The organism is Streptomyces sp. NRRL S-1022 (assembly GCF_000720135.1).
GTDB lineage: Bacteria > Actinomycetota > Actinomycetes > Streptomycetales > Streptomycetaceae > Streptomyces.
On sequence record NZ_JOIU01000010.1, the window covers coordinates 57,672 to 115,342 of the forward strand.

Consider the following 57,671-nt stretch of genomic DNA (forward strand, 5'->3'; position numbering starts at 1 on the left):
CCTCCCCGCACCCCCGCGACTTCACCGACGACGTGATCACCGCGATGGCCGAGACGCCCAACGTGATGCCCCAGCTGCACATGCCGCTGCAGTCCGGCTCCGACACCGTCCTGAAGGCGATGCGCCGGTCGTACCGGCAGGACCGTTACCTCGGGATCATCGAGAAGGTGCGGGCCGCCATCCCGCACGCCGCGATCACCACGGACATCATCGTGGGCTTCCCGGGCGAGACCGAGGAGGACTTCGAGCAGACCCTGCACGTCGTCCGCGAGGCCCGCTTCACGCAGGCCTTCACCTTCCAGTACTCCAAGCGCCCCGGCACCCCGGCCGCGACCATGGAGAACCAGATCCCCAAGGAGGTCGTCCAGGCGCGCTACGAGCGGCTGGTCGCCCTCCAGGAGGAGATCTCCTGGGAGGAGAACAAGAAGCAGGTCGGCCGCACGCTGGAGCTGATGGTCGCCGAGGGCGAGGGCCGCAAGGACGGCGCCACCCACCGCCTCTCCGGCCGCGCCCCCGACAACCGCCTGGTCCACTTCACCAAGCCGGACCAGGAGGTGCGCCCCGGTGACGTGGTCACGGTCGAGGTGACGTACGCCGCCCCGCACCACCTCCTCGCCGAGGGCCCCGTCCTCGACGTGCGCCGCACGCGCGCGGGCGACGCCTGGGAGAAGCGCACCGCCGAGGCGGCTGCCAAGCCGGCCGGCGTCATGCTCGGCCTGCCGAAGATCGGCGTCCCGGCCCCGATGCCGGCGGTGGCGAGCGCCTGCGGCTGCGACTGAGGTCCTCGCGCCCCGCGGACGGGAAGGGCGCCGCGAGTCGCGGTGCGGTGCCGCGGTGCGGTGCGGTGTCGCCGTGCGGTGCGGTGTGGTGTCGCGTCACCGGAGCGGGTACCGGGACGGCCCGGCCGCGGGATGTGCCGGGGCGCGATCAGACCGTACGGACGTCGATGGCCAGGCCGTGCGGACGATCGACTGACGGACGTACCGACCGAGGCATGGGCCGAGGGCCGCCCGTGGCGGGTTACCCTGCCGATCATGCTTGTCGCCTCCGCCGTATGCCCCTGCCCGCCTCTGCTCGTACCCGAGGTCGCCGCCGGTGCCGCACCGGAACTGGACGCCGCGCGCGCGGCGTGCACGGACGCGCTCGGTGTGCTCGCCGCCGCCCGCCCCGACCTGCTGGTGGTCGTCGGCACCGCCGAGCAGGGCCGGCTCGGCGTGTTCCCGCAGGGCAGCCCGGGCACTTTCCGCGGCTTCGGCGTCGACCTGGACGTCCGTCTGGGGCCCGCCGCCCACCCGGTTCCTGAGCGCGAGCTGCCGGCCTCGCTGGCCGTCGGGGCCTGGCTGCTGGAGCGGACCGGCTGGGCCGGCGCCCCGATCGAGGGACTCGGCGTCGCGGACACGCTGGAGCCGGAGCAGTGCGCCGGGACCGGGCGGGAACTGGCCGGCCGGGCCGGACGCGTGGCTCTGCTGGTGATGGGGGACGGCAGCGCCTGCCGCACCCTGAAGGCACCGGGTTACCTGGACGAGCGGGCGGCGCCCTTCGACGCCGAGGCCGCGCGGGCGCTCGGAGCGGCGGACACGGCGGCCCTGCGGGCCCTGGACCCCGTACTGGCCCGCGAACTGAAGGCGTCCGGTCGCGCGCCCTGGCAGATCCTGGCCGGCGCGGCCGGGGACGAGCCCCTCACGGGCAGCCTGCTGTACGAGGACGCGCCGTACGGCGTGGGCTACCTGGTCGCGACCTGGTCCTGAGCCCTGCGCCCGGCTTCCGGTACGGCCGCCGCAGCCCCCCTGGAGGTCACGGCAGCCCCTGGAGGTTACGGGACACCCCGCGCGCGCGTCACGAGGACAGCCCGCGCCCGGGTCACTGAGGACGGCGAGCGCGCGTGAACACCAGGACGGCCGCCGGCCTCTCGGAAGCCGGCGGCGAACCCTTGACTTGACGGAGCCGGGCCGGGCCCGACTCACGAAGCCGGCGGCGGGCCCTCCGGAGGGGCCGGGCGGGTCGAGGTCGTGGGGTCGTGGGGCGCCGCTCCGGGGCCGCTCTTGTGCGCGAGGCGGTCCATCGCCTCCTTGGCCTTGCCCGTGCCCGCCTGGATCTTGTCGCTGTACTTGTGCTTGGTCCGGTCGTCGACGGCCTTCGCGGCCTTGTCGAGCCCGTGCTGGACCTTGTCCCCGTGCTGCCGCGCGAGGTCCGACACCTTGTCCTTGGCCGGTCCGAGCTTGGCCTTCACGTTGTCCATCAGACCCATGGTCCACCTTCCCTCACGGGGCAGTCATCTGCGGGCGCCCTCGCCGGTCTCGCTGTCGGCGGCCTCGTCGGCGGACTGCTGCCGGGGGATCCCGGCACCCTCGGACGCGTCGTCCGTACCGGACTCCGGCGGCACGGCCCCGTTCCCGGGCTCGGCCCCGGACGCGTCCTCCGCCTCCGCCGACCCGGCCCGTGCCGTCGCCGCCTCCGCCGCCTCGTCCTGCTCCGCCTCGGCTCCGGCCTGCTCCGCTTCGGAGCCGGCCGCCGCGGCCGACGCCTCCGGAGCCGCCTTCGACCTGCCGAGAAGCCGTGCAATTACACCCATATCCACTCCATACGGTACTCGTGCGGGCGAATTCCCGCGTCGCCCGGTGCGTACGGTTGCGCCGCCCGGGTCACCGCCTCCGGCACCCCGGCGGGCGGCACCTCGCCACGGGCAACGACCCGGGAAGCGCACCGTCACGTAGCTCGTTCGAGACCTCGCCAGGAGGTTTGCGAGACTGGTGCGGTGAGCAGTGCACCCCCCGCCCCCCGCGTCATCGCCGTCGTCGGACCCACCGCGGCCGGAAAGTCCGATCTCGGCGTCTTCCTGGCCCAGCAGCTAGGCGGTGAGGTCGTCAACGCCGACTCCATGCAGCTGTACCGAGGGATGGACATCGGTACCGCCAAGCTGACGCCCGAGGAGCGCGACGGCGTCCCGCACCACCTGCTGGACATCTGGGACGTGACGGTCACCGCCTCGGTCGCCGAGTACCAGAAGCTCGCCCGCGCGCGGATCGACGCCCTGCTCGCCGAGGGCCGCTGGCCGATCCTGGTCGGCGGCTCCGGGCTGTACGTCCGCGGTGCCGTCGACAACCTGGAGTTCCCCGGCACCGACCCGGAGGTCCGGGCCCGGCTGGAGGAGGAGCTGGCGCTGCGCGGCTCCGGCGCGCTGCACGCCCGGCTGGCCGCCGCCGACCCCGAGGCCGCCCGCGCCATCCTGCCGAGCAACGGCCGCCGCATCGTCCGCGCCCTCGAAGTGATCGAGATCACCGGCCAGCCCTTCACGGCCAACCTGCCCGGCCACGACTCCGTCTACGACACCGTCCAGATCGGCGTCGACGTGGCCCGGCCGGAACTTGACGAGCGGATCGCGCGGCGCGTCGACCGCATGTGGGACGCGGGCCTCGTGGAGGAGGTGCGTGCGCTGGAGGCGCAGGGGCTGCGCGAGGGGCGCACGGCGTCGCGCGCGCTCGGCTACCAGCAGGTCCTCGCGGCGCTCGCCGGGGCGTGCAGCGAAGCGGAAGCGCGGGCCGAGACCGTCCGTGCCACCAAGCGCTTCGCGCGCCGCCAGGATTCATGGTTCAGGCGCGATCCCCGGGTGCACTGGTTGAGTGGGGCCGCCGCGGACCGGGGGGAACTTCCGCAGCAGGCCCTGACGTTGGTCGAACGACCGGTCACAGCCTGATCACGTCATGGCATCGGGATGCGCCGCCGGTCATCGCGGCCTTCGGCGCCGTGCCATCATCGAGCTTCGATCGACCAAGTGGAGCCTAGTTGGGAGGGCGCGTGGCGATGGAGGCCAGCCCTCGCGACACCGCACAAAGTGCCGAGCACCTCACCACTGAGGGTGACGAACCGGACCGCGGCGAGCCCCGCTCCGGCGAGGACCGCCCGCGGGTGAACGGTCTGCCCGACGGCGCTCCGCACGGCTACGGCCCGAACGGCGACCACAGCCTGATCGGCCGTCCCCCGACCGGCGAGGGTCCACCCGAGGACCGCTTGTCGGATGATCGCCTGATCGGCGACTCGCTGTCCGTCGACTCCCTGCCCGAAGCGTCCGGCCTGCCCGGCCTGCCCGGCCCATCCATCCCGTCCGGCCCGGCCCCCCTCTCCATCGCGTCCGGCCTGCCGGAGGACCGCCTCGCCGACGACGGCCCCGACGACACCGTGGGCGGTGTGACCGACGACGGGCCGGAGCCGGAGGAGATGTACCCGGGCGGCCCCGAGGTCGAGGTGGAGCTGCGCCCGCAGCGCCGGCTGCGCATCTGGCAGCTCGCCCCCATCGTCGGCCTCGCCGCCGTCGGCTCCCTGATGTTCGCCTTCCCGCTCGCCTTCGACTTCGGCGACAGCGGCGCGGTCATCGCCATGCTCGGCCTGCTGATCTGCTCCTGCGCGGCGGGCTGGGGCATGATGGCCGCCCGCCGGGTGGGCTACACCTGGCCCGGCCTGCCCCCGCGCGGCTCCGGCCGCCGCCCCGACTGGCGGGTCGTCCTCGCCTACGTCCTGCTGGTCGCCCTGGTGGCCGTGCTGGCGGTGTGGCGCGTGGCCCGGCTCCGCTAGACCCCGCCGGGCGGGTCCCGTCGTACCCACCCCGCAGCCGGGAGGGGTCCTGTCGTACCCAACCCGTACGATCGAGGAATGAGCACAAGGATCGCCTTCCTCAAGGGGCACGGCACCGAGAACGACTTCGTGATCGTCCCGGACCCCGAGAACGCCATCGACCTCTCCCCGGCCGCCGTCGCCGCCCTGTGCGACCGCCGGGCGGGCATCGGAGGCGACGGCGTGCTGCACGTCGTGCGGTCCGCGGCACACCCGGAGGCCCGCGACATGGCCGCCGAAGCCGAATGGTTCATGGACTACCGCAACGGGGACGGCTCGATCGCCGAGATGTGCGGCAACGGCGTCCGTGTGTTCGCGCGCTACCTCCAGCACGCCGGACATGTGGCCGAAGGTGACCTCACGATCGCTACGCGCGCGGGCGTACGGACCGTCCACCTCGCCAAGGACGGCGATGTCACCGTCGGCATGGGCCGCGCCCGCCTGCCCGAGGGCGAGGTCACCGTGACCGTCGGCGAGCGCAGCTGGCCCGCGCGCAACGTGAACATGGGCAACCCGCACGCGGTTGCCTTCGTCGCCGACCTCGCGCACGCGGGCGGCCTGCACACCGCCCCGCCGGTCGGCCCGGCGGCCGCCTACCCGGACGGGGTGAACGTCGAGTTCGTCGTGGACCGCGGCCCCCGCCACGTCGCCATGCGCGTGCACGAGCGCGGCTCCGGCGAGACGCGGTCCTGCGGCACGGGCGCGTGCGCCGTCGCCGTGGCCGCCGCCCGGCGCGACGGCGCCGACCCGGCCGTCACCGGCACCCCGGCGACGTACACCGTCGACCTGCCCGGCGGGCGCCTCGTCATCACCGAGCGGCCCGACGGCGAGATCGAGATGACCGGGCCCGCCGTGATCGTCGCCGAGGGTGAGATCGACGCCGACTGGCTCGCCCGCGCGCTCGGCTGAATCGAAAATCTAAACCTCGATTCCATCGCTCGAATGGGTGATCCGTTTCACGCTCGGCGAGAGGCGGTCGGTCGTGCGTGGTGGGCTCGGTAGCATCAAGCACCGGCACGGACGGGGGAACGTCGCCATTCCCTGAGCCGCGTATGCCCTGGGGCTCCGTCCGCCGGTCCACGAGCCGGAGGTGCCCATGAGTGCGGAGGCCACGAACCCTGCGACCGCTGGCCCGGTAGCGCCCGCAGCGCCACAAGCGCTCACAGCGTCCGTGGCGCCCGCGGCGGCGCGCAGGAAGTCCCGGCCCCGGATCGACCTGCGCCGGCTGGGCCGGGCCGCGCTGCTCGGCCCCGCCGGCCGCGACAGGCTGCCCGACGCCATCGGCCACGTCGTGGAGGCGCACCGGGCCCACCATCCCGACGCCGACCTCGACCCCCTGCGCCGCGCCTACGTCCTGGCGGAGTCCTCGCACCGCGGACAGATGCGCAAGAGCGGCGAGCCGTACATCACGCACCCGCTCGCCGTCACCCTGATCCTCGCCGAACTGGGCGCCGAGACCACGACGCTGACGGCCTCCCTGCTGCACGACACCGTCGAGGACACCGAGGTGACGCTGGATCAGGTGCGGGAACAGTTCGGCGAGGAGGTTCGTTATCTGGTCGACGGCGTCACGAAACTGGAGAAGGTCGACTACGGAGCCGCCGCCGAGCCGGAGACCTTCCGCAAAATGCTCGTCGCCACGGGCAACGACGTGCGCGTGATGTCGATCAAACTCGCCGACCGCCTGCACAACATGCGCACCCTCGGCGTGATGCGCCCCGAGAAACAGGCGCGGATCGCCAAGGTGACCCGTGACGTCCTCATCCCGCTCGCCGAACGCCTCGGCGTACAGGCCCTGAAGACCGAGCTGGAGGACCTGGTCTTCGCCATCCTCCACCCCGAGGAGTACGAGCACACGAGAGAACTCATCGCGGAGAACGCCGCCCGCCCCGGCGACCCCCTCGCCGAGGTCGCCGAGGAGATGCGCGGGGTGCTGCGCGAGTCCGGCATCCCCGCCGAAGTCCTCATCCGTCCCCGGCACTTCGTCTCCGTGCACCGCGTGGCCCGCAAACGCGGACAGCTGCGCGGCTCCGACTTCGGCCGCCTGCTGGTGCTGGTGAACGAGGACGCGGACTGTTACGGCGTGCTGGGCGAACTGCACACCTGTATGACGCCGGTGGTCTCGGAGTTCAAGGACTTCATCGCCGTACCCAAGTTCAACCTCTACCAGTCCCTGCACACCGCCGTCGCCCGCTCCGACGGCCAGGTCGTCGAAGTCCTCATCCGCACCCACCAGATGCACAAGGTCGCCGAGGCCGGTGTCGTCGCCCTCGGGAACCCCTACGCCCCCGCTTCCGACGCTCCCGCCCCCGACCCGGCCACGGCAGCCCCCGCCACGGCAGCCCCCGCCATGGCCGGCCCGGCCACCTCCGACGCCGCGGCCGACGGCGAGCGCGCCGACCCCACCCGTCCGGGCTGGCTCTCCCGTCTCCTCGACTGGCAGCAGGCCGCCCCCGACCCCGACACCTTCTGGTCCACCCTGCGCGAGGACCTCGCCCAGGACCGCGAGATCACCGTCTTCCGTCCCGACGGCGGCACCCTCGGCCTGCCCGAGGGCGCCACCTGCGTGGACGCGGCCTACGCCCAGTACGGCGAGGACGCCCACGCCTGCATCGGCGCCCGTGTCAACGGACGGCTGGCCACCCTCAGCACGGTCCTGCGCGACGGTGACACCGTGCAGCTCCTCATGGGCCAGGACCCGGCCTCCGAGCCCTCACGAGAGTGGCTGGAGCACGCCCACACCCCGGCCGCCCGCATCGCCATCCAGCGCTGGCTGGCGGCCCACCCCGGCGGCGGCACCGGCACCACCGAGCCGGGCACCCCCGCCGACGCCGTCCCCCCGGCTCCCGCCCGGGACGGTGAAGCCGCCCCGGACGAGCCCGTGGCCGCCCCCGCCGCCTCGTCCGCGCGCCCGCCGGACGGCGCCCCCGCCCCGTACCCCCGGCGCGCCGACGTCCTCGCGGACCGGCCCGGCGTCGCCGCACGCCTCGCCGGGTGCTGTACGCCCGTACCGCCCGACGAGATCACCGGCTTCGCGGTGCGCGGGGGAGTGGTGACCGTGCACCGCGCGGAGTGCGCCGCGGTGGCGCACATGAAGAGCAAGGGGCGCGCGGAGATCGGAGTGCGCTGGGGGGACACCACCGCCTGCCGGGTCACCCTGGTCGCTGAATCGTTCGGCCGCCCCCACCTCCTCGCCGACCTCACCGAGGCGATCGCCCTCCAGGGCGCCGAGATCGTCTCCGCCACCGTCGAACCGCCCAGCCAGCAGCGGGTCCGCCACACCTACACCCTCCAGCTCCCCGACGCGGCCCACCTCCCGGTCCTGATGCGCGCCATGCGGGACGTACCCGGGGTGTACGACGTGAGCCGCGCCCAGCACCAGGCACCACCGGCCTCCTGACGACGGCGTCCGGCTACCCGTTCGGGTGGGCCGGGCGCGCGTCGCCGCCGCCGGGCGGGCACGCACTGGTAGCGGTGGTCCATGCTGCTCACCCCCCGCCCCCGGACCCAGCCCCCGCTCTCCCGGCGCCGGAGCCTGCGCATCCTCTCCCGGCGCCGGAGCCTGCGCACCCTCTCCCGGCACCGGAAGGCGGCCCTGCTCGCCTCCGCGGTCTCCGTCTGCCTCGTCGCCGCCGCGGCCCCGGCCGAACCGCTAGGCGTCGGCGACCGGCTCTACCCGTACCTGGGCAACCCCGGTTACGACGTCGCCTCGTACGACATCTCCCTCACCTACCCCGGCATCAACGACCAGCCGCTCCAGGCCGTCACCACCATCGACGCCTGGACCACCGGCGACCTGGAGCGGCTCAACCTCGACTTCGCGCACGGCACCGTCCGGTCGGTCGAGGTCGACGGACGTCCCGCACGCTTCACCAGCACCGGCGAGGACCTGGTCGTCACCCCCGAGCACCCCCTGAGCGAGCGCAGCTGGACCCGGATCACCGTGCGGCACACCAGCGACCCCGTCTACGGCGAGGACCAGCAGGGCGGCTGGGTGCGCACCTCCGACGGCCTCGCCATGGCGAACCAGGCCGACGCCGCCCATCTGGTGTTCCCGTGCAACGACCACCCGTCCGACAAGGCGATGTTCACCTTCCGGATCACCGCGCCGAACGGCTACACGGCCGTGGCCAACGGCCTGCCCGCCGGCGCCGACCGGGTCGGCCGCACCACCACCTGGACCTACCGCACCCAGCACCCCATGGCCACCGAACTCGCCCAGGTGTCCATCGGCCGTTCCGCCGTGGTGCACCGCGAGGGCCCGCACGGGCTGCCCCTGCGCGACGTCGTGCCCGCCGGCGACCGCCGGACCCTCGAACCGTGGCTCGCGAAGACACCCGGCCAGATCGCCTGGATGGAGAGCAAGCTCGGCCACTACCCGTTCGAGACCTACGGTGTGCTCATGGCAGAGGCCGACACCGGCTTCGAGCTGGAGACCCAGACCCTCTCGCTCTTCGAGAAGAACCTGTTCACCGAGCCCGCCTACCCGAAGTGGTACATCGAGTCGGTCATGGTGCACGAGCTGTCCCACCAGTGGTTCGGGGACAGCGTCAGCCCCCGCAGCTGGTCCGACGTCTGGCTGAACGAGGGCCACGCCACCTGGTACGAGGAGCTGTACGCCGAGGAGACGGCGCACCGGCCCATGGAGGAGCGGATGAAGACCGCCTACGGCGCCTCCGACCGCTGGCGCGAGGCCGGCGGCCCGCCCGCCCGGCCCAAGCCGCCCGTGCCCGGCCAGAAGATCAGCATCTTCCGGCCCAACATCTACGACGGCGCCGCCCTCGTGCTCTACGCCCTGCGGCAGGAGATCGGCGGCCCCGCCTTCGAGCGGCTGGAGCGGATCTGGGTCCAGGAACACCGCGACACCACCGCCACCACCGGCGACTTCGTCCGCCTGGCCTCGGCCGTCGCCGGCCGCGACCTCAGGGGCTTCCTCACGCCCTGGCTGTACGGCGAGAAGACCCCGCCGATGCCCGGCCACCCGGACTGGAAGCCGGCGCCCGCGCCCAAGGCAGCCCCGTTCCGCACGCGGCGATAACCCGGTGACGAGACGGGCCGTACCGTGCGACCATCTACGGGTCGGGACGCGCAGGGGAGACGGGAATCTCCCGGGGTACTCGTACGTTGAACACCACGAGCGGCCCGGACGACCGACCGTCGTGCCGGCGCCGCAACGGCAGTCCCATCGACGTATCTCATCGACGTAAGGATCCAATGACCTCCTCTTCTTCCCCTTCCCAGGACACCAAGCGCCTCGCGCACGCCTATCCCGAGGGTCTTCGGGCCGATGCCCTGATGGAAGAGGACGTCGCCTGGAGCCACGAGATCGACGGCGAGCGGGACGGCGACCAGTTCGACCGCTCCGAGCGGGCGGCCCTGCGCCGCGTGGTGGGCCTCTCCACCGAGCTGGAGGACGTCACCGAGGTCGAGTACCGCCAGCTCCGCCTGGAGCGGGTCGTGCTCGTCGGTGTGTGGACCACCGGCACCGCGCAGGACGCCGACAACTCCCTCGCGGAGCTGGCCGCCCTCGCGGAGACCGCGGGCGCGGTCGTGCTCGACGGCGTGATCCAGCGCCGCGACAAGCCCGACGCGGCCACCTACATCGGCTCCGGCAAGGCCGCGGAGCTGCGTGACGTCGTCCTCGAAACGGGCGCGGACACCGTCATCTGCGACGGTGAGCTCAGCCCCGGCCAGCTGATCCAGCTGGAGGACGTGGTCAAGGTCAAGGTCATCGACCGTACGGCCCTGATCCTGGACATCTTCGCCCAGCACGCCAAGTCCCGCGAGGGCAAGGCGCAGGTCGCGCTCGCGCAGATGCAGTACATGCTGCCGCGGCTGCGCGGCTGGGGTCAGTCGCTGTCCCGGCAGATGGGTGGCGGTCGCGGCGGCCTCGCCACGCGTGGCCCCGGTGAGACCAAGATCGAGACGGACCGGCGCCGGATCCGCGAGAAGATGGCGAAGATGCGCCGGGAGATCGCGGACATGAAGACCGGCCGCGAGATCAAGCGCCAGGAGCGCCGACGCAACAAGGTGCCGTCCGTCGCCATCGCGGGCTACACCAACGCCGGCAAGTCCTCCCTGCTCAACCGCCTCACGGGCGCCGGCGTCCTGGTCGAGAACGCCCTGTTCGCGACCCTGGACCCGACCGTCCGCCGGGCGGAGACCCCGAGCGGCCGGCTGTACACGCTGGCGGACACCGTCGGCTTCGTCCGGCACCTGCCGCACCACCTGGTCGAGGCGTTCCGCTCCACCATGGAGGAGGTCGGTGACTCCGACCTGATCCTGCACGTGGTGGACGGCTCGCACCCCAACCCGGAGGAGCAGCTCGCCGCCGTACGCGAGGTGATCCGGGACGTCGGCGCCACCGACGTGCCCGAGATCGTCGTGATCAACAAGGCGGACGCGGCCGACCCGCTGGTCCTCCAGCGGCTGCTGCGGGTCGAGAAGCGCTCGATCGCCGTCTCGGCACGCACCGGCCGGGGTCTGGGGGAACTGCTCGCCCTGATCGACAACGAGCTGCCCCGTCCCGCGGTCGAGATCGAGGCACTCGTGCCCTACACCCACGGCAAGCTCGTCGCCCGCTGTCACACCGAGGGCGAGGTGATCTCCGAGGAGCACACCGCGGAGGGCACCCTGCTCAAGGTCCGGGTGCACGAGGAGCTGGCGGCGGACCTGGCGCCCTACGCACCGGTCTCCGCGGCCTGAACCGCCCGCGCACGGAGGCCCGTCACCCCGGTGGGGTGGCGGGCCTCCGTCATGCTCACCGCGTCAGGCGGACCGCCTCACCGCCGGTCACCGCCCGGCGAACTGCTTGCTCACCGACTCGTACACACCCTTGGCCACCGCACCCAGCCGGGGACCGGCCAGCCAGCCCGCGCTCACCGGGCCGATGGACGTGTTGGACACCAGCGCGGGCTTGCCGTCCGCACCCGTCTCCACCCAGCCGCCACCGGAGGAACCACCGGTCATCGTGCAGCCGATCCGGTACATCGTCGGGTCGGAGTGCTCGATGGAGAGCCGGCCCGGCTTGTCCTGGCACTGGTACATCAGCTGGCCGTCGTACGGCGCCGCCGCCGGGTAACCGGACGCCGTGATGCTCTGGACCTGCGACACGGCCGGCGCGTCGAAGTTCACCGGCAGCGCCCCGCCGACGGTCTCCTCCAGCGACCTGCCGCCGCCGCCCTGCTCCGGTGTCACATGGATGACGGCGAAGTCGTACGAGGCACCGTTGCCGCCCGTCTGACCGCCCTGGCTGATCCACTGCTGCGAGGTCTTCGCCGCGTCGGCCCACCACACGCCGTACGGGGCGACCTCGGACCGGCTGGCGTTCTGCAGCGCCGCCGCCGACTTGCCCTGGTTGTTGTACGACGGCACGAACGCGAGGTTCCGGTACCAGCCGCCCTTCTTGCCGGCGTGCACACAGTGACCCGCCGTCCACACGAGGTTGGACTTGCCCGGGTGCGCCGGGTCCGTCACGACCGTCGCCGAACAGACCATGGTGCCCTCGGGGGCGTCGAAGAGCAGCTTGCCCGAGGTGGCCGCACTGCCGTGGTACGGCGGCGCGACCGCCTGCGCCTTCACCGGCTGCGGCGTCGGGTCCGTCACGCCCTGGTCACCGGAGATGTCGTTGTCGTCGACGCCCTGGTCCGGGTCGTCGGCGTGACGCATCCGGTCCGGGTCCCACAGACCCTTGATGATCGGGTTGATGAAGTCGTTGGCCTCGCGCAGCCAGTCCTGCCTGTTCCAGTTCTTCCAGGCGCCGTTCTTCCACTTGTCGACGTCGAACCCGTGGTCCTTGAGCCTCTTCTTGAGGTCGTCCGGGATCGTGATCTTTCCGTCTCCGGTGCCGGACGCGGTCGCGGTGGAGGCCGGCTTGCCGTCGGCGTTGTCGTCACCGTCACCGTTGCACGCGGTGGCGGTCAGCGCCAGCGCCGACACGAGGGCGACCGCCGTCAGCGAGGTGGAGGTGCGGCGACCGCCCCTCCCTCGCCGAGCGGTGAACGACGGCCGTATGGATCGCATGTTCTTGACTCCCCTTGCTGTGAAAGGAACTCGGCGCTTCGGCCCCGACACCGGCGGCGAACTCATGGAAGGTTCATGCCGGTCTCACGACCTTCTGGGAACGGCAACACACACTATGCCGTCGCCGTGGGGGAGTTCCGACGGGAGGGCAACGGTTCCGTCACAGGGCGCCTGAACCGGGCCGCCCTCGCGGACGGGCGCGGTGGTCCTGCCGGTGTCCGAGGCGGGGTGCCGGCGTCCTGGGCGGGGGTGCCGGGCCCACCGGACAACTGCGGTGCCGGCGCAGACCGGTTGTGCATCCCGTGCGCCCGCCGGTGCCGCCGGCTCCCCGGTGGTTCTGGCCGTCGGCGGCGCGCTTCTGGCCGACGGCCGCCCGCTCCTGGGCGTCGGCCGTGCGGTGGAGCTCTCCGGTGGAACGGTGGGGCGCGTCCCCCGCCCCAGCCCGCCAAGGAACTCCGGGCGACCCCGTAACCGCCCGAACGGTCCGCGGTTGTAGCCGGTGGGGCCAGGCGTCCGGGTCCGGTCCCCGAGATCAACTCGCCCTTGAACAGCGGGGAGGACGACGCGCAGTGGCCGTTACGGAGTCGATCGCCGGAGGCACACCCGGGGAGGCGAGGGCCGTGCACGAGGGCATCCTGAGACGCCAGTCGGCGCGGGAGTCCTCGGCGCGCACCTACGCTCGCGCCCTGCCCATCGTCCCCGTCCGGGCGCGCGGGCTCACCATCGAGGGCGCCGACGGCCGCCGTTACCTGGACTGCCTCTCCGGCGCCGGCACCCTCGCCCTCGGCCACAACCACCCGGTCGTGCTGGAAGCCATCCGCAGCGTCCTCGACTCCGGCGCCCCGCTCTCCGTCCTCGACCTCGCGACCCCTGTCAAGGACGCCTTCGTCACCGAGCTGTTCCGCACCCTCCCGCCCGGCCTCGCCGACCGTGCCCGCGTCCAGTTCTGCGGACCGGCCGGCACCGACGCCGTCGAGGCCGCCCTCAAACTGGTCCGGGCCGCGACCGGCCGTTCCGGCATCCTCGCCTTCACCGGCGCCTACCACGGCATGACCGCCGGTGCCCTGGCCGCATCCGGTGGCGCCCGCGACATCCAGGTTGCCCGCCTGCCCTACCCGCAGGACTACCGCTGCCCCTTCGGCGTCGGCGGCCGGCCCGGCGCCGAATTCGCCGCCCGGTGGACGGAGTCCCTCCTCGACGATCCCAAGTCCGGCGTACCCCTGCCGGCCGGCATGATCCTCGAACCCGTCCAGGGCGAGGGCGGAGTGATCCCCGCACCGGACGACTGGCTGCGCCGCATGCGCCGGCTCACGGCGGACCGGTCCATCCCGCTGATCGCCGACGAGGTCCAGACCGGAGTCGGCCGCACAGGCGCCTTCTGGGCCGTCGACCACAGCGGCATCACCCCCGACGTCATGGTCCTGTCCAAGGCCATTGGCGGCAGCCTCCCGCTGGCCGTGATCGTCTACCGCGACGACCTCGACGTCTGGCAACCCGGCGCCCATGCCGGCACCTTCCGCGGCAACCAGCTCGCCATGGCCGCGGGCACCGCCACCCTCGCCTACGTCCGCGAGAACGCCCTCGCCGAACGCGCCGCCCTCCTCGGGACCCGCATGCTGACCCAACTCGCGGAACTCACCCACCAGTTCCCCTGCGTGGGCGACGTGCGAGGGCGCGGGCTGATGATCGGACTCGAACTGGTGGACCCGGACGCCGATCCCGCCACCGCACGCCCGGCACCCCCGGCCGACCACCCCGATGCCGCACCGGCCGCGCTGGCACCCGCCCGCACCCCGCCCCCAGCCGCGCCCGAACTGGCCGCCGCCGTACAGCGGGAGTGTCTCCAGCGCGGACTGATCGTCGAACTGGGCGGCCGGCACGCGTCCGTGGTCCGGCTGCTCCCACCTCTGACGCTCAGCGACGAACAGGCGACCGCCGTACTCGACCGCCTGGCCGACGCGGTGGCGGCGGCGGCCCGCCGCCACCAGAGCCACGGCCCGCAGCACGGCCCGCACCAGCAACGACACCCCGGCCCTGCCCAGCACACGGGCTGAACCCCGCACACGCCCCACACCGGCATCGGTCACCGGACCACCATCCCGGCCCATCCCCACTCCATCCCCTCTCGTCCACACCCGCTCTCCACCCCACCCCCCTCGGCCACGGAGCAACGGCAACCGAGCGGGAGCGGACGACGCAACGCCCGCACCAGCCCCAGAGGAGCCGTCATGAACGCCACCCCCAGCCCCGACGGCCGCTCCGGCGCCCCCGACAACCAGGAAGCCGCCGGCACCCCCTCCTCCGCCGTACCGCTCACCGAGTCGGTCCCCCAGCAGAAGAAGCGACAGGCGGACCCCACCCGGCCAACAGCGCCAGGCGCCGACCCGCTGGAGGACCCCGATCCGCGCGCCGCGGCCCAGGCCGCCGCCGTCGAGAACCTCCTGCGCTGCTGGGCCCGCGAGACGGGCCTCACCGCTCCCACGACCGGCAGCCTCCGCATCCCACTGCCCGCCAGCGGAACCGTCCTCGTCGCACCGGTCCGCTACTGGTCCCAGACCGGCTGGCACCGCTTCGACCCACCTCGCCTCGCCTGCGCCCCCGACACCGCGCCCCCCATCGACGCCGTCACCCTCGCCGCGCTGCTCGCCAGGGAGACCACCGGCAGCGGCGACGGCGATGACACCGCCTCCGGTTCGGGTGACGGCACTGGGGAGTGCCTCCACCGGACTGGGCCCAGCGATGCGAATGCTGTGGGCTCGGACGAAGGTGCCACCACCGCCGTCGCCGACTACGGACTCAGCAACGGCAACGGCAACGGCAACGGCACTGGCACTGGCACTGGCACTGGCACCGAGAACGGCACCACCCCCACCCCCGGCGACAGCGCCGACCTCCTGGCCAGGGTGGCCGACTCCGTTCGCCGTACCGCGGACTTCGTCCGGCAGCGACGCGAACACCCCGCCGACACCACCGACCTTTTCCTCAGTGCCGAACAGGCCCTCCTCCTCGGACACCCCCTGCACCCGACCCCCAAGAGCCGGGAAGGCCTGACCGAGGCCGAAGCCGACAGGTACTCACCGGAGCTGCGCGGCTCCTTCCCCCTGCACTGGCTGGCCGTCGCCCCCTCTCTCCTCGCGACAGACTCCGCCTGGACCGAGCGCGGCCGTCCGGTTCCCGCAGGCCATCTCGTCCGACAGCTCGCCGGGACCGAACTGCCCCTGCCCGACGGCCACACCGCCCTGCCGCTGCACCCCTGGCAGGCGCGCGAAGTACGGCTCCGCGCATCCGTCGCCGCACTGCTCGACTCCGGACTCCTCCGCGACCTCGGCCCCGTCGGCCCTCCTTGGCACCCCACCTCCTCCGTCAGGACCGTTCACCGATCCGGTGTCCCCGCGATGCTCAAGCTCTCGCTGGCCCTGCGCATCACCAACTCCCGCCGTGAGAACCTCCGTAAGGAACTGCACCGCGGAGTCGAGGTGCACCGACTGCTCCGCACCGGCCTGGCCCGTCACTGGCAGGCGGTACACCCCGGCTTCGACATCGTCCGGGACCCGGCCTGGCTCGCCGTCGACGACCCGGACGGCCTGCCCGTACCGGGACTCGACGTGATGATCCGGCACAACCCCTTCGCCCCGGCCGACGACGTCGGCTGCGTAGCCGGACTCGTCTCACCCCGCCCGCTCGCCGAGCCGCCCGCCGGCACACCGTCACGCCACGCCCGGCCGATGCGGTCCCGCCTGGCCCAGCTCGTCGTACGCCTCGCCGCACGCACCGGCCGGCCCGTCGGCGTCGTCGCCGCCGAGTGGTTCCTGCGCTACCTGGAGCAGGTCGTCCGTCCCGTCCTCTGGCTGGACGGCGAGGCCGGTATCGCCCTCGAAGCCCATCAGCAGAACACGCTGCTCCTGCTGGACAGCGACGGCTGGCCCGCCGGCGGCCGTTACCGGGACAACCAGGGCTACTACTTCCGGGAGTCCCGCCGTGCCGAACTGGACGCCCGGCTGCCGGGCATCGGCGAACACAGCGACACCTTCGTCCCGGACGAGGTCACCGACGAACGCTTCGCCTACTACCTCGCCGTCAACAACGTGCTGGGCCTGATCGGTGCCTTCGGCTCCCAGCGCCTCGCCGACGAGCGACTGCTCCTCGCAGCCTTCCGCCGTTTCCTCACCGACCTCGCCTCAGGGGTCGCCCCGCTGCGCACTTCCCTGCCCGGCCGCCTGCTCGACTCACCCGTCCTGCGCTGTAAGGCCAACCTGCTGACCCGGCTGCACGGCCTCGACGAACTCGTCGGTCCGGTCGACACCCAGTCCGTCTACGTCACCATCGCCAACCCCCTCCATTCCTGAACGGAGTACTCCCACGTATCACCGCGCGGACCGCACCTTCAGCGAGCCGCACCGTCTCCCGCACATCCGAGGAACATGACCCACCTCGTCTCCTGAGAGGAGCGCACCGTGCCTCCCACCGACGCGAGCGCCGGAACCGGTCCCGTCTCTGCGCGCACGGACGGCGCCGGACACCGAGCGGACACCGCAGGCCCGCGGAACTCCCGGTTCGGCCGGCTCACCGTCCAGGACGACGACCCGGACAGCGAGGACACACTGGAACTGAGCCTCCCCGCCCAGTTCTTCGCCCTCTACGCCGGGGCGCCGGGCGCCCTCCTCAGCAGACTCGCCACATGGGGTCCGGTCACGACCCGTGCCGGCTCCTTCCGGCTCGCGCCCGTACGCCTCGATCAAGACCTGCCGATCGTCCACCGCTGGATGAACGACCCCGCCGTCGCGCGATTCTGGGAGCTGGCCGGGCCCCGGAACCGGACGGAGGAGCACCTACGGGCGCAACTCCACGACGACGGGCGCAGCGTGCCGTGTCTCGGCGTCCTCGACGGCACCCCGATGAGCTACTGGGAGGTCTACCGGGCCGACCTGGATCCGCTGGCCCACCACTACCCGGCCCGTCCGTACGACATCGGGATCCACCTCCTCATCGGTGACGCCGCTGACCGGAGTCGCGGGCTCGGTTCCGCCCTGCTTCGCGCCGTGGCCGACCTGATCCTCGACCGGTGTCCCACCTGTGCACGTGTCGTGTCAGAACCCGATCTACGCAACACCCCCTCCGTCGCCGCGTTCCTGAGCGCCGGCTTCCGGTACGCGGCCGAGGTCGACCTGCCGGGCAAGCGGGCCGCCCTCATGATCCGGGACCGAATCCTGCGCGATGCCCTGTAGCGCCGCGTGATCGGCCGCTCACCATGAGATACGAGCGGCGCGCTCCCAGTGTTCCCGGTTCGGGAAAAAATTCGACCGACATCCGGCGAGCGCATCCTGCGAGCCGAAGACGGGGCCGGGGCCAGGGCCAGGATCGATCCGGGTGCGAGCGGTGGTGCGGGCACGGCACCGGTGCCGCCCGTCACTGTCCTCCCACCCCGCCCAAGCGCTGACGGTCTCCCACGGGCGAGGCACCAGCGCCTCGCCCGTACCACCGGAGCTCGGTCGGCGGAGCCGGTCGCCTGGCCCGCACGACCGGCGCCTTGCCGGTCACCGGTGCCGCGAACCGGCGCACCCGTACGTCGTCCGCACCGCTCCCCGGCGTCAACCCAGCCCCAGCCCACCCCCAAGCCCGCCCGAACACAAGCCCCAGCCCCAGCCCAGCCCCAGCCCACCCCGCCCAGGAGCCCCGGCCGTGATTCCACCCCCTGCCCCCGCCGTGACCACCCGCTTGTCAGTGCAGGGCCGTAGGGTGGTCTGGCTATGACGAAGCCCCCACTCTCCGAACTCCTGCATGCCGCCGTCGCAGCCGTCGGCGGCACGGAGCGCCCCGGCCAGGTGACCATGGCCGAAGCGGTCGCCGAGGCGATCGACGACGGATCCCACCTGCTGGTCCAGGCCGGCACCGGCACCGGAAAGTCGCTCGGCTATCTCGTGCCCGCGCTCGCGCACGGAGAACGGGTGGTCGTCGCGACAGCCACGCTCGCCCTGCAGCGCCAGCTCGTGGAGCGGGACCTGCCGCGCACGGTCGACGCCCTGCATCCGCTGCTGCGCCGCCGCCCGGAGTTCGCGATGCTCAAGGGCAGGTCGAACTATCTCTGCCTGCACCGTCTGCACGAGGGCATGCCGCAGGACGAGGAGGAGGGGCTGTTCGACCAGTTCGAGGCCGCCGCGCCGACCAGCAAGCTGGGCCAGGACCTGCTGAGGCTGCGGGACTGGGCGGACGAGACGGAGAACGGCGACCGCGACGATCTCACCCCGGGCGTCTCGGACCGCGCTTGGGCGCAGGTGTCGGTGTCGTCCCGGGAGTGCCTGGGCGCGTCGAAGTGCGCGTACGGCGCCGAGTGCTTCGCAGAGATGGCCCGTGAGCAGGCCAAGCTCGCCGAGGTCGTGGTCACCAACCACGCCCTGCTGGCCATCGACGCCATCGAGGGCGCCCCGGTGCTGCCGCAGCACGAGGTGCTGATCGTGGACGAGGCGCACGAACTCGTCTCCCGGGTCACCGGGGTCGCCACCGGCGAACTCACACCCGGGCAGGTCAACCGTGCCGTGCGCCGTGCCGCCAAGCTGGTCAACGAGAAGGCCGCCGATCAGCTCCAGACCGCCGCCGAGGGCTTCGAGCGGCTCATGGAGCTCGCGCTGCCGGGCCGCCTGGAGGAGATCCCGGAGGACCTCGGTTACGCCTTGATGGCGTTGCGGGACGCCGCCCGCACGGTGATCAGCGGGATCGGTGCGACCCGTGACAAGTCGGTCCAGGACGAGGACGCGGTCCGCAAGCAGGCGCTGGCCTCGGTGGAGAGCGTGCACGACGTGGCCGAGCGGGTCCTGAACGGCTCCGAGTGGGACGTCGTCTGGTACGAGCGGCACGACCGCTTCGGCGCGTCTCTCCGGGTCGCCCCCATGTCGGTCTCCGGCCTGCTCAGGGAGAAGCTCTTCGCCGACCGGGCCGTCGTCCTCACCTCGGCGACGCTGAAACTGGGCGGAGACTTCAACGGCGTCGGTGCCTCCCTGGGGCTCGGCCCCGAGGGCACGGAGGGCGAGGACCTGCCGAAGTGGAAGGGTGTCGACGTCGGCTCGCCCTTCGACTACCGCAAGCAAGGGATCCTCTACGTCGCGAAGCACCTGGCGCGCCCAGCGCGTGACGGCGAGCGCGCCGACATGCTGGACGAGCTGACCGAGCTGATCCAGGCGGCCGGCGGACGCACCCTCGGTCTGTTCTCGTCGATGCGGGCCGCCCAGCTCGCCGCGGAGGAGCTGCGCTCCCGGATCCCCGAGTTCCCGATCCTGCTCCAGGGGGAGGAGACGCTCGGCGAACTGATCAAGAACTTCGCGGCCGACCCGAAGACCTGTCTGTTCGGCACGCTGTCGCTGTGGCAGGGCGTCGATGTCCCCGGCCCCAGCTGTCAGCTCGTAGTCATGGACAAGATTCCCTTCCCGAGGCCCGACGATCCGCTGATGAGCGCACGCCAGAAGGCGGTGGAGGACGCCGGCGGAAACGGCTTCATGGCGGTGGCCGCCACCCATGCGGCCCTCCTCATGGCCCAGGGCGCCGGCCGTCTCGTCCGGGCGTCCGGCGACCGCGGCGTGGTGGCCGTCCTGGACCAGCGGCTGGCCACCGCCCGGTATGGCGGCTACCTCAAGGCGTCACTGCCGGACTTCTGGTACACGACGGACCGCAATCAGGTCCGCAAGTCCCTCGCGGCGATCGACGCGGTGGCGAAGCAGACGGAGACGCCGTCAGCGATGGCCAAGTGATCGCGGGGTAGCCCGACCGGCGCAGGCCGGGCTACCTTCGCGAGGTCTCCGGCCCCGGCTGCCCCGAGGATCCGGCGACACACGCAAGACCGCCGGACACGCGCAGGGCGCCGAACTCGCGCAGGTGCGCCGAATGGACGCAAGACCACCAAAAAACACGAAGGTCCGCCGCAAAGCACGAAGGTGGGCCCGGGCACCTTCAGGATCCCGGGCACCTTCAGGATCCCGAGCACCTTCAGGACCCCGAGCACCTTCAGGACCCCGGACACATGCAGGGCCCCGGGCACATGCAGGACCCCGGAACCGGCGCAGGGGTTCCGGGGCCCGGTCAGGGAGCGAGCGGCCGCCCGCCCGCCGCGGCCGTCACACGCGGCGCAGCACTGCGACGACCTTGCCGAGGATGGTCGCGTCGTCGCCGGGGATCGGCTCGTAGGCCGCGTTGTGGGGGAGGAGCCACACGTGGCCGTCCTCGCGCTTGAAGCGCTTGACGGTGGCTTCGCCGTCGAGCATGGCGGCCACGATGTCGCCGTTCTCGGCGACCGGCTGGCGGCGCACGGTGACCCAGTCGCCGTCACAGATGGCGGCCTCGATCATGGAGTCGCCGACCACCTTGAGGACGAACAGTTCGCCGTCACCGACGAGCTGTCGGGGGAGGGGGAAGACGTCCTCGACGGACTCCTCCGCGAGGATCGGGCCGCCGGCCGCGATACGGCCCACCAGCGGGACGTACGACGCGGCGGGCTTGCCGGCGGTGTCCGTCGGCTGCACGGTGACGGCCTGGTCGGAGCCACGCACCTCGTACGCGCGCGGGCGGTGCGGGTCGCGGCGCAGGAAGCCCTTGCGCTCCAGCGCCATCAGCTGGTGGGCGACCGACGACGTGCTGGACAGGCCCACGGCCTGGCCGATCTCCCGCATGGACGGCGGGTAGCCGCGCCGCTGTACCGAGTCCCTGATGACCTCGATCACCCGGCGCTGCCGGTCGGTGAGTCCGGAACTGTCCGCCCGGATGCCTGGAGGTCGCCCCGGCAGGGAGCGCTTGTGTGCCTCGGGATTCGTGGCTTCGTTCATCGCGTGTACCGGCTCGACTCGGCCCTGGGAGCGGTCCTGGGCGGTGATGGTGGCACTGTCTGCGGTGGTGGTCACGTCGGCCCCTCTCGATGGTCTCCCTGCTGCACAACGGTAGTTGCTTTCGAAAGGTTGCGCCAAACACACGTTCGAGTGAAAAAGTGCGTTTCGCCTGACGTAATCACGTGTCTGGGTGTATGGCTGGCGCGACACTCGGCGGGCAAAAGCACCCATTGCTGTACTCTTCACCGCCGGGGTCGCTCGCCTCGTGGGCTGCGTCCCAGTCTGCCATCCGGAATCCCGCGGTCCGGGATCCGGGGTCCGTTCTGCGCGGGAGAGCCACGCGTCCTCCCTGCGGCGCCCACGGTATCCCCGCAAGCGCCACGGCGGCACCGCTCGGCCCCCGCGTGTCCTCGCCGGTCTCTTCGGACCCCTGGACCTGCTGTTTCCGCGCGACACGCGCGCCTGCCCCGATTTTTGAGCCGAGCCCTACATGTAGTGGTTGGATGGCTACAGTCGCCCAGAAGTTGTGGTCCCCCGGGTCCGAGCCGGCTCCGGGATCGCCTATGCTTAGGGCTGCTTCGCGGGGCCCCCGGGTCCGGTGAGGCTGACGAGTCTGCTGTGAGGAGGGTTGGAGAACATGCACTGCCCCTTCTGCAGGCACCCCGACAGCCGTGTGGTCGACAGTCGTACGACCGACGACGGCACGTCCATCCGCAGGCGCCGCCAGTGCCCCGACTGCTCCCGTCGTTTCACGACCGTGGAGACGTGCTCGCTCATGGTGGTCAAGCGGTCCGGAGTCACCGAGCCTTTCAGCCGTACCAAGGTCATCAATGGTGTGCGCAAGGCATGCCAGGGGCGCCCTGTCACCGAGGACGCGCTCGCCCAACTGGGCCAGCGGGTCGAGGAGGCGGTGCGCGCGACCGGAAGCGCCGAGCTGACCACCCACGACGTGGGGCTGGCGATACTCGGCCCGTTGCAGGAGCTCGACCTCGTCGCGTATCTGCGGTTCGCCTCCGTCTACCGGGCGTTCGATTCGCTGGAGGACTTCGAGGCCGCCATCGCGGAATTGCGGGAAGGCGCGCGAGACGCAGCCGCGGACGAGGGCGACGCGGGAGCGGGGAGCCAGAAAGACGACCGCGGGCGCGGCGGGACCACTCAGGTCCCCGTGCCCGCCGGCGCCGCCGACTGACCGGCGGGCCGGAAACCGGGAGGAGACCCGGGTTCCGGCCGGGAGGCGGCGAACAAAGACCTGTTGCGGGCGGCAGCTGAGGGCGCCCGCGACGCAAGACAAAACACGTGTCCACAGGAACAAATGGGCACTTCAGGGCGTTTTTGCCCGTACAGGGAGGCGGCATGACAGAGACGGCGAGCGGTCCGGCACGAGGTTCCCGAGCCAAGGGCGCCAAGGCGACCAAGGGGGTGCGTGTCGAGCGCATCCACACCACCCCCGGCGTGCACCCGTACGACGAGGTGTCGTGGGAGCGCCGTGACGTCGTCATGACCAACTGGCGCGACGGCTCGGTCAACTTCGAGCAGCGTGGCGTCGAGTTCCCCGACTTCTGGTCGGTGAACGCGGTCAACATCGTCACCAGCAAGTACTTCCGCGGTGCCGTCGGCACCCCGCAGCGCGAGACCAGCCTCAAGCAGCTGATCGACCGCATCGTGAAGACGTACCGGAAGGCCGGTGAGGACTACAAGTACTTCGCCTCGCCCGCCGACGCCGAGATCTTCGAGCACGAGCTGGCGTACGCCCTCCTGCACCAGATCTTCAGCTTCAACAGCCCCGTCTGGTTCAACGTCGGCACCCCGCAGCCCCAGCAGGTCTCCGCCTGCTTCATCCTGTCCGTCGACGACTCCATGGAGTCGATCCTCGACTGGTACAAGGAAGAGGGCATGATCTTCAAGGGCGGCTCCGGCGCCGGCCTGAACCTCTCCCGCATCCGCTCCTCCAAGGAGCTGCTCTCCTCCGGTGGCAACGCCTCCGGCCCGGTCTCCTTCATGCGCGGCGCCGACGCCTCCGCCGGCACCATCAAGTCCGGTGGTGCCACCCGCCGCGCCGCCAAGATGGTCGTGCTCGACGTCGATCACCCCGACATCGAGGACTTCATCGAGACCAAGGTCAAGGAGGAGGAGAAGATCCGCGTACTGCGCGACGCGGGCTTCGACATGGACCTGGGCGGCGACGACATCACGTCCGTCCAGTACCAGAACGCCAACAACTCGGTCCGCGTGAACGACGAGTTCATGACGGCGGTCGAGAACGGCGGCAAGTTCGGCCTGCGCGCCCGGATGACCGGCGAGGTCATCGAGGAGGTCGAGGCCAAGGCGCTCTTCCGCAAGATCGCCGAGGCCGCCTGGGCCTGCGCCGACCCGGGCATCCAGTACGACGACACGATCAACAACTGGCACACCTGCCCCGAGTCCGGCCGGATCACCGCGTCGAACCCGTGCAGTGAGTACATGCACCTGGACAACACGTCCTGCAACCTGGCCTCGCTGAACCTGATGAAGTTCCTGAAGGACGACGGCAAGGGCAACCAGTCCTTCGAGACCGAGCGCTTCCAGAAGGTCGTCGAGCTGGTCATCACCGCGATGGACATCTCGATCTGCTTCGCGGACTTCCCGACCCAGAAGATCGGCGAGAACACGCGCGCGTTCCGCCAGCTCGGCATCGGCTACGCCAACCTCGGCGCCCTGCTGATGGCCACCGGCCACGCCTACGACTCCGACGGCGGCCGCGCCCTGGCCGGCGCCATCACCTCCCTGATGACGGGCACGGCCTACCGCCGCTCCGCCGAGCTGGCCTCGGTCGTCGGCACCTACGACGGCTACGCCCGCAACGCCGACGCGCACAACCGCGTCATGAAGCAGCACTCCGACGCCAACGGCAAGGCCGTCCGCATGGACGACCTGGACACCCCGGTGTGGGCCGCTGCCACGGAGGCCTGGCAGGACGTCCTGCGTCTCGGTGAGAAGAACGGTTTCCGTAACTCCCAGGCGTCCGTCCTCGCGCCGACCGGCACCATCGGTCTGGCCATGTCGTGTGACACCACCGGTGTCGAGCCCGACCTGGCGCTGGTGAAGTTCAAGAAGCTGGTCGGCGGCGGCTCGATGCAGATCGTCAACGGCACCGTTCCGCAGGCCCTGCGCCGCCTGGGCTACCAGGAGGAGCAGATCGAGGCGATCGTCGCCCACATCGCCGAGCACGGCAATGTGATCGATGCCCCCGGCCTCAAGCCCGAGCACTACGAGGTGTTCGACTGCGCCATGGGCGAGCGCGCCATCTCCCCGATGGGCCACGTCCGCATGATGGCCGCGATCCAGCCGTGGATCTCCGGCGCCATCTCCAAGACGGTCAACATGCCGGAGACGGCGACCGTCGAGGAGGTCGAGGAGATCTACTTCGAGGCCTGGAAGCTGGGCGTCAAGGCGCTCGCGATCTACCGCGACAACTGCAAGGTCGGCCAGCCGCTCTCCGCCAAGACCAAGGAGAAGGAGAAGGCCGAGGTCACGGAGAAGGCCGAGGCGACCATCCGCGAGACGGTCGAGAAGGTCATCGAGTACCGCCCGGTCCGCAAGCGCCTCCCGAAGGGCCGCCCCGGCATCACGACGTCGTTCACTGTCGGCGGCGCCGAGGGCTACATGACCGCCAACTCCTACCCGGACGACGGTCTCGGCGAGGTCTTCCTGAAGATGTCGAAGCAGGGCTCCACCCTCGCGGGCATGATGGACGCCTTCTCCATCGCCGTCTCCGTCGGTCTGCAGTACGGCGTGCCCCTGGAGACGTACGTCTCGAAGTTCACCAACATGCGCTTCGAGCCGGCCGGTATGACGGACGACCCGGACGTGCGGATGGCGCAGTCGATCGTCGACTACATCTTCCGCCGCCTGGCGCTGGACTTCCTGCCCTTCGAGACCCGCTCCGCGCTCGGCATCCACTCCGCCGAGGAGCGCCAGCGGCACCTGGAGACCGGCTCGTACGAGCAGTCTCTCGACGACGACGAGGTCGACGTCGAGGGCCTGGCCCAGTCGGCCCCGCGCGCCCAGGAGCTGAAGGCCGTCGCCACGCCGAAGGCCGAGTCCGAGGCGGCCAAGCCCGCCTCGCGGCAGGCGCACACCAGCGCCGAGCTGGTGGAGATGCAGCTGGGCATCCAGGCCGACGCCCCGCTGTGCTTCTCCTGCGGCACCAAGATGCAGCGGGCCGGTTCCTGCTACATCTGCGAGGGCTGCGGCTCGACCAGCGGCTGCAGCTGATGACACGCCGCTCGTGAAGTAAGGGGCGCCGGCCTGTGCCGGCGCCCCTTACTCGTGCGGGCGGAGGGCCTCAGGGCCGGTGCGCCCGCCCCATCACCCGGGTGAAGGTCGCCGGGTCCTCGTCGAAGCCGTGCACGCCGGGACGGAAGGTCCAGTCGGCGGAATCGTCGCGGACGAATTCGGCGATCGTGGCGGCCGTCGATCCGGGGACCGAGCCGAAGTCGTCCTCGGCGAGCACGGTGTAGCCCTCACGGACGCGTACGGCGGGACCGAGCACGTCGGCGAACGTCTTGTGCCCGGACCGCTGCTGGATGACGACACCCACCACCACGCGCGCGTAGCGGTCGCTCAGGCGCTCCAGTTCGAGCGTCATGACCTCGTCCCAGCCGAACCCCCTGCCGTCGGTGCTGTCCCGGTTGAGGAGGATCGTGCCGTCCGGCGAACGGCTGTCGAAGTGCACCAGGTAGTCCGGCGCCCCGTACGGGTCGCCGGACGAGAAGGTCGCGGCGATGATGTCCAGATCGGTCGGCGGCCGACCTGCCGGACTGGGGTCCCACTTGAGCGCGACCTCGACCTTGCGGATTCCCTTGCTGAAGCCGGTCACCAGGCTTTCCCTTCCCCCTGCGGCTCGCTCGACCCCAACTCCCCAACCGTCGGGGTTCCTTGCCCATCGTGCCACGCGTGCGGGGGCGCATGCGCGGGCGATCTCCGCCGGAGCGTGACCGACGCCACGCCCGGTGGCCTTACGATGGCGCGGTGCTGGTCAAGTGGATTCGCTGCACCGTGGTGGACCGCCGCGGGTTCGAGCGGGGGCAGCGGAAATGGGCGGGGCTTCTGGGGGAGCCGGGTTTTCGGGGACAGGGCGGGGGATGGAGCCGGCAGCGACCGGGGGTGGCGCACATATTCGCCTTCTGGGAGAGCCGTGCCTTCTACGACTCCTTCATGGCCCGTTCCCACGATCGCCTGGCCGCCGCCCAGTCCGGCACCTTCAAGGACGCCCAGGCCAAGCTGTTCGAGTACCGCTTCGACGTGAAGACGGGCTTCGAGCCGCGGTTCACCGACGCCGATCTGATCCGCGTGGCCCTGTGCCGGATCAACGAGGAGCGCGTCGAGCACTTCACGCTCATGCAGGAAAAGGTCTGGAACCCCGCGATGGCCGGCTCGCCCGGCATGATCCGCGGCATGTTCGCCGAGGCACCCGAACACGAGTTCCTGATCCTGTCGATGTGGCGCTCGGCGGCCGAGCACGGCAAGTACCGCACGGAGCGTGTGGAACGTCTCGCGCTGCGTGCCCAGACCGAGGCGGACGTCGCGGCGCTCTCCGGTGACATCGTGGACATGGAGCCGTCCTGGACGGTCTGAGCCATCGCTTGGTTTGATGAACGAACGCACCGCGGTGAGCCGCCGTACGCCAGGCCCGGAGACGGCTTCGGACGCTCGGAACATGTGACCTACGCCGTATACCGGCCGTACGATTGCCCGACTCGCCGCCGTTCGATCTAGGGTTTTGGCATGGCACGACCACGGCGCATCGTCCTTGTCCGGCACGGCGAGTCCACGGGCAACGTCGACGACTCCGTGTACGAACGCGAGCCCGACCACGCCCTCGCGCTGACCGAGCGCGGCTGGCGGCAGGCGGAAGAGACCGGCAAACGGCTCCGTGAGCTCTTCGGCCGCGAACGCGTGAGCGTGTACGTCTCCCCGTACCGCCGCACCCACGAGACGCTCCGCGCGTTCCACCTCGACCCCGACCTCATACGGGTCCGGGAAGAACCCCGACTGCGCGAGCAGGACTGGGGCAACTGGCAGGACCGCGACGACGTGCGTCTGCAGAAGGCCTACCGCGACGCGTACGGCCACTTCTTCTTCAGGTTCCCCCAGGGCGAGTCCGGCGCGGACGTGTACGACCGGGTCGGCGGCTTCCTCGAGAGCCTGTTCCGCAGCTTCGAGGCGCCCGACCATCCCCCCAACGTCCTGCTCGTGACGCACGGGCTCGCGATGCGGCTGTTCTGCATGCGCTGGTTCCACTGGACGGTCGCTGAATTCGAGTCCCTGGCCAACCCCGGGAACGCCGAGATGCGGGTGCTCGTTCTGGGAGAGGACGGCAAGTACACACTCGACCGGCCCTTCGAGCGCTGGCGGGAACCTGACCCGTACTGGGTGACCGGATAGAGTGGCAGGGCGATGACCGCTGACTCCTCTTCCCTCGGGCGCCTGGAGCGCGCCCTGTCGAGCCTGCGCGGCCTGGCCGTGGGGGACGCACTGGGCTCCCAGTTCTTCGTTCCCGTGAACTATCCCCTGCTGAAGCGCCGCGAGCTGCCCGCAGGCCCCTGGCAGTGGACGGACGACACCGAGATGGCCTGCTCCGTGGTTGCCGTCCTCGCCGCCCACCACCGCATCGACCAGGACGCGCTCGCCCGCTCCTTCGCGGAGCACCACGACTTCGACCGGGGCTACGGCCCCGCGGTCAACCGGCTGCTGCGCCTGGTCCGGGAGGGCGGGGACTGGCGGGAACTCGCCGCCGGCCTCTTCAACGGACAGGGGTCCTGGGGCAACGGTGCGGCCATGCGCATCGCGCCCCTGGGCGCCTGGTACGCGGACGATCCCGAGCAGGCGACCCACCAGGCGGAGATCTCGGCCTACACCACCCACCAGCACCGGGAGGCCGTGGTCGGCGCCATGGCCGTGGCCGCCGCGGCGGCACTGGCGGGCTCGCCGGACGGGCCGCCCGCCCCCGAGGCGCTCCTCGACGGAGTCGTCGCACTCGTGCCCAAGAGCGCCGTCGGCCAGGGCCTGCGCCGCGCCCGGGACATGCTGGACTACGGCGACGCGGCCACCGTCGCGGCCGTCCTCGGCTGCGGACGCCGTACGACGGCTCATGACACCGTCCCCTTCGCCCTCTGGTCCGCCGCGCGGGCCCTGGGGGACTACGGGACGGCGTTCTGGACGACCGCCCAGGTGGGCGGCGACGTCGACACCACCTGCGCCATCGTGGGCGGCGTACTCGCCGCCGGCAAGGCCGGGACGCCGCCCGCGGAGTGGGCGCAGCGCACCGAGGCCCTGCCGGGCTGGGTACCTACGGGGATCTGACGGCTTCCGCCGGTCCGGGGCCGAACCTTATTCCGGCCGACGCGAAACTCTCCGTGTGCGACGGGAACTCTGCGTGACCGCCGCCCGTTCTTCCGGTATCCGCTGCTCCTCGCGTCCCGCCTGTGGGGGCGAGGGCGGCCGGGGCCGTGACGACGAGGGACGGAGGGACGCGAGATGGTGATCACCTCGCCGGTGCCGGCACCGGCGCTGTTCCTGGTCCCGACTTCCCGCCTGGTCCCGGTCTTGTGCCTGGTACCGGCTCCGCGGCTGATCCCGGTTCTGCTCCTGGTCCTGTTGTTCGCCCTGTCATGGGTGCTGCCTGCCGAAGTGCGGCCGACCGGGCCGCCGCGTGCGCCGTGCGTCCCTGGGCGGCGGCCCGGTCGGCCGCGGCTTCGCGCGGCCCGGCCTGGATCAGCCGAGGTGCGGGCCCGCCGTGCCCGCGAGGGATTCCAGGTCGCTCTTGCGGACCCTCAGCACCAACCAGGCGGTGAGGAAGGCGAGCGCGGCCATCGCGGCGGCCGGTATGAAGGCGGTGGAGATGCCGTGGGCGAGCACCTCGTGCCCCCAGGGCGCGGGCAGCTGGTGCGTCTCGGCGAACCGCGCCTTCTGCTCCGGCGAGGCGCCGGCCAGGAACTTCGGCAGCTGCTTCTTCGCCTCGTCCGTGCTCGCCGAGCCGAAGACGGTCGTCAGGATGGACAGTCCGAGCGAACCGCCCACCTGTTGCATGGCGTTGAGCAGCCCGGACGCGGCTCCCGCCTCGTGCGGGGCGACACCGGAGACGGCGGTGACGGTGGCCGTCACGAAGTTCAGGCCCATGCCGAAGCCGAACACCAGCATGGGGCCCAGCACTCCGCCCACGTAGGTGCTGTCGGGCCGGATGAAGGTCTGCCACGTCAGCCCGATCACCACGAGCGCCGAACCGCCCATCATGAACGGCTTGGGGCCGAGCACCGGCAGGAAGCGCTGGGACAGACCCGCGCCCACCGCGATCGCGACGGTCACGGGCAGGAAGGCGACGCCGGCCTCGATGGCGCTGTAGCCGAGCACGTTCTGCACGAACAGCACGATGTAGAAGAACATGCCGAACATCGCCGCGGCCAGGCTGAGCATGATGACGTACGTGCCCCAGCGGTTGCGGTCGGCGAACATCCTGAGGGGGGTGATCGGCTCCTTCGCCCGCATCTCGGTGACGACGAAGGCGAACAGCAGTACCACGGCCGCCCCGAAGGAGCCGAGGGTGAGCCCGTCCCGCCAGCCGTCCTCGGCGGCGCGGATGAACCCGTACACCAGCGAGGCCATGCCGACGGTGGAGGTCAGGGCGCCGGTGAGGTCGAAGCGTCCCGGGTGCCGCTCGGACTCGTTGATGTACAGCGGCGCGAGCGAGGCGATCAGCACACCGATGGGCACGTTGACGAACAGCACCCACCGCCAGTCCAGCCAGTCCGTGAGCATGCCTCCCGCGAGGAGGCCGATGGCACCACCGCCCGCGGACACGGCGGCGAACACCCCGAAGGCCCGGTTGCGTTCGGGGCCCTCGGGGAAGGTCGTTGTGATCAGCGCCAGCGCCGTGGGCGATGCGATCGCGCCACCCACACCCTGCAGGGCCCGTGCGGCCAGCAATTGCCAGGGTTCCTGAGCCAGACCGCCCAGCAGGGAAGCGAAGGTGAACAGCAGGATGCCGGTCATGAACACCCGGCGGCGGCCGAGGATGTCACCGGCCCGCGCACCGAGCAGCAGCAGGCCACCGAAGGTGAGCGTGTAGGCGCTGACCACCCAAGTCAGATCGGTGGTGCTGAACTTGAGAGCGTCTTGAATGTGCGGAAGCGCGATATTCACAATCGTCGCGTCGAGTACCACCATGAGTTGGCAGGCCGCGATGACGGTGAGTGCGATGCCGGGATGCCCCTCCCGGCGGGCCACCCCCGGCTTTCGTTCTTCCTTGAGCAGCTGAGAGGTCGTCACTATGGGTCCCCCCTGAAGGCGTTAGTGAACGCTCGCGTTCACTGTCGCGTCCACGGTAGTGAGTCCCCAACAGTGAACGCAAGCGTTCACTTAATAGCCCGTCGCGCCCTGCGTCCCCCTTTTGCCTGCAGCGCGGCGCCACCTCCCCGGAACCCCCGCTTCCCCTTGCATGCTGGAGTCATACAGATGGTTACCTCGCGCTGGACGGCCGCGCCTGCCCGGACGGCTTCCCCTCGTCGGCGCGGTGCGGTCCTGGAGCGCGCGATCCTGAACGCCGCCCTGGAGCAGCTCAGCACGGTCGGCTGGAAGGGGCTGACCATGGAGGGTGTCGCGGCCGGCGCCCAGACCGGCAAGGCCGCGGTCTACCGCCGGTGGCCCTCCAAGGAGGATCTCGTCGCGGATGCCCTGGTGTCCGGCCTGCCCCAGGTGGAGAAGGCCCCGGACCTCGGCAGCGTGCGCGAAGACCTGCTCGCCCTGTGCCGTCAGGTGCGGGAGACCATGTACTCCCGCTCCGGTGTCGCCCTGCGATCGGTCATTCACGAATGCGACCACCTGCAAGTCGCACGCTTCGAAGCGGTCATCTTCGGCAGCGTCGTGGAGCCGACCGTCAAGCTCCTTCGTGAGGTCATCACCCGTGGAATCGAACGTGGAGAGGTCCGGCAGGACGCGGCCAACGGTTACGTCTTCGACGCCATCCCGGCCATGATGATGTACCGGTCGAAAATGTGCGCCAGCGAATGGAGTGATCGGGATCTCGCGGAGATGGTCGAGCAGCTGATGGTCCCGCTGCTGCGGCCGTACGGGACCTGATCGCCCGCGCCGGCCGTGTGCGCGCGGACCGGGCGGCCGGGGTGTCGTGCGGCGATGGCGGCGGCGTAGGCTAAGGGCGCCATGCCGTACGAACCACCTACTCACACCGTCGAGCGCTCCCTGCGCGCCACGACCGGAGCGAAGGTCATTGCCGGTGTCGACGAGGTGGGGCGCGGCGCCTGGGCCGGGCCCGTCACCGTCTGCGCGGCGATCACCGGACTGCGCCGCCCGCCCGAGGGGCTGACCGACTCCAAGCTGCTGACTCTCAAGCGGCGTACGGAACTCGCACGGACCCTGCAGTCGTGGGTGACTGCCTATGCGCTGGGGCATGCCTCCCCGGAGGAGATCGACGAGCTGGGGATGACGGCCGCGCTGCGGCTGGCCGCGGGCCGTGCGCTGGACGCCCTGCCGGCCCGTCCCGAGGCCGTGATCCTCGACGGGAAGCACGACTACCTCGGCGCCCCCTGGCAGGTGCGCACGGTGATCAAGGGCGATCGGTCGTGCGTGGCCGTGGCGGCGGCGTCGGTGATCGCCAAGGTTCAGCGCGACAAAATGATGGCCGAACTGGGTGCCGACCATGCACACTTCGGATTTGCGGACAACGCCGGGTATCCGTCTCCCGTGCACAAGGCCGCACTGGCGGAGTGGGGGCCCACCCCGCACCACCGCCTGTCGTGGGCGTATCTTGATGCGTTGCCTCAGTGGCGGCACCTCAAGAAGGTCCGCAGCTGGGCGGACGGAAGCGTTCCGGAAATTGAGGGTCAGCTCGGCTTCGATTTCTGACGGTTCTGCTCGCACTGATGTGCCACCCGGTCATCCGCGCCGCAGCAATGTTTGATAAAAATCAGCTCATGCCTCTCATTCCCGAGGAGCCTCAGATTCACGAGAGTGCCCAGGGTCCCCGCGCCACGCCGGCCAGCGGCCGTACCGCGCCGACCCCCCGCCCCGTACCCGGCCCCCGCCCCGCGGCTCCGTCCCGCCCCGGTCGCCCCGGCCCTCTGCGGCCCACGGCACCGGTGCAGCGGACGTCGTCGCGTGACGTGGCTCCGGCCAAGCCCGGCCCCTCCGGCCCGGCCGCTCCCGCCGCCACCGCGGCCCCGCAGATCCAGCTCATCCCGGCCTCGGCCGAGGGTGCGCTCGACGCCGCCGAGGAGGCGGTGGACCTGCTCCTGGACTCGGGCCGTGCCCCCGGCGACGTGCTGGTGATCACCACTGGTGACCAGCACCCGTGGGCCGAGCACGAGCTGTCCTTCGGCGAAACGTCCTACTGGGCGCAGCACGACGCCGGTGACGACGTGTTCTATGCGGACGCCACCGTCGTCTCACGCGCCGCGTCCCGCCCGGTGGTGGTCGTGGCCGTCAACGGAGGCCCCGCTTCCGTCGCTGCCACCGCCCTTCCGCTGGCGCACTCCCGAGCCGGTGCACTGCTGATCGTCTGCGGCGACCCGCAGCAGATCAACTCGGTGCTCGGCGCCGGCGTCTGAGCCACGCCCGGCCCTCGGGACATCGGGGTGCCGAGGGAGCCGCTCCGGCGGGAACCGCACGGTGCGGCTTTTGGCATGTCCGGGTGACGGGCTGCCCATCGCAGCGGTGTGAGGCCGCTCCCCAGGATGCCCCGGGGAGCGGCACCGTGGTTGTCCGGCGGGTTTGGCCCAGGTCGCCGTGCTGACCCGCCACGGTCCGCGCGTGCGACCGGCTCGCGCAGCCGCGGCTCAGGCGGCCGACCGGACCGCGCCGCTTCGTGAGTGTTCGCGTAACCGGAATTTCAGGCGTGAGCCCGGGCGGGCTCTTCGGTGAGGTTGTCGGGGCGGGCCGGCTCGCCCCGGCCATCGGCTCACCGGCCCCAAGCGCCGCTCGTGACGCTGACCGGCGACACGCGCCGTCGTACCGCCGGCCCCGCTCCCTTCAGCGGGCCGCCGCTCGGCGCAGCACATCGGAGACCGGGCCGCCGGTGCGTGGCACCAGCGGCGGAGCCTCCGCGGTGGCGACGGACTCCGGTACCGAGTGGGCGTTGGGCTGGCGTCCGCCGCGACCCTCGCCCAGCACCTGCCAGCCCTCGTGCGTCAGCGTGATGTACGCCCCGCACCGCAGGCCGTGCAGCGTGCAGGCGTCGCGCAGCCCCCACATCCAGGCGCCGTCCTCCTCGGTCCAACGCCCGTCGCCCTCCCGGCAGTAGAGCAGGACGGCCGTGCGCACCGGGGTACGGCGGCGCAGGTCGTGGGGGATGACCCGGCGCAGCTGGGCCAGCAGCGCGTTACGGAACATCCAGCCGTCGGCCGGGGCCGGCCGGCGCGTGAACGAGGCACTGGCCCGCAGCCGCTCGTCCGGGTCGAGAACCGCCACGATCGCCGTGAGCGGCTTCGGGTGGTGGCGGGCGTGCAGCCCGCTGACGACCTCACGGGGGTTGCGCAGCAGAGGGATTCCGGCGGCGGCCCATTCGGCCGGCTCAAGCAGGCGACTGGCGGAAGCGGCGGACGCGGACGTCGACAAGGAGGCCGCCGAGGACGAGGCGAATCCGAAGGTCACGTTCCTCCCTTCGGCTACGCGCCCATACTGAGGGCGAGGTCGGATTCGGGGGAGCGCGCACCGCAGGGGAGCCCAACCGGATCACGGACGAGCCGTGCGGGGAGCGGACCTCAATTCTTCCTGGCGAACTTGGTTGCGGCAACGAGCAATTGGGGCCGCCGACTGTTATCAGGTGGTGCGTGGCTTATATCCCTACCCAAAGGGTTGGCCGATGACGCCTGAGCCGTCCCCTCGGCGTCCGGTCACCCGCCGCGCGAACCTCTCCGGTCCCGCGAGGACCAGCCGCAACGCACCGCTCGGTCCCGTGAGGCGCAGTGGCGGCGCGTCCGTCACCCCTGAACGGCGAGGACCAGAGGCAGCACGCCGCGCGCACCGGACTTCCGGAGCAGGCGTGCCGCGATCGCCAGGGTCCAGCCCGTCTCCGTGAAGTCGTCGACGAGCAGCACCGGACCCTGCGCCTCGGCCAGCGTGGACGCCAGTGCGGGCGGCACCGTCAGCGCGCCGGCGAGGGCCTTCAGCCGCTGCGCACTGTTGCTGCGCGGCAACCGGGGCGCGTCCCCGGCGTATTCCACCGAGCCGAGCAGTGGGAGCCGGCCGACCTCGGCGATCCGCGCGCCCAGGGAGTGGATCAGCCGCGGCCGGGTGCGTGAGGCCACCGTGACCACGCCCACCGGCCGGGGCTGGGCGTCGGAGGCACCGGAGGCCCAGCCGCCGGGGCCCCGGGCCCAGTCCGCCAGGACATCGACCACGGCTCGCGCCACGTCGTCCGGCACTTCGGCGTCCGGTGTCTGAGGAGCGAGCAGCGGTCGCAGCCGGTTGCCCCAGCCGATGTCCGACAGGCGCCCCAGAGCACGACCCGGCGAGGTCTGTTCCCCTGTCGGGATGCGGCCCTTGAGGTCGATGCCGATGGCCGGGAGGCCGGTCGGCCACATGCGACGGGGTTCCACTTCCACTCCCGCACGCCCCAGGTCGCTCCGGGCCGCGTCCAGTGCAGTGGCGGACAGGTCGGACGTGAAGCGGGGGCCCGCGCAGTTGTCGCAGCGGCCACAGGGCTTGGCGCCCTCGTCGTCCAGGTGGCGCTGCAGGAACTCCATCCGGCACTCGGTGGTGGTCGCGTACTCGCGCATCGCCTGCTGTTCGACCGCGCGCTGCCGGGCCACCCACGCGTAACGCTCGGAGTCGTACGACCAAGGCTGCCCGGTCGCGATCCAGCCGCCCTTGACGCGGCGCACCGCTCCGTCCACGTCGAGGACCTTGAGCATGGTCTCCAGGCGTGAGCGGCGCAGCTCGACCAGCGGTTCCAGAGCGGGCAGCGACACGGGCCCGTCGGCCCGGGCGAGGACGTCCAGCGTGCGCCGTACCAGATCCTCGGACGGGAAGGCCAGCGAGGCGAAGTACTCCCAGATCGCCTCGTCCTCCTTGCCCGGCAGCAGCAGCACCTCGGCGTGGTCGACGCCGCGGCCGGCGCGGCCGACCTGCTGGTAGTAGGCGATGGGGGAGGAGGGCGAGCCGAGATGGACCACGAAACCGAGATCCGGCTTGTCGAAGCCCATGCCGAGCGCGGAGGTGGCGACCAGGGCCTTGACGCGGTTGGCGAGCAGGTCGTCCTCGGCCTGCTGCCGGTCGGCGTTCTCCGTCTTGCCCGTGTAGGAGGCGACGGTGTGCCCGCGCTGCCGCAGGAAGGCGGTGACCTCCTCGGCGGCGGCGACGGTGAGCGTGTAGATGATGCCGGAGCCCGGGAGGTCGTCGAGGTGGTCCGCGAGCCATGCCATCCGGTGCGCGGCGTCCGGGAGGCGCAGCACGCCGAGGCTCAGGCTCTCCCGGTCGAGCGGCCCGCGCAGCACCAGCGCGTCGGAGGCGCCGCCCGTGCCGAGCTGCTCGGCGACGTCCGCGGTCACCCGTGCGTTGGCCGTCGCGGTGGTGGCCAGCACCGGGACGCCGGGCGGGAGGTCGCCGAGCATGGTGCGCAGGCGGCGGTAGTCGGGGCGGAAGTCGTGGCCCCAGTCGGAGATGCAGTGGGCCTCGTCCACGACCAGCAGGCCGGTGGCGGCGGACAGCTTGGGCAGGACCTGGTCACGGAAGTCGGGATTGTTCAGCCGCTCCGGCGAGACGAGCAGCACGTCGACGCCGCCCGCCGCGATCTCGGCCTGGACGGACTCCCACTCCTCGGTGTTGGCGGAGTTGATGGTCCGGGCGTGGATGCCGGCCCGGCCCGCGGCCTCCACCTGGTTCCGCATGAGCGCGAGCAGCGGCGAGACGATCACCGTGGGCCCGCTTCCTGAGGCCCTCAGCAGCGACGTCGCCACGAAGTACACCGCGGACTTGCCCCAGCCCGTGCGCTGCACGACCAGGGCCCGGCGCCGGTCGGCGACCAGTGCCTCGATCGCCCGCCACTGGTCCTCGCGCAGCCGGGCGGCGCCGGTGGCATCCCCGACGAGACGGGCGAGGACGGCGTCGGCTTGTGCGCGGAGGTCCGCGTTGCTCGTGTGCTCCATGCGTCCCATACAACAGGACGGGACCGACAACCGGGCGGGCTCGGGCCGAGGCTGTGGACGACGGGGACGGCCTTGTCGTGTCCCTGATTCGACTTATCCACAGGCCCAACCGGAATGGTGAGATCCGCGAGATCGTCGGCGCATGACGAATCACAGCGAAACCGCCGGACCCTTCGAAAGCAACGACATCTCGGGGCAGGAGCCGCCGACCGGGCCGACCGAACACGCCACACAGGTCACTCTGCGCACCCCGGCCGAACTGGCCGACGCCCTGCCCTACCTGCTCGGCTACCGCCCCGAGGACAGCATGGTGCTCGTCGCCCTGCACGACCACGCGGGCCGCGGCAGGTTCGGCGGCCGGGCCCGGCTCGGCATCCCCGCGAACGACGAGGACTGGGAGGCCGCCGCCCGGCAGCTGGCCCGCGGGCTGGTGACCGGCAGCGAACGGCGTGGCGGCCGGCCCGAACGGATGGTGGCCTACGTCTGCCAGGAGCCGGGCCCGGGAGAGTCCGGCCGGGACGTCAAAAGGCGGCTGGAGGGGCTGGCCCACCTGATGCGCACCGAGTGCGGGAATCTCGACGTGCCGGTCATCGAGGCCCTGTGCATCTCGGACGGCCGATTCTGGTCGTACTGCTGCCCGGTCGAGGGCTGCTGCCCCGAGGACGGCTCGCCGATGGGCCTTCCCGGCACCTCCGTGCTCGCGGCCGCGGCCACCTACGCCGGCATCCAGGTGCGCGGCACCCTGCGGGAGCTGCGCGCCAGGCTCCAGCCGTGGGAGACCGGCGCCGCACTGGAACAGGAGATCGCCCTGGACGCGGTCGGAATGAGCCTGGTGCCCCGCATGCTGGAAGAGACGAGCCGCCTGGAGGTGGCGGAGGAGACCATCGCCCTCGCCGGGCGCATCATCCGCCGGTACGCCACGGCCGCACCGGTCCCCGGCACCCACTCCGCGGACGTACGCGACGACGACCTCCTCGCGGACGACGAGGCGGCGACCTTGATCCTCGGGCTCCAGGACCGCACGACCCGTGACAAGGCCGCCGCCTGGATGGAGGGGGACGAGGCCGGTCCGGCGCTCCGCCTCTGGCGCGCCCTGGCCCGCCGTTGTGTCGGACCCTACGGTGAGCACGCCGCCGCACCGCTGACCCTGGCGGGCTGGGTCGCCTGGTCCCTGGGGGACGAGCTGGAGGCACGGGAAGCACTGGCCATGGCACTGGGCGCGGACCCCGACTACCTCTTCGCCCGCCTGCTGCACCAGGCCTGCAACGAAGGACTCGACCCCGAGTCGGTCCGCCGCTGCCTGCGCGCTGAACGGGCGGAGCCTGAGCCGGCACAGCCGACGGACCAGGCGGCCCCGGCAGCGCGGACGGCTCTCGCCGAGCCCTCTGAGGCCGACACGCAGCAGAGCGACGAGCGTGCCGACCCCGGCGCCAGGAAGGGCGGGCAGCGACGCCGCCGTGCGCGCGGTGATAAAGCCTCCCGAGCCAGGCAAGACCGTCGGAGGCCGGTCGGCTCCCGTCCCCGGACCACGGACGCGACCGGCCCCGGCCCCCGCGGCCCGGCCGCCACGCGCACCCGTGCGGCGGCTGCGGGCGACGCCACGCACGGCGGCGCCCCGTCGGACAGCCGGCACTCCGAGGCGGACGGATGAGTCCCGGCCGACGGATGACGGGCCGGGCGCACCCCGAATGGCCGTCCCAGCCGGCCGGGCACACCGCCATTCGGTCGGCTTCCGACAGGCGAGCCGTGACCCGGGCGAGTCCGTTTCCGTTCACCTGAGTGGCGGAACGCCTGAACGGGTGCCGCCGTACTCCCCTGTCCTCCGGGGCGACCCACCAGCCGCCCAGCATGTCCGAGGCGCACCGAGCGCAGAAGAAGCGACGCCATGCACCAACAGCCGACTCCGCCCTCCACCGCCGAGCGTCCGCCCTGGAGCAGGCACGAGCCGTCCCCGACGGCAGGCGCCCGCCCCGGCGCACCGACGACGGCCACCGATCCACCACCCCCGTCGTCCGCGGAACCAGGTTCCCCTTCGCCGGCCCCCCACGGGAGCCCGCCGTCCCCCGGCGCCACACCGCCCCGCCGTCCCGCCGCGGCACCGCAGCCACGTACGCCCCCGGCCGGCCGCCCGGCACCCGAGCTGCCGCCCACGCACACCGCGCTGATCTGTGTGGCTCTGCCCGGCCTCGTCATCTCCGATGAGCCGGGACAACTGGCCGGACGGGGACTGGACGGGTTCTACCGAGGGGGAAGACGCCTGCTCTCCCGGTGCCAGGTCCGCGTGGCAGGCCGCGAACCGCTGCCCGTGCAGGGCAGGATGACCGGAGCCGACAGCGCCCGCTTCGTGGGGACGCTGCGCGTTTCCCCGGCCGCCGGCCCCGACCCCGAAGTCGTCGTCGAACGGACCCGGCACGCCGACGGCACCGAACGCATCACACTCCGCAACGCCGCCCTGCGCCCGCTGCGCCTGCCCGTCGAGGTAGCCCTCGGCACCGACCTGGCGGAACTCGCCGCCATCGCCGCAGGTGCCGCAGCCCCCGAACTCCCGGCCAGCGTTCACGACTCGGGCCTGCGCTGGGCCACGGCCGACGCAGCCGCCTGCGTCACCGCTGCCCCGCCGCCCTCCGACGCCCTGGCGTCCGCCGGACTGCTGCGCTGGGAACTGGACCTGCCCCCGGCCGGGACGGCAACGGTGGAGCTACGGGTACGGCCCGAAGGCGCAGGCCCCCTGCGACCAGCCGGACACGTGGCCACCAGCCCCCTGGCCCCCGCGCGGGCCGCGGGCGACGACCCCCGGGTGGCCCCGCTGCTGCACTCGGCCGTCGCCGACCTCCAGGCACTGCTCCTGCGCGACCCCGCACACCCGTCCGACACCTACCTCGCGGCCGGCGCCCCCTGGCGCTGCGGAATGGCTCCCGCCGAGGCGCTCGCCGCCGCCCGCATGACCCTTCCTCTGGGCACCCGCCTCGCGGCCGGCACCCTGCGCATCCTGGCCCGCACCCAGCTCCGGGGCCCGGGCCCCCGCGCCGGCATGATCCCGGGCCCCCGGCGTGACGCCGGCCCGCACCTTCCACCGAGCTGCACCGGAACGGAGGCAACCCTGCTCTTCCCTGTCCTGCTCGCCGAAGCCCGCCGCTGGGGGCTGCCCGAACAGGAGACACGGGAGCTTCTGCCCGCGGCCGAGCGCTGCCTGACGTGGCTGCGGACCACCGTCGGTGACGGCACCTACCTCCCCGACCCGCACCCCGGGGGGCCGGCCCGCTGCGAAACGCAGGCGCACGCCTACCGCGCCGCCCTGATCGGCGCCGATCTCCTCGACGCCTACGACAGACCGGGCGCCACGGAGCTGCTCCAGTGGGCCGAGACCCTGCGGACCGCCTTCCGAGCCGAGTTCTGGGTGGAGGACCGCGGCGGCGGCCGCCCGGCCGCGGCCCTGGCCCCCGGGAGACGCCCCATGCCCCAGCTGTCCGCCACCGCCGTCCACCTCCTCGACACCGGCCTGCTCGGCGGCGGCCGACAGGCCCCCGGCCTGCTCGGCAAGGCGCACACCGAACACCTCGCCCGGCTGCTCGGCACCCCCGCCATGGACGCCGGCTGGGGACTGCGCGGCCTCGGCGTCAAGGAGGCGGGACACAACCCGTTCGGTCACCGGACGGGAGCGGTACGGGTGCAGGAGACCGCGCTCGCAGTCGCGGGACTGGCGGCGGCCGGCTGCGAGAAGGAGGCGGCCGGCCTGCTCAAAGGGCTGCTGGAAGCGGCGGAACACTTCGGTCACCGGCTGCCCGAGATGTTCGCCGGCGAACAGCGCTCAGCCGGCACCGCGCCCCTCCCGCACCCCGCCGCCTGCCGCCCGGCGGCCACCGCCGCGGCCTCGGTGGTCCTGCTGCTCACCGTCCTGGCCGGTATCCGTCCCGACGTCCCGGCCCGCACCGTCACCCTGCGGCCCGTGCGGAGCGCACCGCTCGGCGAACTCAGCCTCAGTGGAATGCGGGTCGCGGGCGCCCCCTTCGCCGTACGGATCAGCCGGCTGGGACTGGCCATGGTGGAGGAGGCGGCGGACGGCCTGCAACTGGGCGCGTGAGCTCCCTGCCAGGCACGTGACCTGGAACGACATCACCGGTCCGGCGGAGCGGAAACCAACCATGCGCGCCGTGGCGGAAAGAAGCGGAACCACCACCGAAGCGCCCGATCAAGGGAGTGTTTATCGTCAGGAAGACGACTATGATCGCGGCATGCCCTACGACCCGTCAGCCTTTCCGCCCTTCGCCGTCACCGTGGACCTGGTCGTGCTGACCGTGCGCCGCGATGCCCTGTGCGCGCTGGCGGTCCGCCGGGGCGAGCCCCCCTTCCAGGGGCGCTGGGCACTGCCCGGCGGCTTCGTACGGGCCGACGAGGACCTGACCCAGGCGGCGGCACGCGAGCTGGCCGAGGAGACCGGGCTGTCCGCCCACGACCCCTCGGTCCCGGCCCAGGACAACGGAGCCCACCTGGAACAGCTCGCCACGTACGGCGACCCCAAGCGGGACCCGCGCATGCGCGTGGTCAGCGTCGCGCACCTCGCGCTCGCCCCCGACCTGCCCGCACCGCGCGCCGGAGGCGACGCCAGCAACGCCCGCTGGGCCCCGGTCGAGGAACTGCTCCAACAGGGTGGTTACGGCCGCGACGGAGAACCCGTGGCACCGCTCGCCTTCGACCACGCCCAGATCCTCGCCGACGGAGTGGAACGCGCCCGCTCCAAGATCGAGTACTCGTCGTTGGCCACCGCCTTCTGTCCGCCCGAGTTCACCGTCGGAGAGTTGCGCAGGGTGTACGAGGCGGTGTGGGGCGTGGCACTCGACCCGCGCAACTTCCACCGCAAGGTCACCGGAACCCCTGGATTCCTCGTCCCCACGGGCGGTACGACCACGCGCCAGGGCGGCAGGCCGGCCCAGCTCTTCCGCGCCGGCGGCGCCACCCTGCTCAACCCGCCGATGCTGCGCCCCGAGGTCTGAGGGACACGGCGGCGGCCCTGTCACACGACCGGCGCGCCGGTCACCCCTGCCGAGCGCGCGTTCCGTCGAACGGCGGACAGATGAGGCGACAGACCACGCGGCTTGTGCTCGCAAGACGCCCTATACCGGAAAAACCGGATATGTCGCGCTATCTTGCTGCAGGTGATCCAGGCCTTCGGACTGACCAGCAATCCCCGCAAGGCGCACCCGCCCGCCGTCGACGACGTCTCCTTCGAAGCGCGCGCCGGGCACGTCACCGCGCTCCTCGGCAGCGCCGGCGCGGGCAAGACGACGGCGCTCAAACTGATGCTGGAGCTCCAACCAGGGCGCGGCATCACCTACTTCAGAGGCCGGCCCCTGCACTTGACCGCCCACCCCTCGCGGGAAGTCGGCGTACTCCTCGGTGACGTACCGGGCCACCCGTCCCGTACGGTGCGCGGGCACCTGCGCATGCTGTGCGCCGCGGCGGGAGTTCCCGCGCGACGAGCCGACGAGGTCCTCGAAGTGGTCGGTCTCGTCAGCCTCCGTGAGGAGCGCCTGGGCACGCTGTCGCGCGGCATGGACCGGCGGCTCGGCCTCGCCTGCGCCCTGCTGCCCGACCCGCACACACTCGTCCTGGACGAACCCACGGACGGTCTCTCCGCCCGTGAGGCCCAGTGGCTGCACAGCATGTTGCGGGCCCACGCCACCCAGGGCGGCACCGTGCTCTTCACCACGGCCGACACCAAGGAGGCCGCGCGCACCGCCGACCGGGTCGTCACGCTCGACGGCGGCAGGCTCGTCGCCGACCAGGAGGCCAGGGACTTCGCCCGCACCCGGCTGCGCCCGCGCGTGGCCGTCCGCAGCCCCCACGCCGCCCGCCTCGCGGCCCTGCTCACCAAGGACGCCCGCACCACCCGCCGCTCCGTCGAAGTCGTACGCGAGGGCGGCAACCGGCTGTCGGTGTACGGCACGACGACCGCCGACGTCGGCGAGATCGCGTTCCATCACGGCATCCTCGTCCATCAACTGGCCGACGAGGTCGGAGACATGGGGCCGGGCGCCGGTATCGAGGGTGACGACGGCACGGGCTCCGCCGAGCCACGGCAGGACGTGCCGGCGGACCGGGAGGCCCGCCCGGAACACGGCCCGGCGGAGCAGGACCCGGCAGCCCGCGACACCCCGCACGGGGAGCGGGAGCGCGCCTCGGCCGGCCGCGCGCGGCCGGGTGGCGAGCGCGTGGCCTCCGGTGTCTTCGCACGGGAATCCCGCCCCGCCGCGCTCGGCGGCCCGCCCGCGGACCAGGGTCGAGCCGTGGAGGGGTTCCCACCGGCATCGGCGTATGCAACGGCCGAGGCGTCACCGGACCCCACGACTGCCGGCTATCCGGCGGAGGAGTCGCACACCACGTGGCCGGCAGCGGAATCCGGCGCCGCGACGCCCGACCCGGAAGCGGCCGGACCGTGCGCCGAAGCCCCTGACCGGTCCGCGCCGGAGCCGGACAGCCCGGCGCCGGAGCCCGGCCGGGCTGCGGTCAGCCTTGAGAGAGTGCGGACCATGGAGAGCGAATGGTCCGCGTCCGGCCGCGCTGTCGAGCAGGGGGCCGCGTCGGCTCGTCCGCCGGCCCATGACGCCGCACCGGCCGCCATGACATCCCCGGAGGGCGGCGTGGCGCACAGCCCGACCGCGTCCGGCGAGAAGAGCACGGCGGCTGGCGGCTCCGGCCGGTCCGGCGGCCCGACGGCCACCGTCGACTCCAGCCCGGGCGGAGTGGTGACAGCCTCCGAGCCGCAGACCGGCAGGGCCCGCACCCCGGCCAAGTTCCTCGCCGGCACCCGCACCTTCCTCCCCGGAGCCAGGAACCCCGACGCCCGGCAGTGGCAGGTCGACCGCGCCATTCGCCCCGGCGGCGTCCGCCCCCTCGCCGCCGCCTCCCCGCTCCCACCCCCCATCTCCGTCCGCCCCGCACGCAGCCCCCTGCGCCCCCTGCGCTACGAACTCCGGCGCGCCACCGGAATCGGCACCGGCTTCCTCACCTGCGGTGCCGTGCTGGTGTTGTCCGCGCTCACCGCCGTACTCCTGGCGCGGCTCGGCCACACCCCGAAGGAGCGGCTGTTCGCGGCCTGGCCGCAGGGGCTGCCGCTGCCGCCCGCGGCGCTCGCGGCAGGGCTGCTCGGCGCACTGGCCTTCGGGGACGAGTTCCGCCACCCCGCCCTGGCGGCGGACCGCGGTACCGTCCCCCGTAGGCTGGGGCTGCTCATCGCGAAACTGCTCGTCTCCGGAGCCACCGCGCTGCTGCTGGCCTTCCTCACCGTGGGCTGCGACGCCGAAGTGCTGTACATCGTCTACGGACGGGAGCTGGCACAAGTTCCCGCGGACTGGCTTTCGCTCACCGCCAGTTGGTTCGGGCTGGTCGTCGGCTGCGCCTGGGCCGGTGTGCTGGCGGCCGGGGTGTTCCGGTCCACGACGGCCGGACTGGCCGCCGTCCTCGCCGTGCCCGTCCTCGTCGTACCCCTCCTGCACAAGGTCCTGCAGGGCCCGGTGCTGCGGATGGCGGCCGGTTTTCCGGTGCGGTTGCGGGACGTCCACCTGCTGCAGTGGCCGTTCGGCGGCGAGCGGTACCTGCTCGCGGCCGCGCGGGTCCTCGCTCAACCCGTCGGCGGAGGCCTGGCGTTGTCGCTCGCGGTGCTGCTCTGTGCCTATCTGGCCACGGCCCTGCGTACCCGCTTCCGATGACTACAGTCCGTACGCTTCCGGTTCCGTCGTGCACACAACTCCCCGCAGAGAGCCCATTTCTTTCCGATAAGGCGTCAATTGCGACGGCGTGAGCGATCACCCTTTCGTGTGCTTTTCACCAAAGACCTCAAGGGAGTTGGAGGCGACGCCGACAAAGGATCCGTGAGTACCCTTGCGCACACCATGATGACCGCCGCCCGCTCCGCAGACTCTGGTCTGGCCGGCCCGGGCGAACTCGACCGCTACCCCTACGCCGAGGCCACGGTGGCCGACCGCGTCGGCGCGCCCCACTGGGACACCGGGGAGCCGGAGCTGGGCCGCGTCGGCCGGCGGGCCGCGGGCAGTCGCGGACGCGGACTGCACGGACAACTCGTCCAGCAGCTGGGACAGATGATCGTCTCCGGCGACCTGGGGGCGGACCGCCCGCTGGTGCCGGAGGAGATCGGCCAGCGCTTCGAGGTGTCCCGCACCGTCGTCCGCGAGTCCCTCCGCGTCCTTGAGGCCAAGGGCCTGGTCAGCGCCCGCCCGAACGTCGGCACGCGCGTACGTCCCGTCAGTGACTGGAACCTGCTCGATCCGGACATCATCGAGTGGCGGGCCTTCGGGCCGCAGCGCGACGACCAGCGCCGGGAGCTGAGCGAGCTGCGCTGGACGATCGAGCCGCTCGCCGCCCGTCTCGCCGCCGGGCACGGGCGCGAGGAGGTGCAGCAGCGCCTCTGTGACATGGTCGAGATCATGAGCCATGCCATGGCGCAGGGCGACGCGCTCACCTACTCGCGCGCCGACACCGAGTTCCACGCGCTGCTCATCCAGATCGCGGACAACCGCATGCTGGAGCACCTCTCCGGCATCGTCTCGGCGGCCCTCCAGGTCTCCGGCGGCCCTGTCACGGCCTGTGACCGGCCGAACGAGGCGTCCCTGGCCCAGCACGCGCGGATCGTGGACGCGCTGGGCACCGGCGACGGTACGGCGGCCGAGGCGGCCATGCGCCAGCTGCTCATGGTCCACCCCGAGGTGGAGCGCGTGGTGCCTGCGCCGCGCGAGCACTGACCCCGCGAGGAATGCGGTGCGGTCGCCGGTGTGCGGCGCGCTCGTGGTGCGCATGGCGGCGCCGGGCCACGAGCGCCGGCCGTCGCCGGACCCCGCCGGACCTTCTGGAGTCCGGCGGGTCCGGCGGGCCCGATGGCGCGACGGCGGCGACAGGACCTGGTCGTGGGCGTGGCTGGAACGAACACCGTAAATGTTGCTCTTTGTGTATGTCTGACCGCTTTTGACCGCTTACGGGGTGTGACTCGGGCCACGTAGATTGGGCGTAACGCTCATGGAGACAGCGCGATGACCTAAGAGGTGATAGCCGCGGAGGGAATACGGACGCCGTAACAGGCGCTGTGCATCTCCCCGGCCCACGCCCGCGCCGTCGGCCCATCCCCAGGCCGGTGGTCGGCTCACGTCCGCAGTGGACGGTGCCGGAAGCCGTTTTCCAACGTTCCGAGAGGTTGTTCGTGTCGGCCAGCACATCCCGTACGCTCCCGCCGGAGATCGCCGAGTCCGTCTCTGTCATGGCGCTCATCGAGCGGGGAAAGGCTGAGGGGCAGATCGCCGGCGACGATGTGCGTCGGGCCTTCGAAGCTGACCAGATTCCGGCCACTCAGTGGAAGAACGTACTGCGCAGCCTCAACCAGATTCTTGAGGAAGAGGGTGTGACGCTGATGGTCAGTGCCGCAGAGCCCAAGCGCACCCGAAAGAGCGTCGCAGCGAAGAGCCCGGCCAAGCGCACCGCCACCAAGACGGTCGCGGCGAAGACGGTGACCACCAGGAAGGCCACCGCCAGCACGGCCGCCCCCGCGGCGCCCGCCGCCCCGGCCGTCGCCGAGTCCGCCGAGGAAGCCGCACCTGCCAAGAAGGCCGCCGCCAAGAAGGCGACCGCCAAGAAGACGGTCGCCAAGAAGACCGTCGCGAAGAAGACGGCCGCCAAGAAGACCACGGCAAAGAAGGACGACGCCGAGCTCCTCGACGAAGAGGTCCTTGAGGACACCAAGGTCGCCGACGAGCCCGAGGGGGCCGAGAGCGCCGGCTTCGTCCTGTCCGACGAGGACGAGGACGACGCGCCCGCGCAGCAGGTCGCCGCGGCCGGCGCCACCGCCGACCCGGTCAAGGACTACCTGAAGCAGATCGGCAAGGTCCCCCTGCTCAACGCCGAGCAGGAGGTCGAGCTCGCCAAGCGCATCGAGGCGGGCCTGTTCGCCGAGGACAAGCTGGCGAACGCCGACAAGCTCGCCCCCAAGCTCAAGCGCGAGCTGGAGATCATCGCCGAGGACGGCCGCCGCGCCAAGAACCACCTGCTGGAGGCCAACCTCCGACTCGTGGTCTCCCTGGCCAAGCGCTACACCGGCCGCGGCATGCTCTTCCTGGACCTCATCCAGGAGGGCAACCTCGGTCTGATCCGCGCGGTCGAGAAGTTCGACTACACCAAGGGCTACAAGTTCTCCACGTACGCCACCTGGTGGATCCGCCAGGCGATCACCCGCGCCATGGCCGACCAGGCCCGCACCATCCGTATCCCGGTGCACATGGTCGAGGTCATCAACAAGCTCGCGCGCGTGCAGCGCCAGATGCTCCAGGACCTGGGCCGCGAGCCCACCCCGGAGGAGCTGGCCAAGGAACTCGACATGACCCCGGAGAAGGTCATCGAGGTCCAGAAGTACGGCCGCGAGCCCATCTCGCTGCACACCCCGCTCGGCGAGGACGGCGACAGCGAGTTCGGTGACCTCATCGAGGACTCCGAGGCCGTCGTCCCGGCCGACGCGGTCAGCTTCACGCTCCTGCAGGAGCAGCTGCACTCCGTACTGGACACCCTGTCCGAGCGCGAGGCGGGCGTCGTCTCCATGCGCTTCGGTCTCACCGACGGTCAGCCGAAGACCCTCGACGAGATCGGCAAGGTGTACGGCGTCACGCGCGAGCGCATCCGCCAGATCGAGTCCAAGACCATGTCGAAGCTGCGCCACCCGTCGCGTTCGCAGGTGCTGCGCGACTACCTCGACTAGGTCCCGCTCCACCACGGCGAAGGCCCGGTTCCCCTCGCGGGAGCCGGGCCTTCGTGCTGCGCGCGTGCGCGAGGTGGATCACTCTGGGTGTCCCACGAGCACCGCGGAGTGAGGAGCATGCATGCGCCGTTCCATAGCCCGGGCACTGATCCGGCCGCTGGCCCTGGCGGCCACCCTGACTTCCATACCTCTGGCGAGCACCTCCACCGCGGCCGCAGACAGCGTGGTGGTCGGGGGGTTTCCGATAGACGTTTCCCAGGCTCCGTGGACGGTGGCGCTGGCCAGCCGTGACCTGTTCGGAGGAATGCGGGCGGGCCAGTTCTGCGGCGCTGTGGCCATCGGACGCAGCACGGTGGTCACAGCCGCCCACTGCCTGGCCGAGGAGTCCCTCGGGACGCCACCGAGCCGTCTGCGCGACCTCAGGGTCATCGCGGGCCGCACGGACCTGCTGTCGGGGCAGGGCCAGGAAGTCGCCGTACGGGAGATCCGGGTCAATTCCGCGTACGACCCCGCGACCAACTCCGGCGACTTCGCGGTCCTCGGACTCGTCGGCTCCCTGCCGCAGAGCGCGGTCGTCGCCATGGCGGGCCCGGGCGACCCCGCCTACGCGCCGGGCACCGAAGCCCTGGTGTCGGGATGGGGTGACACCACCGGCGCGGGAACCTACCCACGCCGGCTCCGCGCCGCACGTGTGCGTGTGCTGCCCGACGAGCTGTGTGCCCGCGCCTACCCGGGCGGCCCTGAGGGCGCCTACCGGGCCGGCACCATGCTGTGCGCCGGTGACCCCGCCGGAGGCCCCGACGGCTGCCAGGGCGACAGTGGAGGCCCTCTGGTGGCCGGGGGGCGGCTGATCGGCCTCGTGTCATGGGGGAGCGGCTGCGGGCGGCCGGGGCTCCCGGGTGTCTACACGCGTGTCTCCGAGGTCGTACGAGCGCTGCAGCCGACGGCCACGGTGGCCGGGGTGCGGAACTCCAGGCCCGCGTGAGCGCGTCCGGGCATGAGCACGGGCGGCTGCTTCCTGGTGTGAAGCGGCCGCCCGTTCACCGGCCTGTGCCGGGGCTGGCTCGTCGTGGTGCGAGATTCAGCGCTCTTCTTCCGAAACGGTGTTCGGAACGGAGGTCAGCCGCTCCGTCTCGTCCTGTATCTCAGCGGCGATCTTCTTGAGTTCCGGCTCGAACTTGCGACCGTGGTGGGCGCAGAAGAGCAGTTCTCCGCCGCTCAGCAGGACGACGCGCAGGTATGCCTGGGCGCCGCAGCGGTCGCAGCGATCGGCGGCCGTCAGCGGGCTCGCGGGGGTCAGAACAGTAGTCACGTCGCCTCTTCTCTAGCTCGACGAGCTGTCGTACCAGGGTCAACATCCAACCAGCCCCAAAACGTTCCCGCTCGTGGCTTTTCCTCGAAAGAATCTTTCCGGGGCGGCTGTTTGCTGCCGGTTGGCGGCGAATGTGCCGTATTGCGTCTCTTGTGTGCGTACGGGTTCGCGCTGTCTTTGGTGTCTCGGTCCTCCCGGCCGGGTTGCCGGTTGTTCATGAGGACGTGCCCGGAGCCTAAATGGTTCATGCCTCGAAGGGAACGTGATGTGTGCTTCACTCCATCGAGGGATCGAACGTGTATGCGAGTGTGGACTAGTGTGAGTTGTCGGCGAGGGTGGCGTTACACCGGCTCTACCAGGGCTCGGTACCCTCTGAGCGGCGACCGAAGCCGCCCCCTTACCCAAAAGGGGGCCATCTGAAATTCAGCGAGGAGCGAACCGCGTGACCGCCGATACGTCCGTGCCGTCCACAGCGCTGCTGGCAGGAGCAGACCGCGACGGTTCCAACTACACCGCGCGGCACCTGCTCGTCCTTGAGGGTCTTGAGGCCGTGCGCAAGCGCCCTGGCATGTACATCGGATCGACCGACAGTCGCGGTCTGATGCACTGCCTGTGGGAGATCATCGACAACTCGGTGGACGAGGCCCTCGGCGGCTACTGCGACCACATCGAGGTCGTCCTCCACGACGACGGCTCCGTCGAGGTGCGCGACAACGGCCGCGGCATCCCCGTGGACGTGGAGCCGAAGACCGGCCTGTCCGGCGTCGAGGTCGTCATGACCAAGCTCCACGCGGGCGGCAAGTTCGGCGGCGGCTCCTACGCCGCCTCCGGCGGTCTGCACGGCGTCGGCGCCTCCGTGGTCAACGCCCTCTCCGCCCGACTCGACGTCGAGGTCGACCGCGGCGGCCACACCCACTCGATCAGCTTCCGGCGTGGTGTGCCCGGCGCCTTCGCCGCCGGCGGCGCCGACGCGAAGTTCGAGGCCAAGAGCGGACTGCGCAAGACGAAGAAGATCCCCAAGACGCGCACCGGCACGCGCGTGCGGTACTGGGCCGACCGGCAGATCTTCCTCAAGGACGCCAAGCTCTCCCTGGAGAACCTGCACCAGCGCGCCCGGCAGACCGCCTTCCTGGTCCCCGGCCTGACCATCGTCGTCCGCGACGAGTACGGCCTGGGCGAAGGCGGCAGCAAGGGCGAAGAGTCCTTCCGCTTCGACGGGGGCATCAGCGAGTTCTGCGAGTACCTGGCGAACGACAAGGCCGTCTGCGACGTCCTCCGCTTCTCCGGCAAGGGCACCTTCAAGGAGACCGTTCCCGTCCTGGACGAGCACGGCCAGATGACCCCCACCGAGGTCACCCGCGAACTGGGCGTCGACGTCGCACTGCGCTGGGGCACCGGGTACGACACGACCGTCCGGTCGTTCGTCAACATCATCGCCACGCCCAAGGGCGGCACCCACGTCACCGGCTTCGAGCAGGCGCTCACCCAGACGATGAACGATGTGCTGCGCGCCAAGAAGATGCTGCGCGTGGCCGAGGACAACATCGTCAAGGACGACGCCCTGGAGGGCCTCACCGCCGTCGTCACGGTCCGGCTGGCCGAGCCGCAGTTCGAGGGACAGACCAAGGAGGTCCTCGGCACCTCGGCGGCCCGCCGTATCGTGAACAGCGTGGTCGGCCGGGAACTGAAGGCCTTCCTGACCGCGACCAAGCGTGACGCCGCCGCCCAGGCCAGGGTCGTCATGGAGAAGGTGGTCGCGGCCGCCCGCACCAGGGTCGCGGCCCGCCAGCACAAGGACGCCCAGCGCCGGAAGACCGCTCTGGAGTCCTCGTCCCTGCCGGCCAAGCTCGCCGACTGCCGCAGCGACGACGTCGACCGCAGCGAGCTGTTCATCGTCGAGGGCGACTCCGCGCTCGGTACGGCCAAGCTGGCGCGGAACTCCGAGTTCCAGGCCCTGCTGCCGATCCGCGGCAAGATCCTCAACGTGCAGCGGTCCTCGGTGACCGACATGCTCAAGAACGCCGAGTGCGGCGCGATCATCCAGGTCATAGGGGCGGGCTCCGGCCGCACCTTCGACATCGACCAGGCTCGCTACGGCAAGATCATCATGATGACCGACGCCGATGTGGACGGCTCCCACATCCGGTGTCTGCTGCTCACGCTGTTCCAGCGGTACATGCGGCCCATGGTCGAGGCCGGCCGGGTCTTCGCCGCGGTGCCGCCGCTGCACCGTATCGAGATCGTCCAGCCGAAGAAGGGGCAGGACAAGTACGTCTACACGTACTCGGACCGTGAGCTGCGCGACAAGCTCATGGAGTTCCAGAGCAAGGGCATCCGGTACAAGGACTCCATCCAGCGCTACAAGGGTCTGGGCGAGATGGACGCCGACCAGCTGGCCGAGACCACGATGGACCCGCGCCACCGCACCCTGCGCCGGATCAACCTGTCCGACCTGGAGGCCGCCGAGCAGGTCTTCGACCTGCTGATGGGTAACGACGTGGCTCCGCGCAAGGAGTTCATCTCCGGCTCGGCGGCGACGCTGGACCGGTCGCGCATCGACGCGTAGCCGCCGCGCCGGGCTAGGCGCGGCGGGGGGCTTGCCGGACGGGTGGCCGGCGCCGTCTGAGACGGGGGAGCGGTTCGGGCTCGGTGATCGAGCCCGGGCCGCTCGCCAGCCGGATCCTGCTGAGGCCGGTCGCCGTGCTCGCGACCGCCACCTGCCACCTGTCCGCCGTCACCTGCCCACCGCCACCCGGGCCTGCCCTGGAATGGGCGGCCGGCCATGCCCCTGTGCCTGAGGCGGCCCCGGTCCCTCGTTGTCCCTCGTTGATCCGCGTCCGGCCGGGGCACTGGAGACAGTGGACCGTTCTACTGGGTCGGGTGTGTCCCCCTCGCGACCCGGACGGCTTCTCCACCCGTGGGTGGAGGAGAGCCGCTTCGAGTTTCCACCCTTGATCCACCCCGGCTCCGATCTCCCGGCCTGCGGACTTCCGTACCTTCGAAGGCGTCGGCAGCACTCGCTCCCGGCACCGCCTTCTCGCTCACGGGGGTTCCGATGCCCGGGCTCGTCAACGCGCTGGTGATCGCAGCCGTCGCCGCCATAGTGATCGCACGGCAGTTCCGCGCCCGGGCGATCGACACGGACCGGCGCTGGTGGCTGCTGCCCGTGATACTCGCGGCCGTCGCGCTGCGCGAGCCCGGTGTCCTCGACGCCCACCACCGCCTCGAATCCGCCGCCCTGCTCGCGGTGGAACTGCTCATCGGGCTGGCCACCGGCGTTGGCTGGGGCTGGACCACCCGCATCTGGACGGCGCCGGACGGCGTCCTGTGGACCAGGAGCACGAAGGCGAGCATCGCCGTCTGGGCCGTGGGGCTGGCCCTGCGGGCCGGCGTCTTCGCCCTCGGCTCCGCACTCGGCCTGCACCAGGACAGCTCCGCGCTGATGCTGGGCCTCGCCGGAACCCTGCTGGTGCGGGGCGTGATCCTGGCCCGGCGGGTCCGGTCCGCCGACGCCGTGAGCCCTCCCGCCCCGGCATACGGTGCCGACGAGCAGCCGGCCTGGAAGGAGCGCGTGTGACCGAGAACGCCTGGACCCGCTGGCCGTCGCGGGAGGCACTGGGCCGCGCGGGAATCACCCGGGCAAGACGCGTGCTCGTCTGGGTCGTCCGGCTGCTCGTGCTGGCCCTGCTCCTCTGGGGCGCTGTCAGCCAGCGGCACGTCGGTATCTGGGGAGCGGTCACGGCGGCGGCCGGAGTCGTCCTCGCCGCTCTCGTCTCCTGGGCCTTCTTCCGGACCACCTATGAGCACCGGCTGGTGCCCTCCCTGGCGCTCGTGAGCATCCTCCTGGGCATCGCGGTCACCGCCGAGGCCACGGGATTCGGAGGACCGGCCCTGGTGATCTGGTGCGGCTGCGGAGTCGTCGCGCTGGAGCGGCTGCCGCTCGGCGCCGCGGTCCCCGTAGCGTCGGTGGCACTGGCCTCGTACGCCGCGTTCACCAACGACGTCTGGCTGGCCACGGCCGCCACCGTGGCCGGCATGGCCCTCGCCGGGTACGTGCTGAGGCTGGACGCGGAAGCCCGGGGCAACGCGCAGCGGCTGCTTGCCCAGGAGCGCGCCGCCCGCACGGCCGAGGCCGAGTCCGCGGCACTGGCCGAGCGGGCCCGTATCGCACGGGAGATCCACGACGTGCTGGCCCACAGCCTCTCGGCGCAGCTCGTGCACCTGGAGGCGGCCCGGCTGCTGATCGAGAACGGCGCGGAGCGCGAACGGATCCTGGAGCGGGTGGTGGCCGCGCGGGGCATGGCCCGCGACGGGCTCGCCGAGACCCGGCAGGCGCTGTCCGCCCTGCGGGGAGAACTGACCCCGCTGGAGGACTTCCTGACCGGGCTCGTCAGCTCGGCCGACGGGGCGGAGGTCACCGTCACAGGTGAACGCAGACCCCTGCCAGCCGAGGCGTCCCAGGCCGTACGGAGGGTCGCGCAGGAGGCGCTGACGAACGTCCGCAAGCACGCCCAAGGCGCCAGAGTGGCCGTACGGCTCGACTACGGCGAGCACGAAGTGACGCTGAACGTCCGGGACTCGGGCGGACGGCCGGGCGAACTCGACGGAGCCGGAGGCGGGTACGGTCTGCTGGGCATGCGCGAGCGTGCCGAGCTGCTGGGCGGTTCACTGGACGCGAGGCCGGACGATGAGGGGTTCGTGGTGACGCTGAAGGTGCCCGTATGACGGAGACGGAAGGGGAGAAGAAGCCCGCACGGGTGGTGGTGGCCGACGACCAGACCGTGGTCCGCGAGGGCATCGTGATGCTGCTCGGGCTGTTGCCGGGTGTGGAGGTCGTGGGGGCCGCCGCAGACGGTGAGGAGGCGGTGCGGCTGGTCGGCGAACTCGCGCCGGACGTCGTGCTGATGGACCTCAGGATGCCCCGCTGCGACGGCGTGGAGGCCACCCGGCGGATCCGGGCCCGGTACCCCGGCACCCAGGTCGTGGTGCTCACCACCTTCGCGGACGACGAGTCGCTGTTCCCGGCACTGCGGGCCGGTGCGCGGGGGTACCTGACCAAGGACGCGGGCGGTGACGAGATCGTGCGGGCCGTGCACAGCGTGCTCTCGGGGGACGCGGGGCTGTCGCCGAGTGTCCAGCGCCGGCTGCTGGAGCGGCTGTCGCAGCCCGAACCCGAGGCCGTGCCGGCGGCCGGCGAGACGCCCGACGGGCTGACCGCGCGCGAGACCGAGGTCCTCGTGCTGATCGCCGAAGGCCTCAGCAATCAGGAGATCGCCCGCAGACTGCACGTGTCGACCGCGACCGTGAAGACCCACATCAACAACCTCTTCGCCAAGACGGGCCTCAAGGACCGGGCGCAGGCCGTGCGGTACGCCTACAGCAGGGGGCTCGTGAGGCCGCCCGCCGGCTGAGTCACCTGATGGGGTGAAGAGCGCGAGGAAGAAGAGTCAGAGATCTTTCCGTTCTGTCCATCCTTGGGCATGCAGTCAAGCAACGGTCGCCCCGGGGGCGCCGGGGACGGTTCCGAGAGATCCGAGAGATCGGCCGAGAACCAGGAAGACCACACCGCGCCCTCCCGGGACGTGACGTACGAAGACCCTTGGTACGACGCGCTGGCCTCCGGCTGGGGTGAGCTGGACGGCACCGGCAGGCCGGCGCCGGCCGTGCCGCCGGCCCGGGGCGAGCCCGGCGTGACGGCGGTGGACACCTGCGAGGTGTACCTCCAGGTGCAGCGCAGTCAGGCGTTCCAGGAGGTGCGCGGCAGATACCGGCGGTTCGTGGTGCCGGGGGTCGTCGGCTTCCTGGTCTGGTACGTGGGGTACGTGGTCGCCGCGACGACCGCGCCCGGGCTCATGGCCCGGCCGGTGGCGGGGGCGGTGAACGTGGGGATGCTCGCGGGGCTGGGGCAGTTCCTCAGCACCTTCCTGCTCACCTGGGCTTACGCCCGGCATGCTCGGCTGCGCCGGGACCGGGCCGCGCTGGAGCTGCGCTGGGACACCCAGGAGCTGGCCCGCGGCGCGCGAGGAGGCGCCTCATGAGCGGTGACCATCAGACACTGGCGCTGCTGCTGTTCATCGGGTTCGTGGCGGTCACCCTCGGGATCACGACCTGGGTGAGCCGCAGGCGGCACGGCTCGGCGGAGGAGTTCTACGCCGGCGGCCGGCTGTTCTCCCCGATGGAGAATGGTTTTGCCATCGCGGGCGACTACATGTCGGCCGCCTCCTTCCTCGGGATCGCCGGGCTCATCGCGCTGTTCGGGTACGACGGGCTGCTGTACTGCGTGGGCTTCCTCGTGGCGTGGCTGCTTGTGCTGCTCCTGGTGGCGGAACTGGTGCGCAACTGCGGGCGGTTCACCCTGGCCGACGTGCTGGCCGCGCGGATGCGCGAGCGGCCGGTGCGGATCGCGGCGGGGACGTCCTCGGTGACGGTGTCCGTTCTGTATCTGGTGGCGCAGATGGTCGGCGCGGGAAGCCTGGTGGCGCTGCTGCTGGGGCGGACGGGAGGCGCGGCCCAGGCCTGGACGGTCATCGGCGTCGGCGCGCTCATGGTGATCTATGTGTCGTTGGGAGGGATGCGGGCCACCACCTGGATCCAGATCGTGAAGGCGGTCCTGCTGCTCGGCGGGACGGTCGTGCTGACTGTTCTCGTCCTGCTGCGCTTCCACGGTGACGTCGACCGCCTCCTGCTCGCGGCCGCGGAGCGCAGCGGCCACGGGAAGGCGTTCCTGGCGCCGGGCCTGAAATACGGCGGGGACTGGACCGACCGGCTCGACTTCATCAGCCTGGGACTCGCGCTGGTGCTGGGCACGGCCGGACTGCCGCACATCCTGTCCCGCTTCTACACCGTGCCGACCGCGCGGGCCGCGCGCCGCTCCGTGGTGTGGTCCATCGGTCTGATCGGCAGCTTCTACCTGATGACGATCGTCCTCGGATTCGGTGCGGCGGCCGTGGTGGGGCCGGAGGCCGTGCGCGGGTCCAACGCGGCCGGGAACACGGCTGTGCCGCTGCTCGCCCTCGACCTGGGCGGCGGCGCGGGCTCCACGGGCGGCACGGTGCTGTTCGCGGTCGTCGCGGCGGTGGCCTTCGCGACGATCCTCGCGGTGGTCGCGGGCATCACGCTGGCCTCCTCGGCCTCGGTGGCGCACGATCTGTACGCGTCGCTGCGCCGGCCGCACGGCAGGCCCCGCAGCGAGGTGGCGGTGGCACGGTGGGCGGCGGTCGGCATCGGCGTCGTGGCGATCGCGCTCGGCCTGCTGGCCCGCGATCTCAACGTCGCCTTCCTCGTCGGCCTCGCCTTCGCGGTCGCCGCGTCGGCCAACCTGCCCGTCCTGCTCTACTCGCTGTTCTGGCGCGGCTTCACGACACGTGGCGCGGTCTGGGCGGTGTACGGCGGGCTGCTCCCGGCGATCGGGCTGGTGCTGCTCTCCCCGGTGGTGTCCGGCAGCCCGGACTCCCTGTTTCCGGCCGTCGACTTCCAGTACTTCCCGCTGGACAACCCGGGCATCGTCTCCATCCCGCTCGGCTTCCTGGCCGGCTGGCTGGGCACGGTCATCTCGGACGAGGTCGCGGACGAGGGCAAGTACGCCGAGACGGAGGTGCGCTCGCTGACCGGGGCCGGAGCCGCCTAGCCCGGCCACCGTTGTCCCGCTACGGCGCCACCCAGGCGTACCGGTGTTCGGGGCGGCCCGTGTCGCCGTACTTCAGGGAGAGGCGGAGCCGGCCCGCCTGTTCCAGGTGGCGCAGGTAGCGCTGGGCGGTGGAGCGGCTCAGGCCGGTCCGGGCGGCCACCTCGTGGGCCGAGAGGGGCTGGTCGGCGCGGTGCAGGACGCCGCAGATCAGGTCCGTCGTGGGCTCGGAATGGCCGGTCGGCAGGCCGGGTGCGGAAGGGGCGGGAGCGGTGCGCAGGGCGCCGAAGATCCGGTCGACCTGTTCCTGGCCGGTCAGGCCCCGGCCGCCCACCCGGTCGACCGTGCGGCGCAGGGCGGCGTAGGAGTCCAGGCGGGCGCGCAGTGCGGCGAAGGTGAACGGCTTGACCAGGTAGTGCAGGGCGCCCATGCGCATCGCCTGCTGGACGGTCGTCACATCACTGGCTGCCGTGATCATGATGACGTCCGTGCCGTGGCCCTGCTCCCGCATGCGGTGCACGAGTTCCAGTCCCGTCCGGTCCGGCAGGTAGTGGTCGAGCAGAACCAGGTCGATGCCGCCTCGTTCGACGGCGGCCAGGGCCTGCGCGGCGCTGTGCGCGCGGGCGGCCACCCGGAAGCCGGGAACCTTTCCCACGTATTTGGCGTTGATCTCTGCGACGCGGAAGTCGTCGTCCACGACCAGGACGTCAATCATCAGGCCTCTCCTTCAAGGCCGGCGAGCATCGAGCCCGTGTTCGGCTCCGCAGTTGTAGCGCGAGCAAAACGAGCACAACAGGTCCTTGCGAGCAAAAGATCGGCTTGTGCTCACAAGACTCCTGCTGTGGCGGGGGCCACACCTACCGTCCCGGCCCATGAGCGCACACACCAGCCCCGCCATCGAGCTGCGGGGCGCGAGCAAGATCTTCAGAACCCCGTCCGGGGGACTGCACACGGCCGTGCGCGGCCTGGACCTCACCGTCGGGCGCGGCGAGTTCGTGGCGGTCGTAGGGCCCACGGGCTGTGGCAAATCCACCACGCTGACCCTGGTCAGCGGCCTGGAGGAGCCCACCGAGGGTGAAGTGCTGGTGACCGGGGAGCCGGTCGACGGCGTCGGCGACAAGGTCGGCTTCGTCTTCCAGCAGGACGCCACCTTCCCCTGGCGGACGGTCCTGTCGAACGTCATGGCGGGCCCCCGCTTCCGGGGCGTGCCCAAGGCGGAGGCCAGGCAGAAGGCCCGCGAGTGGCTGGCCCGGGTGGGACTCGCCGCCTTCGAGGACCGCTATCCGCACCAGCTCTCCGGCGGCCAGCGCAAGCGCGTCGCCCTGGCGGCCACGTTCGTCAACGACCCCGAGATCCTGCTGATGGACGAGCCGTTCTCCGCGCTCGACGTGCAGACCCGGGCGCTGATGTC

Annotated in this window: 44 protein-coding genes (2 of these 44 cut by a window edge); 34 read left to right on the plus strand and 10 right to left on the minus strand. The window is 71.8% G+C overall.

Translation table 11 applies throughout. The features are described from left to right. Positions 1–779, plus strand: the 3' portion of a protein-coding gene (gene miaB, locus IG05_RS0115170) for a tRNA (N6-isopentenyl adenosine(37)-C2)-methylthiotransferase MiaB (RefSeq protein WP_030342863.1). Its footprint begins 748 nt before the window's first position; only the last 779 of its 1,527 coding nucleotides appear in the window; its start codon lies off the left edge, out of view; the stop codon is at positions 777–779. 255 nt (positions 780–1,034) lie between these two features. Beyond that, positions 1,035–1,748, plus strand: a complete 714-nt coding sequence (locus tag IG05_RS0115175) for a class III extradiol dioxygenase subunit B-like domain-containing protein (protein ID WP_030342865.1) — start codon at positions 1,035–1,037, stop codon at positions 1,746–1,748. A gap of 212 nt (positions 1,749–1,960) precedes the next feature. Here IG05_RS0115175 and IG05_RS0115180 read toward each other — a convergent pair whose 3' ends face one another. Together IG05_RS0115180 and IG05_RS0115185 are read right to left on the minus strand one after the other, a co-directional pair. Next, entirely contained in the window at positions 1,961–2,248 is a 288-nt protein-coding gene (locus IG05_RS0115180; RefSeq protein ID WP_030342866.1) for an antitoxin, read from the minus strand. 24 nt (positions 2,249–2,272) lie between these two features. Further along, entirely contained in the window at positions 2,273–2,572 is a 300-nt protein-coding gene (locus IG05_RS0115185) for a hypothetical protein (RefSeq protein ID WP_030342868.1), read from the minus strand. Between the two features lie 183 nt (positions 2,573–2,755). On the opposite strand from IG05_RS0115185, the gene miaA reads away from it, so the two are divergent. The 6 genes from miaA to hflX all read left to right on the plus strand — a co-directional run bounded on the left by miaA (position 2,756) and on the right by hflX (position 11,313). Further along, on the plus strand, positions 2,756–3,694 hold the full coding sequence (gene miaA / locus IG05_RS0115190; protein WP_030342870.1) for a tRNA (adenosine(37)-N6)-dimethylallyltransferase MiaA: 939 nt from the start codon (positions 2,756–2,758) through the stop codon (positions 3,692–3,694). Positions 3,695–4,095: 401 nt separating this feature from the next. Further along, complete coding sequence (locus tag IG05_RS0115195; RefSeq protein WP_030342871.1) at positions 4,096–4,569, plus strand: hypothetical protein; 474 nt, start codon at positions 4,096–4,098, stop codon at positions 4,567–4,569. A gap of 78 nt (positions 4,570–4,647) precedes the next feature. Then, the gene (dapF, locus tag IG05_RS0115200; RefSeq protein ID WP_030342873.1) at positions 4,648–5,517 is read left to right on the plus strand and encodes a diaminopimelate epimerase; all 870 of its coding nucleotides are present in this window, start codon (positions 4,648–4,650) and stop codon (positions 5,515–5,517) included. A gap of 187 nt (positions 5,518–5,704) precedes the next feature. Continuing rightward, positions 5,705–8,008, plus strand: coding sequence for a RelA/SpoT family protein (locus IG05_RS0115205; protein ID WP_030342875.1), 2,304 nt, complete (start codon positions 5,705–5,707; stop codon positions 8,006–8,008). A gap of 81 nt (positions 8,009–8,089) precedes the next feature. Continuing rightward, on the plus strand, positions 8,090–9,646 hold the full coding sequence (locus tag IG05_RS0115210) for a M1 family metallopeptidase (RefSeq protein ID WP_030342877.1): 1,557 nt from the start codon (positions 8,090–8,092) through the stop codon (positions 9,644–9,646). A gap of 176 nt (positions 9,647–9,822) precedes the next feature. Further along, on the plus strand, positions 9,823–11,313 hold the full coding sequence (gene hflX, locus IG05_RS0115215) for a GTPase HflX (RefSeq protein WP_030342880.1): 1,491 nt from the start codon (positions 9,823–9,825) through the stop codon (positions 11,311–11,313). Between the two features lie 87 nt (positions 11,314–11,400). Here the strand turns inward: hflX and IG05_RS0115220 are convergent, their stop codons facing one another. Next, the gene (locus IG05_RS0115220) at positions 11,401–12,630 is read right to left on the minus strand and encodes a trypsin-like serine peptidase (RefSeq protein ID WP_030342882.1); all 1,230 of its coding nucleotides are present in this window, start codon (positions 12,628–12,630) and stop codon (positions 11,401–11,403) included. A gap of 569 nt (positions 12,631–13,199) precedes the next feature. On the opposite strand from IG05_RS0115220, the gene IG05_RS0115225 reads away from it, so the two are divergent. The 4 genes from IG05_RS0115225 (at position 13,200) to IG05_RS0115240 (ending at position 20,369) form a co-directional block, all read left to right on the plus strand. After that, a complete protein-coding gene (locus tag IG05_RS0115225; RefSeq protein WP_030342884.1) occupies positions 13,200–14,684 on the plus strand; it encodes a diaminobutyrate--2-oxoglutarate transaminase family protein in 1,485 nt (494 codons plus the stop codon). Positions 14,685–14,858: 174 nt separating this feature from the next. Then, positions 14,859–16,976 carry an IucA/IucC family protein gene (locus tag IG05_RS0115230; RefSeq protein ID WP_030342886.1) on the plus strand — a complete coding sequence of 706 codons (2,118 nt, stop codon included), beginning with the start codon at positions 14,859–14,861 and terminating at the stop codon, positions 16,974–16,976. A 108-nt stretch (positions 16,977–17,084) separates the two neighbouring features. After that, positions 17,085–17,855, plus strand: a complete 771-nt coding sequence (locus tag IG05_RS0115235) for a GNAT family N-acetyltransferase (RefSeq protein ID WP_030342887.1) — start codon at positions 17,085–17,087, stop codon at positions 17,853–17,855. A 522-nt stretch (positions 17,856–18,377) separates the two neighbouring features. Beyond that, the gene (locus IG05_RS0115240; protein WP_030342890.1) at positions 18,378–20,369 is read left to right on the plus strand and encodes an ATP-dependent DNA helicase; all 1,992 of its coding nucleotides are present in this window, start codon (positions 18,378–18,380) and stop codon (positions 20,367–20,369) included. A 363-nt stretch (positions 20,370–20,732) separates the two neighbouring features. Here IG05_RS0115240 and lexA read toward each other — a convergent pair whose 3' ends face one another. Further along, on the minus strand, positions 20,733–21,512 hold the full coding sequence (gene lexA / locus IG05_RS0115245; RefSeq protein WP_030342891.1) for a transcriptional repressor LexA: 780 nt from the start codon (positions 21,510–21,512) through the stop codon (positions 20,733–20,735). A 562-nt stretch (positions 21,513–22,074) separates the two neighbouring features. Between lexA and nrdR the strand changes: the two genes are divergently transcribed. Together nrdR and IG05_RS0115255 are read left to right on the plus strand one after the other, a co-directional pair. Next, positions 22,075–22,626, plus strand: coding sequence for a transcriptional regulator NrdR (gene nrdR, locus IG05_RS0115250; protein ID WP_030342893.1), 552 nt, complete (start codon positions 22,075–22,077; stop codon positions 22,624–22,626). A 164-nt stretch (positions 22,627–22,790) separates the two neighbouring features. Continuing rightward, on the plus strand, positions 22,791–25,691 hold the full coding sequence (locus IG05_RS0115255) for a vitamin B12-dependent ribonucleotide reductase (protein ID WP_030342895.1): 2,901 nt from the start codon (positions 22,791–22,793) through the stop codon (positions 25,689–25,691). Positions 25,692–25,761: 70 nt separating this feature from the next. On the opposite strand, the gene IG05_RS0115260 is transcribed toward IG05_RS0115255, so the two are convergent. Next, the gene (locus IG05_RS0115260; RefSeq protein ID WP_030342897.1) at positions 25,762–26,295 is read right to left on the minus strand and encodes a TerD family protein; all 534 of its coding nucleotides are present in this window, start codon (positions 26,293–26,295) and stop codon (positions 25,762–25,764) included. Between the two features lie 152 nt (positions 26,296–26,447). On the opposite strand from IG05_RS0115260, the gene IG05_RS0115265 reads away from it, so the two are divergent. From IG05_RS0115265 to IG05_RS0115275, 3 genes are all read left to right on the plus strand, one after another. Continuing rightward, positions 26,448–27,053 (plus strand): YdbC family protein, encoded by a 606-nt coding sequence (locus IG05_RS0115265; protein WP_030342898.1) that lies wholly within the window; start codon positions 26,448–26,450, stop codon positions 27,051–27,053. A gap of 150 nt (positions 27,054–27,203) precedes the next feature. Next, on the plus strand, positions 27,204–27,863 hold the full coding sequence (locus tag IG05_RS0115270; protein ID WP_030342899.1) for a histidine phosphatase family protein: 660 nt from the start codon (positions 27,204–27,206) through the stop codon (positions 27,861–27,863). Positions 27,864–27,875: 12 nt separating this feature from the next. After that, positions 27,876–28,781, plus strand: a complete 906-nt coding sequence (locus IG05_RS0115275) for an ADP-ribosylglycohydrolase family protein (RefSeq protein WP_030342901.1) — start codon at positions 27,876–27,878, stop codon at positions 28,779–28,781. A gap of 411 nt (positions 28,782–29,192) precedes the next feature. Here the strand turns inward: IG05_RS0115275 and IG05_RS0115280 are convergent, their stop codons facing one another. Further along, positions 29,193–30,743, minus strand: coding sequence for an MFS transporter (locus IG05_RS0115280; protein WP_030342902.1), 1,551 nt, complete (start codon positions 30,741–30,743; stop codon positions 29,193–29,195). Positions 30,744–30,929: 186 nt separating this feature from the next. Between IG05_RS0115280 and IG05_RS0115285 the strand changes: the two genes are divergently transcribed. The 3 genes from IG05_RS0115285 (at position 30,930) to IG05_RS0115295 (ending at position 33,037) form a co-directional block, all read left to right on the plus strand. Continuing rightward, positions 30,930–31,553, plus strand: a complete 624-nt coding sequence (locus IG05_RS0115285; protein WP_030342904.1) for a TetR/AcrR family transcriptional regulator — start codon at positions 30,930–30,932, stop codon at positions 31,551–31,553. Between the two features lie 81 nt (positions 31,554–31,634). Continuing rightward, positions 31,635–32,336 carry a ribonuclease HII gene (locus tag IG05_RS0115290; protein WP_030342906.1) on the plus strand — a complete coding sequence of 234 codons (702 nt, stop codon included), beginning with the start codon at positions 31,635–31,637 and terminating at the stop codon, positions 32,334–32,336. A gap of 68 nt (positions 32,337–32,404) precedes the next feature. Further along, entirely contained in the window at positions 32,405–33,037 is a 633-nt protein-coding gene (locus tag IG05_RS0115295) for a hypothetical protein (protein ID WP_078894185.1), read from the plus strand. Between the two features lie 421 nt (positions 33,038–33,458). On the opposite strand, the gene IG05_RS0115300 is transcribed toward IG05_RS0115295, so the two are convergent. Further along, the gene (locus tag IG05_RS0115300) at positions 33,459–34,079 is read right to left on the minus strand and encodes a hypothetical protein (protein ID WP_030342908.1); all 621 of its coding nucleotides are present in this window, start codon (positions 34,077–34,079) and stop codon (positions 33,459–33,461) included. A gap of 329 nt (positions 34,080–34,408) precedes the next feature. Further along, entirely contained in the window at positions 34,409–36,574 is a 2,166-nt protein-coding gene (locus tag IG05_RS0115305) for a RecQ family ATP-dependent DNA helicase (protein ID WP_030342910.1), read from the minus strand. A gap of 142 nt (positions 36,575–36,716) precedes the next feature. On the opposite strand from IG05_RS0115305, the gene IG05_RS0115310 reads away from it, so the two are divergent. From IG05_RS0115310 to IG05_RS0115340, 7 genes are all read left to right on the plus strand, one after another. Further along, entirely contained in the window at positions 36,717–38,225 is a 1,509-nt protein-coding gene (locus IG05_RS0115310) for a DUF4192 domain-containing protein (RefSeq protein ID WP_030342912.1), read from the plus strand. A 234-nt stretch (positions 38,226–38,459) separates the two neighbouring features. After that, positions 38,460–40,655: a glycogen debranching N-terminal domain-containing protein gene (locus tag IG05_RS0115315; protein WP_234335866.1), complete on the plus strand. Its 2,196-nt coding sequence runs from the start codon at positions 38,460–38,462 to the stop codon at positions 40,653–40,655. A gap of 151 nt (positions 40,656–40,806) precedes the next feature. Further along, a complete protein-coding gene (locus IG05_RS0115320) occupies positions 40,807–41,565 on the plus strand; it encodes an NUDIX hydrolase (protein ID WP_030342915.1) in 759 nt (252 codons plus the stop codon). Between the two features lie 162 nt (positions 41,566–41,727). Then, positions 41,728–44,280 carry an ATP-binding cassette domain-containing protein gene (locus IG05_RS0115325; RefSeq protein ID WP_030342917.1) on the plus strand — a complete coding sequence of 851 codons (2,553 nt, stop codon included), beginning with the start codon at positions 41,728–41,730 and terminating at the stop codon, positions 44,278–44,280. Positions 44,281–44,442: 162 nt separating this feature from the next. Next, complete coding sequence (locus IG05_RS0115330; RefSeq protein ID WP_158838877.1) at positions 44,443–45,330, plus strand: FadR/GntR family transcriptional regulator; 888 nt, start codon at positions 44,443–44,445, stop codon at positions 45,328–45,330. Between the two features lie 452 nt (positions 45,331–45,782). Continuing rightward, a complete protein-coding gene (locus IG05_RS0115335) occupies positions 45,783–47,324 on the plus strand; it encodes an RNA polymerase sigma factor (RefSeq protein ID WP_030342920.1) in 1,542 nt (513 codons plus the stop codon). A gap of 121 nt (positions 47,325–47,445) precedes the next feature. Further along, positions 47,446–48,309, plus strand: coding sequence for a serine protease (locus tag IG05_RS0115340; protein WP_030342922.1), 864 nt, complete (start codon positions 47,446–47,448; stop codon positions 48,307–48,309). 96 nt (positions 48,310–48,405) lie between these two features. On the opposite strand, the gene IG05_RS0115345 is transcribed toward IG05_RS0115340, so the two are convergent. After that, positions 48,406–48,636 carry a DUF7455 domain-containing protein gene (locus IG05_RS0115345; RefSeq protein ID WP_030342923.1) on the minus strand — a complete coding sequence of 77 codons (231 nt, stop codon included), beginning with the start codon at positions 48,634–48,636 and terminating at the stop codon, positions 48,406–48,408. 442 nt (positions 48,637–49,078) lie between these two features. Here IG05_RS0115345 and IG05_RS0115350 point away from each other — a divergent pair, with 442 nt between their 5' ends. From IG05_RS0115350 to IG05_RS0115375, 6 genes are all read left to right on the plus strand, one after another. Further along, a complete protein-coding gene (locus IG05_RS0115350; protein ID WP_030342925.1) occupies positions 49,079–51,202 on the plus strand; it encodes a DNA gyrase/topoisomerase IV subunit B in 2,124 nt (707 codons plus the stop codon). 489 nt (positions 51,203–51,691) lie between these two features. Then, positions 51,692–52,213 carry a hypothetical protein gene (locus IG05_RS0115355; RefSeq protein WP_030342926.1) on the plus strand — a complete coding sequence of 174 codons (522 nt, stop codon included), beginning with the start codon at positions 51,692–51,694 and terminating at the stop codon, positions 52,211–52,213. Then, entirely contained in the window at positions 52,210–53,361 is a 1,152-nt protein-coding gene (locus IG05_RS0115360; protein WP_030342928.1) for a sensor histidine kinase, read from the plus strand. The genes IG05_RS0115355 and IG05_RS0115360 overlap by 4 nt, the downstream gene beginning before the upstream one ends. Further along, on the plus strand, positions 53,358–54,047 hold the full coding sequence (locus IG05_RS0115365) for a response regulator transcription factor (RefSeq protein ID WP_030342930.1): 690 nt from the start codon (positions 53,358–53,360) through the stop codon (positions 54,045–54,047). The genes IG05_RS0115360 and IG05_RS0115365 overlap by 4 nt, the downstream gene beginning before the upstream one ends. A gap of 69 nt (positions 54,048–54,116) precedes the next feature. After that, complete coding sequence (locus tag IG05_RS0115370; protein WP_078894205.1) at positions 54,117–54,674, plus strand: DUF485 domain-containing protein; 558 nt, start codon at positions 54,117–54,119, stop codon at positions 54,672–54,674. Next, complete coding sequence (locus tag IG05_RS0115375) at positions 54,671–56,263, plus strand: cation acetate symporter (RefSeq protein WP_030342933.1); 1,593 nt, start codon at positions 54,671–54,673, stop codon at positions 56,261–56,263. The genes IG05_RS0115370 and IG05_RS0115375 overlap by 4 nt, the downstream gene beginning before the upstream one ends. A gap of 19 nt (positions 56,264–56,282) precedes the next feature. Here IG05_RS0115375 and IG05_RS0115380 read toward each other — a convergent pair whose 3' ends face one another. Then, complete coding sequence (locus IG05_RS0115380) at positions 56,283–56,975, minus strand: response regulator (RefSeq protein WP_030342934.1); 693 nt, start codon at positions 56,973–56,975, stop codon at positions 56,283–56,285. 157 nt (positions 56,976–57,132) lie between these two features. Here IG05_RS0115380 and IG05_RS0115385 point away from each other — a divergent pair, with 157 nt between their 5' ends. Continuing rightward, positions 57,133–57,671, plus strand: partial view of an ABC transporter ATP-binding protein gene (locus IG05_RS0115385; RefSeq protein ID WP_030342936.1) — the 5' portion only. It continues 277 nt past the right edge of the window; 539 of the gene's 816 nt are visible here — the first part of the coding sequence; the start codon lies at positions 57,133–57,135; its stop codon lies off the right edge, out of view.

Bases quoted from the DNA above. Each gene is read 5' to 3' on its own strand.
- IG05_RS0115205 (WP_030342875.1), top strand. From the start codon at position 5,705: ATGAGTGCGGAGGCCACGAACCCTGCGACCGCTGGCCCGGTAGCGCCC.
- IG05_RS0115185 (WP_030342868.1), bottom strand. From the start codon at position 2,572: ATGGGTGTAATTGCACGGCTTCTCGGCAGGTCGAAGGCGGCTCCGGAG.
- IG05_RS0115230 (WP_030342886.1), top strand. From the start codon at position 14,859: ATGAACGCCACCCCCAGCCCCGACGGCCGCTCCGGCGCCCCCGACAAC.
- IG05_RS0115275 (WP_030342901.1), top strand. From the start codon at position 27,876: ATGACCGCTGACTCCTCTTCCCTCGGGCGCCTGGAGCGCGCCCTGTCG.
- nrdR (WP_030342893.1), top strand. From the start codon at position 22,075: ATGCACTGCCCCTTCTGCAGGCACCCCGACAGCCGTGTGGTCGACAGT.
- IG05_RS0115315 (WP_234335866.1), top strand. From the start codon at position 38,460: ATGCACCAACAGCCGACTCCGCCCTCCACCGCCGAGCGTCCGCCCTGG.
- IG05_RS0115355 (WP_030342926.1), top strand. From the start codon at position 51,692: ATGCCCGGGCTCGTCAACGCGCTGGTGATCGCAGCCGTCGCCGCCATA.
- IG05_RS0115210 (WP_030342877.1), top strand. From the start codon at position 8,090: ATGCTGCTCACCCCCCGCCCCCGGACCCAGCCCCCGCTCTCCCGGCGC.
- IG05_RS0115375 (WP_030342933.1), top strand. From the start codon at position 54,671: ATGAGCGGTGACCATCAGACACTGGCGCTGCTGCTGTTCATCGGGTTC.
- IG05_RS0115290 (WP_030342906.1), top strand. From the start codon at position 31,635: ATGCCGTACGAACCACCTACTCACACCGTCGAGCGCTCCCTGCGCGCC.
- IG05_RS0115310 (WP_030342912.1), top strand. From the start codon at position 36,717: ATGACGAATCACAGCGAAACCGCCGGACCCTTCGAAAGCAACGACATC.
- IG05_RS0115370 (WP_078894205.1), top strand. From the start codon at position 54,117: ATGCAGTCAAGCAACGGTCGCCCCGGGGGCGCCGGGGACGGTTCCGAG.
- IG05_RS0115220 (WP_030342882.1), bottom strand. From the start codon at position 12,630: ATGCGATCCATACGGCCGTCGTTCACCGCTCGGCGAGGGAGGGGCGGT.
- IG05_RS0115320 (WP_030342915.1), top strand. From the start codon at position 40,807: ATGCCCTACGACCCGTCAGCCTTTCCGCCCTTCGCCGTCACCGTGGAC.
- IG05_RS0115285 (WP_030342904.1), top strand. From the start codon at position 30,930: ATGGTTACCTCGCGCTGGACGGCCGCGCCTGCCCGGACGGCTTCCCCT.
- dapF (WP_030342873.1), top strand. From the start codon at position 4,648: ATGAGCACAAGGATCGCCTTCCTCAAGGGGCACGGCACCGAGAACGAC.
- IG05_RS0115240 (WP_030342890.1), top strand. From the start codon at position 18,378: ATGACGAAGCCCCCACTCTCCGAACTCCTGCATGCCGCCGTCGCAGCC.
- hflX (WP_030342880.1), top strand. From the start codon at position 9,823: ATGACCTCCTCTTCTTCCCCTTCCCAGGACACCAAGCGCCTCGCGCAC.
- IG05_RS0115340 (WP_030342922.1), top strand. From the start codon at position 47,446: ATGCGCCGTTCCATAGCCCGGGCACTGATCCGGCCGCTGGCCCTGGCG.
- IG05_RS0115255 (WP_030342895.1), top strand. From the start codon at position 22,791: ATGACAGAGACGGCGAGCGGTCCGGCACGAGGTTCCCGAGCCAAGGGC.
- IG05_RS0115180 (WP_030342866.1), bottom strand. From the start codon at position 2,248: ATGGGTCTGATGGACAACGTGAAGGCCAAGCTCGGACCGGCCAAGGAC.
- IG05_RS0115365 (WP_030342930.1), top strand. From the start codon at position 53,358: ATGACGGAGACGGAAGGGGAGAAGAAGCCCGCACGGGTGGTGGTGGCC.
- IG05_RS0115380 (WP_030342934.1), bottom strand. From the start codon at position 56,975: ATGATTGACGTCCTGGTCGTGGACGACGACTTCCGCGTCGCAGAGATC.
- IG05_RS0115305 (WP_030342910.1), bottom strand. From the start codon at position 36,574: ATGGAGCACACGAGCAACGCGGACCTCCGCGCACAAGCCGACGCCGTC.
- IG05_RS0115270 (WP_030342899.1), top strand. From the start codon at position 27,204: ATGGCACGACCACGGCGCATCGTCCTTGTCCGGCACGGCGAGTCCACG.
- IG05_RS0115295 (WP_078894185.1), top strand. From the start codon at position 32,405: ATGCCTCTCATTCCCGAGGAGCCTCAGATTCACGAGAGTGCCCAGGGT.
- IG05_RS0115175 (WP_030342865.1), top strand. From the start codon at position 1,035: ATGCTTGTCGCCTCCGCCGTATGCCCCTGCCCGCCTCTGCTCGTACCC.